Here is a 57671-nt window from a genome sequence, read left to right as displayed (position 1 = left end):
GCTACAAAAGGATCTTTTGTTGGAACATAAGACAGTATTGGGAAATATTATTCTTCCCCTTCAATTAAAAAAGATTCCTAAGGAAGAGGCGGCATCTACAGCTCTAAAATTGTTAGATGAATTTAAATTGGGAAGTATTGCCAACCTTTATCCCAATGCCCTGAGTGGGGGGATGCGGCAACGGGTGGCGCTATTGAGAACCTATCTTCTGGGTCATTCTGTCTTCCTATTAGATGAAGCTTTTAGTGCCTTAGATGAATTGACAAGGCAGGATCTTTATCACTGGTATCTAGACAGTAAGGAACGTCTTGGTCTCACCACTCTAGTGATCACTCATAGTATCGAAGAAGCTTTGACATTGAGTGACCGGATCTATATCTTAAATCATAATCCCGGTGAAATTATTGCAGATCTTCCTTTAAAATGGGATCCAGCAACGGATAGAGACTGGCAACAATTGCAATATAAAAAACGAATCATAGAATTATTGTCTGAATTTCATTGAAATTGTTTTGAAGGACTTTACAAAGTTTCTATTCCGTGATAGAATAGAATTTGTGCGAAATGACAGCAGGACAAAATGAAGCTCGTCAACAGGAAGCCAGCTAGAAAAGTAACCTTTGCTGTTTGGGCGAAGGCGTTCTGAACGAATCAGGTTTGTCTAAAACGTTATTTCCTACAAAAATTATTTTTATAGGAGGACATTTCACATGTCACGTTATACAGGACCATCTTGGAAACAATCTCGCCGTCTTGGCTTGTCACTTACAGGTACAGGTAAAGAATTGGCACGTCGTAACTACGTACCAGGTCAACACGGACCAAACAACCGTTCAAAATTGTCAGAATACGGTTTGCAATTAGCTGAAAAACAAAAACTTCGTTTCTCTTACGGACTTGGTGAAAAACAATTCCGTAACTTGTTCGTACAAGCTACTAAAGTTAAAGAAGGAACTGTCGGTTTCAACTTCATGCTTCTTTTGGAACGTCGTTTGGATAACGTTGTTTACCGTCTTGGACTTGCGACTACTCGTCGTCAAGCTCGTCAATTCGTTAACCACGGTCACATCCTTGTTGACGGAAAACGCGTTGATATCCCTTCATACCGCGTAACTCCAGGTCAAGTGATCTCAGTTCGCGAAAAATCAGCTAAGGTTCCAGCTATCCTTGAAGCTGTTGAAGCTACAGTTGGACGTCCAGCATTCGTATCATTCGATGCTGACAAACTTGAAGGTTCATTGACTCGCCTTCCAGAACGCGATGAAATCAACCCAGAAATCAACGAAGCACTTGTCGTTGAATTCTACAACAAAATGTTGTAATATCTTTTTAACTATGATAGGCTGGAAAGCCTTCAAACAAAGCACTTTAGGTATTTTCCCTAGAGTGCTTTGTTTCTTTTTACTACCCTTTTAGTTACCTATGACTAATTTTTGTATAGTAAGAGGGTGTACCTTTTCAGGTTCACCCTGTATTTTACTGTATTTATAAATTGCTGATTGCCGTTTCAAATATTGAGACGGCTTTTTTTGCGCCTTCTTTTGTAGCGTGGACGTATGTATTTAATGTCATTGTTATATTAGAGTGGCCTAGTCTATATTGCAGATCTTTAGCCTCTATTCCAGCGTAAAGCATAATAGTAGCATGGGTATGACGAAAACCATGAAAACTTATATCGGGTACCCCAGCACTCTTAAAATGCCCCTGTAGTCTTTTTCTCAATAAGCAAGCGTAAGCGTATTTAGTAGTAAAAGGTGTGAACACAATATTTTCAGACCTTCCCAGCTTCCAACATTCTACTTGTTGGCGCTTTTTATACTGCTTTAAAAGTGAGATAGTCGCTGGATCTATTTCAATATCTCTTAGGCCTGCTTTTGATTTAGGGGTATTTGTTTCTTGATATCTGTTTAAAGTCTTAGATATACTGATCGTACCTGTTTTAAGGTCTATATCAGACCATTCAAGGGCTAGAACTTCCCCAATACGGCAACCACTGGCCAGCAAAGTTTTATAAAGAACGTAATCAAAAAGATTTTCATATAAATTTAGATCCAAACTATCAAGATAGGCTAGAAATTTCTTTAATTCTTGATTGCTAAAAAATCTAATCTTTTGTTCTTTTGCTTGTTGCTTACGCGGAATAATAACATCACGGGCTGGATTGTGCTGGATCACTTGCATAGTAACTCCATATTGAAGTATACGGCGGTTAATATTGTTTAGAAAACTATAATTTGCGTATGCCCCCTTCTCCCCTCTATTCGCTCTATCTGCCCATTTATTTACTTGTTGCTGAATAATAGGGGTAGTTAAGCTATTTAGTTTATAATCGCCAAAAACGGGCAAAATATGAAGCCTTACAATACCCTCCATAGATTGTTGGGAGTTTGGTTTGATTGTGTTCTTATAACTCTCCCACCATAGAGCAACTAACTCTCTATAAGTAGTGATCGTTGGTTTATTTTTAGCACAATATCCATTGTTGGCAAAAGTATTAATAGCTTCCCTAGCCTTGATTTTGACTGCCGTTTTAGTATTAGCCGTAACAGTGGTACGGGACTTTTTCCCCGTCATCTGATCTACACCTAAATAAACACTAGCACGGTAGACAGTTTGGCCATTCTTTTTTACTACGGTTTTGATATTCATTTTTCTTTCCTTTCCATCAACAGGCAAGCGGATAGGTGAGAAAAGAAAACTAAATAAATGTGACAACGTTGTCACTTTTCAAGTTTATTAAATGCGACCATGTGGTCGTATTTGCCATTTCTTGGGCCTTCTAAATTATGTGACGTCCCATAATTTCAAATTACTCAACGTTGAGTAATTTGAAATCGTTCAACGTTGAACGATCTTAGGTTATGTTGCAACGTTGCAACATTTCGAAACGTTACGAAATTTGATAAACGACAACGTTGTCGCTTTTAGGTTAATAATGTAGTCGTGATTATTAAAGTAGCATTTAATATTACCCAACGTTGGGTAATTTTAAAATAGGGTAAGTTGCTTTTCAAAAAGTCGAAACGTTACGACTTTTTGAAATTATCTACTATATCAGATAGCAACTTTAACTTACTATTTGTAGTTTTTTTATCTTTTACAAAATTAGTTATGTTTTCTATATAAAAATATCTTTTATTATTTTCTGAAGAAGCGTCCACAAGTCCTTGGGGGGTAATGTCTTGGAGATCGTCTTCATCACTAGGGAAATCCTCTGGATTTTGCTGAGCCAAGTCGTACATAGATTTATGGGGTTCATCAGTATAACCTAGCAAATAGCCCACATCAACTTTAAAATAATCTGCTAAAAGTTGAGCTTTCTCTGACTTGATCTGTCTCTCGTTCTTTTCCCAGTATATATATGTTCGTTTTGTTACACCTATTTTGTCAGCTACCTCTTGTTGAGTAACTCCAACTTTTCCATTTTCTTCTTTATTAAGCCTAAGTTCTTTAAGTCTATTCATTTATAAGTAACACCTTTCAAGATTATTATATCACGTTTTAGTTTTACAGTGAAAAAAAATTACAACTTTTTTTAAAAAAACTATTGACATTGAACAAAAAGTACAATATAATAATCGTGTCAGCAGATGTTGAACAAAAATTACAACTTTTCAAGATGAGCACCTTTCATTTTATTGGAGTTGATATGTAAAGGAGGTATAACATGAAGAATAATATGCGCCTGTTATTAGCAAAGCAACGGAAAAAGACTTCTGACGTTGCAGAAGCTACAGGAATTTCAAAAAGTACACTAACGGCATTATACTATGAACGGGCAAAAAGTCCAACATTGGATACTTTGAAGAAAGTTTCAAGTTTTCTAGGGGTAACTATTGATGAATTTCTAGATGTGAAAGATTAGGAAGGATACATAATGTATACATGATTTTCAAAAAAAGACAACAAAAAAAGTCAAATACTCGCCTTCGCCAAAAATTGAGTATATGACTTAAAAGAAACAGGTACCTAGAAAGAATACTTTCTAAATACTTTTTATGTACCTAGTATATCAGAAATTAGAGAGGTACACAAGATGAAAGGAAAGAAGTTTTCCCATTATCCCCGCTTATTAAGTAGGGCAGTGACATTGGTTTCACAACTATACCATGGAGAAATTACAAGATCTGATTTTGATATCTTTTATAAAAGACTTGGAGATCAGATAGAACATGAACAAAAATTAAATAAATAATCACTTATTAAACAGGCAAGCGGATAGGTGAAAAAAGAAAACTGTATAAGAAAAGCCATGCTGACAGGACAATTTAAAGGCTTTGTTTAGAAAAAATGTGGGTGATTTCCCACGAAACACCACTACAAGCGTTCGCCAACTTGGGGCAATAGCCTAGCGTTTGGAGTGTTGCTAACTCAGTATAGGAAATGGCAATTGAAAGGAACAAGAAAACAATATGACAGTAAAAACAAATGATGTTTTAGTTGAGTATGAAAGGATTTGTTCACAGTTGAGTGAAATTCAACTAGTCTTAGAAATGGCTAGTATGGAAGACGGTAAAAATTCATCAGCTTTATTAAATACTGTAATTCAAGCTATAAACCAACTTATTTTAGAACATACTGAACAGGCCAATAATTATAGAAAGATGATATAAATGGATATCTATCCATGAAAAACCGCTATAAACCGCCTAAAGATCAGGAAAAAGCTGATTTAGAGGCGTGTAGAAGTTAAAAAGAGAATGAGGGAAATAAAATGAATGAATGGAATTTACCAACTGACAAAACCATTATTTTACTTGTAATTCTATTTAAAATTGTATGGAAAATATGGAATAGACCCAGTCCAATCAAACCAGTTGAAGAAAAAGAAAAGGTAGAAGTTTCAAAAGGATTAAATCCAGATTATGGGGCTTATGTTTGGCTAGCTGGCAAGCGTTTTAATTGAAAGGGGTAAGGATATGGAATTACTTTCAAAGGAAATTCAATTGGAATGGCTTCAAACTCAAAAAGAGACTTTAGAAACCCTTGTGAATTTAGAAATGGAACGAAAAGGGAAACTAGATCTTATTACTAGAGAAGAATTAAAAGAGGCCCTAGGAGTCTCAGGAGAAACACTAAGAAATTGGGAAATGATGGGTTTACAACGTTTTCAAACTCCTATGGAGAGAGCTAGAAAAGTTTATTATCGCCCAAGTGACATTTATTTGTTCTTATCAGTGAGGTAAATAGAAATGGAAGTAAGATATTATGAACCGTCTAAAGATTTTAACAAAGCAGTATATAATGCTCCTTTTAATCTTTTATTACTGCCATTAGGTACAAATGAAGAAGCTGAAAAGAAGATCATAGAACATTTTGAGGAGGTGAAAAGATGTATAGACAAGTGATTTTATTTCTACAAGAACAAAAGATACAAGAATTTGACTTTTTGAAGGATACCCCTACTAGGGTTTATAAAAAGAATGAGTGGTACGCTTTTGTTTACTATGAACCGATGGGGGAAAATCTGACTGAACAAGTAAGCCCTAAAATGCTTATCCAAGTAGTAACCAACTCTAAAAACCTAGAAAATAGGGGCTGGAAGTTAGTACGTAATTTCCCTATTAGTAAATTACAAGGGGACTTACTAGAGTTTTTACAATTATATGAAGTCTATAAATTTAGAGGTTATAAAAATGGCTATGGTTTAGAATTTAATGGGCCATTACTGGAATTTGTTGCGTATGGCTTAAATGATCGAACAGAAGTATCTACCTTTTTAAAAATGATGATCGGGGCTGGATATAATTTAGAAATAATCATACAGATCTTTTCAAATATCGTTAAAAAGAAATCTCTTGCCCGTGATTTTGTTGAATTGATAAACCGCTATGAGGTAACTACATGAGTGTTAAAAAAGCATTAGAAAAGACGATACAAGAAGAACGGGCTTCCCCGAACTTTCCAAACCTTACGGAAAGAAGAGAAACAGAAACCGAAAATAATAGTCTTGGTTTGGTTGAAAAGGCCAAAGGTAAAGGCTGGGCTTCTAGTTTAGATAATTTGAGTAAGATTATAAGTGGCGATAGTAGACTAAAAGAAAATCTAAGATACAATGAATTCACACATGAAATCGATATTGTTGGTTCATTAAAGCTTAATAGTGATAACGGGCTTACTGGGGTAGCAGATGATAGTGTTTTAAAAGAAATTCGTCTATATATTGCCAAAAAATATAAAGTGGATTTTAAAAAAAGCGATATTTCTGATACTTTGGAAGTTGTAGCCCGCACACAAGGTTACAACCCTTTGAAAAATTTCTTGCTGGAATGTGAAAGGGAATATAATTCTTGTGGTGATCCACCAGAAACATTTAACATTTTACATCAATATCTTAACGTAGAAGATTGTCAATACAATCGGATAATATTTGATCTATTTTTCCGTGGAGCAGTTGCGAAAGTGTTTGATCCTAGTGTAAAGTTTGATTTTGTATTAGATTTGACTGGTAAACAAGGGGTAGGAAAAACACAATTTTTTGAAGGCTTGTTTACAGATCAATACTTCACAACCGTTGAAACTTTCACGGATAAAGACGATAAAGCCCGAATGGTGCGAAATTGGTGCGTTTTTGATGATGAAATGGTAGCAACTAAAAAAACCAGTTTCCAAGAATTAAAAAGGTTCATAACTGATAGAAAAATCGAATATCGACCGCCTTATGGTAGTACTGATAGGCGATTACTGAAAAACTTTGTTATTGTACGGGCAACAAACCAGCCCGACTTCCTAAATGATTTAACTGGAGAACGCCGTTTTCTAGTTGCAGAAGTATATAAAGATAGTTCCTACAGAGGTAGGAACTGGACTGAAAATGATCGTAGGAGGTTCTGGGGGGGAATGGTTAAGGCTTGGAGAGATAATAAAGACTTAACCCTATCAGATGAGCAAGAATCTCTAGTAAACGCTACACGGGCCAAATATAAAGCTATAGATGAAGAATTAGAGGATCTTGAAAGATATCTTAATACCCCATATCCCGAAAAAATGTATTTTAGCCCTCCTAATGATAAAATTAGAAAGTATTTTATCCATGAAATTTTAACTAATGGAATTTGGCTTAATGGAAATGGTGAGGAAGAAAAACTAGATGAAAAATACGGGAAATTAGTTGAACGTGATCGCTTAACTGTTAATCTATTTTTTCAAGAAGTCTATCTGAACGATAGCCCTACACCAAAACAAAAGGCAAAGATTAGGCTAGCAATGCAAAATAAAAAAGATTGGGGATATAAAAATAGTGTAAAATTCGGAAGGGTTGTAACATCTGGTTTTTTCAAATAATAAATTACCATGGTAGGAATTTCGGAAAAAAAGTAGGAAAAAGGCCCCAAAAAATCCTACCACTTAACCCGTTGGGAGAGTAAGTTTCTACCTAATAAATGGGATTGCGGTAGGAAACTAAAAATAAAAATCCTACCATTGAAACCCATTGGGAGAGTAAGGGAAAGATAATAATGGTAGGAAAATACAACATTTATTAATAAACTTATTATTATTAAATAAGTTATAGCTATATATGTTATAAGTTGTTAAGTTGTCTAAAAAAAAATCCTACTTTCCTACTTTTTGCGAAAAACGTTGATTTGACGGGCTTAATTTGGTAGGAAAATTTTCCAACACTTTCCTACCAGTTTAAAAAAATCCTACTACGAATATTAAAAAAAGGAGGTGCAAAATGAAAATAAAACTAAAATACGATGTAAAGGAATTTAATTTTACATATGATTTTAAAACAGAAGAAACAGCTCATATAGCTTCGGAGGCACTTATAGGATATTTACTGGGTACTCATTTTAGGGTAAATGCAAAGGTGGACTTCCTATGTGTAGAAAAGGACAGTAGTCTAACTAGATTGTTGTTAAAATATGTATCTGTAAATGATTTAAGCAGTATTCTAAATCAAATCTGTAACTTTTATGATGAATATCGTACAGGGCTAAATTTAGATTTCGATAAAGAATGGGAGGGGTTATAATGGATAAACTAAATGACGGTTGGATATATTTTATGAACCGTGGTATAATAAAAAACGTGAAGATCCCTGAATTTGGGGAGATAAATTTAAAGATCTCTAATGGTGTAGTTACACTTGTAGAGACGAAAGAACAGACAAAAATATAATTGCTAACTTGAAGACAAGAGGCATGACATAAGACGTTTTTAAAATTCGTTTTTGTCATGTCTCTTTTTTGTAGGAATTTAAAGAAAAGAGGAAAACAATGGAAATTAAAGACGCAAAAAAGATTTATTTTGAATTAGTTCAAAACTATAATTTATTTAATAAAAAATCTACCTATTTTGGTGTAGAGAATAACGATAATTATCATTACCTATCGCTAGGACTAATTCCAGAAATTGCCAGTACATTATCAGGGGGTAAAGAAATTATTAAATTTGTTGAAGAAATTTGTAGCTCAATTAAAAAATATTGGGAACTTCGAACAAAGTCAATTGAGGAAATGGATAAACTTCTTTCTGATCGTTATCTTACTAGCAAAAAGAAGGATCAAAAAGCAACTGAATTAAAAAAAGAAATTACTTTAAATCTAAATGAGTTAGTAAAAGTAAATACAAAACTTGCTAGTAAACAAGAAAAAGTATTTTCTCCAATTTTAAAAATAGTTAAAGAAGCTAGTGAAGCACTTGGGGAATTTGGCGACAATAAAGTTCTTCCTTCAAAGATCGATCTATATACGAACCATCCAGAGTGTACAGAAATTGAATTTACAAATTATTTTGTAGATGAATTATATACACCTTACCCACCTTTAAAAGATCGTGATTTTAATTATTTCATTAGAATTGGTGAAGAAGTTTCATTTACACGTCATGCGGAAGCGGAGTTTGAAGAACTTGGTTTACCAACACTTAATAGACATTTAACAAACTTTAAAGTGGAAAACTATTGGAAAGAAAATGGTTTTAGTTCAAAAGTTGAATGGCTTGCAAGTGTCCATGAAAAAAGAAAAGAAGCGGAAGAACTTGAATATATTGAAGACATGAAAATGCAACAGGCTTTGAAAGAACTGAAAGCACAAGGGAAACAAGAAGGATTTTTTAAAAAAATGTTAGGAGCTTTTACAAATGAATAAGATTGAGATTAAAGGGGCAATTATCCCAAATAATAGTATTGAAGCATATAAAAAAGAGGGGAAGGAATACACGGCCTTACAAGATATTGAATTACCGTCTTCTTCTCAACCCGTAGAAGTGATTATAAATTCTGGCGGTGGTGATGTATTTACAGGAAGTGAAATATACAGTCGATTAAAAGAATATAAAGGACAAGTAACAGTAAAAATAGTGGGAGTTTGTGCTAGTATTGCCAGTGTGATTGCAATGGCTGGGGATACTGTAGAAATGAGCCCGACAGGTTTGTTTATGATACATAACGCAATGGCTTGGACGTATGGTAATACTAAAGAGCATAAAAAACAAATTGAAGCTCTAGAAGTAGTAAACAATAGTATCGCTTTGGCATATCAAAACAAGACAGGTTTACCAATGGAAACTATTAGAAGTTTAATGGAAGAAGAAACATGGTTTTCTTGTGATCGTGCGTTAGAGTATGGGTTTGTAGATAAACAAATGTTCATGAAAAAAATTTCCCGTGAAATGGTTGCTAGTATTCTCGAACATGTCCCAGAACAAGGGCGACACTTGTTTATGGAAAATGTAATCAAAAAGAATCTAGATAAAATCGATGCGAATATCGAAGAACTGAAAAGCATTGAGAATAACAAAGATCAGTCTTACGGACAGAAACTAATGACACTTGGAGTAAAGGAAAAGAAAAACAATCTGTCATACGGTCAGAAGCTAATGACAATCGGGTTGACACCAAATAAGAAACTCACTACTCAACAGATGTTAAACGTAGCAAAAGACGCTGAAAAAATAGTCATGTTGTTAACTCTCGAAGCAAGACATGAAGCATTAAAAACTATTCGGGAGAAAAGATTTGAACAAATTCAAAAAGAGATAAAGGGTAGTTATTCGGAGCCATACCTAAACGAAGGATACCAGGCTGGAGATGTAATACTGGAGAATGGAAAAACTGTATTAGTGGCTCAAGGTCTCAATGATTATCAAAGTAAAGTCGATGAGTTGAGAAGATAAAATAGGTAGAGGATAGGCTTCGGCCTATCTTTTTATCTTTCAATTCTTCCAATTAGACATAATGAGGGAAACGCCAATTCATTTTTTAAAATCTTGTAGTTCCTTGATACGCTTGGGGTTTGGTGAATAAACGAATTAGACAGAATGTAAGATATGTCTAAGTCAGATGTGATAAAGAAGATAGGAAGAAATACAATTAGTAACTAAATAAGTGAATAACTTATATGAGTTAGAAGAAGAAAAGTTAGGATCTTATTTAAAGTCTAGATCTTGTGTGAGATTGAAACAGAAGAATATAATTAGTTAGTTTTCTTTTATAATATGAATAACAATTGGTATTTAATGAACAGTATGTTCTTATTGCATGGTGAATGATTATTTAAATCAGATTGATTACACAAAAATAGATAAGTAAAAGGAATTCATAGCGAATGATAACGAAACATAAAACAATGAGTTTGTAATTAAAATTATATAAATAATATGTAAAAATAAAAAAGTAGAATTACCTATTTTTGGGAACGTACACAAATTTGAAGATCTCCAAATAAGACCCCCCTGTCGAAAAAAATCGAAAAAATCAAGCGCTAGGGAACCGGTGGGAGGGGTCGATTTTCTAAATATAAGGGTTAATTTTTAAGGGGGGTGGGGGTATAGGTCAAAAAAAGTCAAAGATTTTAAAAAAGCCCCAAAGTTTTGGAGCTTAATTCTTGCCTGTTGAACTCATTAGATTTAGTTCCCTTTTTACTACCCTTTAAGTTACCCCAGCATGTCTCACTTTGTTAGTGATTGTTGAAATACAATGTTTTTGGTAGTTAGGTTGCCTTATTATTACTATACATGTTTAAGTGCTGATAACAAAATGCTTTAATTTTAAGATATACTTTGCAGAAAGCCTACTACAGTGGGCTTTTTGTTTTGTCTTAAAGGGTTGATTTCTGGCTTTGCTCCCCTTTTTGTTTTCTTAAAACCTAAACCTGCTAATAAAAAAACTCCTGATCTAGATCGATCAGGAGAGACTGTTACCGTAACATTTTCATTAAAAATTCAGCCATTTGTTGAGGACTTTCTTTTTTTCCGCGCGAAACCCACATCTGACAGACTCCGAAGAAGGCATTGGTCAGATAGACAGAACTGTAGACTCTTTCAATATCTGTTAATGATTTATGACTATAGCGCTCTTGCAAACTATCAACCAGAAGAATCTGTAATTTATGTCGTAAGAAGGTTTGGATCTCTTTGGTTCCATTCTCTGTCAGAAGAACTGCAAAGAGTGGCTCCTTGGTTAGGAATTCGAACACTTCTGTAATCGCTTGGCGCTTGTCGTCTTGGTGTTTGTCAAAGATATATTCAAGCTTGTGAAAGAGTGCTTGTTGGTAGCGCTCGATCATATCGTACTTGTCTCGATAGTGGGTATAAAAGCTAGAGCGACTAATGCCGGATTCTTGTGCTAACTCAACCGTTGTGATTTGGTCGAATGATTCCTTTTCTAGTAGTCGAACCATCGCCTCCTCGATATTTCGTTTTGTTTTTAATCGTTTATTGCTCTCAGTCATCTGTTAATCCTTTTTGCACAAAATTATACACAGTGTCTAAAAATAAAGATTTCCTACTTGTGAAAATTTCTAGAAACTGTATAATCTATTATATCAGAAATTTAGACAATGTGTATAAAAAGGAGACAAAAAATATGATGAAAGAATGGAAGGCTATTCTTAAAAAGCCAACATTTATCATTGTCATGATTGGAGTTGCTTTGATTCCAGCTCTTTATAATATTATTTTTCTATCTTCCATGTGGGATCCATATGGCCAAGTTTCGGATCTTCCTGTAGCGGTTGTCAATAAGGATCAATCTGCTACATATAATGGACAAAAGATGGAAATAGGAAAAGACATGGTGTCCAATTTGAAGGACAATGACTCACTTGATTTTCATTTTGTAGATGAGAAAGCTGCGAAAGATGGTCTTAAAAATGGCGATTATTATATGATTGTAACCCTGCCTGAGGATCTTTCAAAGAAAGCTAGCTCCATCTTAACCAATCATCCGGAACAGATGACCATTGATTACCAAACATCCAGTGGTCATAGTTTTATCGCAGGGAAAATGAGCGACACTGCGATGACAAAGATGAAGCAGTCAGTGGCCGAAAAAGTGACCAATACGTATACAACAGCTTTATTTTCCAAAATGGGATCGCTTAAATCTGGTATGGGGACAGCGGCAGATGGAAGTGCTAAATTAGCAGATGGTGCAAGTAAATTGGAAGATGGTGGTCAAACACTGTCTACTAATTTGAATACATTGGCTCGTTCAAGCTTAGCATTTTCAGATGGTGCGACTACTCTTCGTACGGGTCTAGCAGCCTATACAGATGGTGTTGGTCAATTAGGAAATGGTCTCAATCAAATGGCTGGTCAACTTCCAAACTTGGTATCTGGCGTCAATCAATTAAATAATGGGTTTGGTACTTTTAATACAGGCTTGATGGCTTACGCTACCGGAGTGGATCGATTAGGAAATGGTCTCAATCAAATGGCGAGTCAAACCCCTCAGTTAGCTTCAGGAGTTGGTCAATTAACCAGTGGTATGGGGACCCTCAATGATGGTCTTGGGAATTATACCAATGGCGTGCGTCAATTGAATTCAGGCCTATCTAACTTTTCAAATGGTTTAGCAACCTATACAAATGGAGTCGCTACTTTATCAGAAGGAGCGGGTCAATTAAGTAGTCAATCTGCTACCCTTCGAAATGGGGTTTCACAATTAGAATCAGGTATTCAAACATTATCAAGCCAGCTACAAGCTTCTACAAGTCAATCTGCTCAGATTGATCAATTGGCAGCTGGTTTAAACCAATTAAATGCAGCGATTCAAAATGCTACAGTGGATACCAGTCAACTTTCGTCTGGATTGACGAGTATTGCGAATTCAGCTCAATCAATCCTTGCTTCAGCCCAAGCGGATCGTGCAAATGCCCTTGCAAGTGTGCAAGGAACAGCAGCCTATCAAGCAATGACAGCTGACCAACAAGCGGAAATCAATGCGGCGATCTCATCGAGCCCAAGCTCGAGTGAAACGGCGGCTCAAGGAATCTTGACTACGATTCAAACGATCCAAGGTAGTTTGAATACAGGAAATAGCTTGACACAACTGCAAACGGCAGCCAATCAAGTTTTACCGACAGCTTCTTCTACCTTGACAGACTTGTCAAGTGGCTTGTCTAAGATCCAATCCGCAGTTAGTGGACAATTGTTGCCAGCTAGTCAAACCATCGGTCAAGGGATCGACGCTTATACAGCTGGTGTTGATAAAATCGCTAATGGAGCAACCCAACTTAAGACGAATAGCAGTACTTTAACAAATGGGGCTAGTCAGTTAGCAGCAGGTGTTGGTCAACTAGATAGTAAATCATCAGAATTACTTGCAGGAAGCAATCAATTAGCTTCTGGTCTAGGTGAGTTAAATGGGAAGATGCCTGCCTTGACATCAGGTATGAATCAACTGGCTTCAGGAGCGACCCAATTAACAGGTAAGTCGGGTGAATTGGTTGCCGGTGCTGGAAAATTAGCTGAAGGTGTAGGGCAATTGAACAGCAAGACTCCAGAGTTGGCAGGTGGTGTCAATAAACTTGTCACTGGTGTCAATCAGTTGACAGAAAAATCAGGTCAATTGGTGACTGGTGCTGATAAACTAGCCGACGGTGCAAATCAAATCTCAGATGGCTCCAGCAAATTAGCAGCAGGTGGCCAAACATTGACAAATGGTTTAGGTGAATTAGCAGCAGGAAGCCAAAACTTGAGTCAAGGATTAAACGATGCTAAGGGACAATTGAATGTGGCTACAACTGAAAAAGAAAACGCTAAAACCTTAGCCAATCCTGTTACGACTTCTAAAACAGATCAAGATAATGTCCCTGTAAATGGGGTCGGAATGGCTCCTTATATGATCTCTGTAGCACTCTTTGTTTGTGCCTTGTCAACCAATATGATCTTTGCAAAATTGCCATCCGGTCGTCATCCTGAAAGTCGTTGGGCATGGTTTAAATCTCGCTTTGAGGTCAATGGAACCATTGCGGTGGTTGCAGGAATCTTGGTCTATGGTGCTGTTCACTTGATTGGTTTATCTGCCAATCATGAGATGGCTACCCTCTTCCTTTGTGTGATCGGTAGTGTGGCCTTCATGTCTATCGTGACCGCTTTAACAACATGGCAAAGAAAGGTCGGTGCTTTCCTCTCGTTGATCCTCTTGCTCTTGCAATTAGCTTCTAGTGCAGGAACTTATCCTCTTGCTTTGACAAATGGATTTTTCCAAGCCATTCATCCATTCTTGCCAATGAGCTATACCGTCTCTGGTCTTCGTCAAACGATTTCGATGACAGGAGAAATTGGAAATCAAGTGGTCTTTCTTTTGGTGACCATTGCTCTATTTGCGGGACTAGGGATGTGGTTTTACAATCCAAAAAAATATGAAGAGGACTAATCGTCAAGAACTCTCAACTCATTTGGAGTTGAGAGTTTTTTGTTTCATGTGAAACAAAAATTCTCGCTTGTTTAAGCGAGAATATTCATTATTTAAAGAAGACAACATCAGGATTTGGCGTAATATAGAGGAGTTGGTCGTTTTCAAAGACCAATTGGATGGTGTTGTTTTTATAGGTGTAAATGGTGTAGGCTACTCCAAATTTAGAAGCTTGTTTCAGATCAACTGCCCCCAATAAAAAGGCATGAGCTTGTTCTTCTGTAATTTTCCCCTTACGGTAGAGATTTTTAATATTTTCTAGTTCAATATTTTGAAAAGATTCGCTAATATAAGCAGGGTCTGTTATTTGTTTCTCTGGATTTCCAAGGATTTTTTGGACAAGAGCAGTGGTATACCCTTCATAATCCGGCGTTTGTACAAAAATATTGTCGTCATTTTTAGAGTAGGCTACTTTTAAGTTCCCTGTTGCATAAATTTTATCCTTGGGTGCTTCTTGGGCATTTCTAGGGAGCCCTTCGGTTGTGATGATGTCAGAAGTAGTTTCCGTAGTAGTTGAGGGAGAGCTAGAGGAATTACCTGTGCTAGTTGAGCTAGTTGAACGACTCGAGCTACTTTTTTTAGTGGTTTTCTTTTTTGAGCTGGTAGTAGTAGGCTCTTGTTTAAAATTGATCTTAAGGTCCGGCACACAGGCTGATAGAAAAAGAAGAGACAGCAAGAGTGTGAAGAAAAGAGGGAGTGTTTGTTTTTTCATCATGTTCCTTTCGATAAGCTGATTGAATTTCTATTCTATCATAAAAAAGGCAACAAAAAAAGGTCAGGAAGAAATCCTGCCTTTGTTTGTTATTATGGATGCCCGCCTCCAGGTCCACCGCCTTGAGGTCCGCCACCGCCTGGGGCCCCACCGCCTCCAGGCATGGAGTTGACAATTTCCGTTTGTTTTTCACCGTTGATATAGATGTCTCCACCAGTGTAGGTAGCAGTACCATCAAAGTCGAATCCAGATTGACCCGTTAATTTAATGGTTCCTCCGGTAACAGTGATATTTCCATTCGAATCAATTGGATCGGTATCGCCTTGGCCAACTTCAACGTTGAGGGTTCCACCATTCATAGTGAAGAAAATTTCATCTTGGTTGGCATTAGCATTGGCTGCATTAACACCATCATCGGTTGCATAGATGGTTATATCACCACCGTTGATGGTGATCGATTTTCCTTCGAGACCTTCGACAGATTCGGTTACCTCATAGGTTCCGCTATCGATGATCAGATCACCAGAAGCATGGATTCCATCGTCCCCAGCTGAAATGGTCATGGTATTGTCAGACAGATACATGGTTCCAACAGAAGTATCTTCATCATTATCCACCTTGACGGCATCTTCATCTGCATCGATGCTCATGGTCGTGCCAGTGATATTGAGTTCGTCATTGACGTTGAAGGCATCTCCTACAGCCGTGATTTTATAGGTTCCACCTGTGATGTGGAGGGTGTCATTGGCTTTGATACCGTTGTTCTTCTTGGCATCAATGTTGAGCGTACCTGAACCATTGATGGTGAGGTCGCCTTTAGAGAAGATCACTGCATCGGCATCTTCATCATTGTTTGAACTTGAATCAGATAAGGTATTGGTCGTGCCATCTGCTAAAGTGAGGTAGACATGTCCTGCTTTTGTAGCAGAGATTGGTGAGTTGGTGTTGGTCATGGTAACGCCTTTCAAGACGATGTGAACATCATCTGAGTCACCTGCTTCGACCTTGATTTGAACCCCATCGGATTCACCAGAGATGACATAGGTTCCAGCCTTTGAGATGGTCACGGTGGATCCAGATACAGCTACGCCGTCACCTGATACACTTGCAGAAGATCCAGACAGTTTTACAGTAGAGGCTTTGCTTTCATCGTAAGAGCTGTCCTTGTCCTTATCTGTAAAATAGTTGGAATTGTTTGTTTTATTTTTTGAAGTAGAAGTAGCGGTAGTTTGTGCAGTATTGCTTTTTGTAGCTGATTGTGATGACGCCTGGGTGCAAGCTGTCAGTAAGGTGAGGGTTGCGGCCCCCGTTAATAAAAATTTCCATTTGTTTGATTTCATGAGCTTTTCCTCTCGTTCAATTGATATGCTCCTAGTCTAAAGTTGCTAGCTGAAAGTTTCCTAAAGTTTTTCTGAAAGGAACCTTAACTTTAGTTTTCTTTAAGTTTGGCTTAATGACCAGTTAAGAAAGTCCCATTAAACTAGAAAGCACGTAAGTCGTATTCATACTTACTGAAGGTTAGAAACAATAGATCCCTCTTAAAGGAGAAGAAACATGAAAAAAACAATTGAGACAAGTTTCAAACGAATCGAAACAAAATATATCGTCGCAAAAGATGACGTGAAGGACTTGATCAAAGACTTAAAAGAATACGTCGTAGAAGATGATTACCCAACCTCAACCATTTCAAACATTTATTTTGATACGGAAAATTTTGATGTCATTCAAGATGCTCTTGCAAAACAACACCGCCGTGAAAAAATTCGGATGCGGACTTATATAGAAAAACCTCAAGCAGACAGCCCAGTGTTTCTAGAGGTGAAGTCAAAAGATGAAGAAGGAATTGGCCATAAATTCCGCCTAGTCGCTACTTCGCAAGCCATTATCAACTTGATGACAGATGGGACAGTAGATCATCAGATACAAGATCCAGACTTAGTGCAAGAGATTCAGAGATTGCGCAAACGTTATGGTCATCGATTGGAACCACGGATGTTCATTTATTATGATCGTTTGTCTCTCAAAGAAAAGAAATCCATTCAGGGTTATCCTTATCAGAAGATTCGCGTGACAATCGATCAAAACTTAGTCTTTCGAGACCAGGCTGTTAGCCTTTTTGGTGGGAAGAAAGGAGAACCTCTACTAGAGGATGACTTCGTGATCATGGAAATTAAGGCTCCTGGCCAAGAACCTCAATGGCTAAAGGATATTTTAGAGAAGTATGGTTTGGTGAAACAGAAATTTTCAAAATATAGCTGTGCTTATCATAAATCACAAGGCTTGGATTATGCCCCAAGACCAGTTCAAGAAACGGTAGGTGCTGCCTATGTCTAATCTATTTGATTCTATTTTTAATAATGCCACAGCAACGGTGGATCCTTTGCGCTTACTGCTGGCCCTTTTGGTCAGCTTCTTTCTAGGGCTGGCCCTATCTTGGACCTATAAATACCGAACACTTTACACTCGAGAGTTTGTCATTAGTTTGACCTTGCTTCCTTGTATGATGACCTTAGTGATCTTTTTGGTCAATGGAAGTTTGGGAACCTCGATTGCAGTGGCAGGGACCTTTAGTTTGATCCGTTTTCGTTCGGCTACGAGTGGTTCTAGAGAGTTGATTGCCATTTTCTTAGCCATGATTATAGGATTGGCTGCAGGTTCGGGCTATCTTTTATTGGCCATTTTATCAACCCTTTCTTTACTAGGGGTGTGGCTGGTATTAGAGAACAAACAGAGTAAGGCAGACCATCAACGGCGCCGTCATTTGACCATTACCGTCACAAAACAGGATTCTGTTGCAGAACAAATCAGCCAGTTGTTGGACCAAAGTTGTTCAGAAATTGACTTTATTTCTGTCACAACGGCCCAAGCTGGAGAACAACTGACCTTGAACTACGAGGTAAATATGAAATCGAACATCGATGATTTTGCTCTTGCCAATCTATTGATTAGCGAGATTGAAAATTGTGATGTCGCTCTGACAAAGAAAGCGAAGAAAAGAAAGAATCTATAACGGCTATCCTACTTTAGGATAGTTTTTTAGGGTTTTAAGAACTTTTTAAGAAAAAGTGGTATACTGTTTCTAAAAAATGGAAGGAATCCTTTATGAAAAAGACTGCTATTTTTGAAGATGTCGTCTCTATTATGACCCATGATTCATCTACCATCAAGGATCGAAAAGGATGCGATCCAGAGCCTTTTCGAGAAAACATTACAGATGATATGACAGATGATGCCTTTCTCTATCAAGTTAAGACTTACCTAGCTAGTTTTGGGGTGATCGGGCATGTTTCCTTTCGTGATAAAAAGGCCAATCAAAAAGGGTTTCTTTTGAGAATAAATGGACAGAAATTGTATGTTGAGGAAGCTAATGAAGATACGGGTCTTCAAGTAGGAGATCAGATCTTAGGTTTGGATGGAAGTGACTTGGAGCAGATAGCTTCTCTTCATAAAGACTATTTTATCAGCAAGACCCCTGAAAGACACTACCGAGAATGGGCAGATTTGGTCTCTCAGTCAACGAGTGTCACCCTGCTTCGAGAAGGGATAGAAAAGACCATTGAAGTAGTCCCTAGTCGAGAACCGATCCAAGATCAGATTTTTTGGAAAAGATTAGACGATGAGATTCTTTATCTTCGTCTGGATAACTTTATGGATGAAGGAGCCATTAGTCGGGTATATCAAGAGTGTTTACCTATGATGACGGAGGTCAAGTTTCTTATCATTGATGTCCGACAGAACGGCGGAGGGACAGATTCTTTATATTTCCCTCTATTACATCTAGCCTTAGAGAAGGATCAGGGCTATGATTCGCTTGACTGGGACGATGATGGTATGGAAATTCTCTACACGGAACGCAATGTTGACCTGCGCTTGAAAGACTTTGAGGACTGGATGCAACAGGAAGAAATTAGTCCTGAAACAGTTAAGCTGCTTGAAGATATGAAAGAGGATTTGCTCCGCCATCGGGGACAAGGCTATGTACCGTATCAGCAAGAAAGCGAGAAATTCTTCCCAGAGGTTAGAGGTGGCCACTATCCTGAACAGATCTTTATCTTATCAGATATCTATTGCGGTTCTTCTGGCGACAACTTTGTTCAGATGATGAAGCAGTTTAAGAAGGTAACGGTGGTAGGTAGACCGACTCTCGGAATTTTAGACTATTCCAATTGTTGTACCGTTGATTATGGCGATTATCAATTGATGTTTCCTACTTCTCGTTGTCTATGCGTAGATCAAGGTAAAGGAATGACGGATCAGGGTGTTCTACCCGATATAGAGATTCCTTGGACACCTAGCCATTTCGAGAGAGATGTGGATCTGGACAAGTGTCTGGAATTGATTCATCAGGGTAGTGTGAAATAGAATAGGATTTCAACCAGAAAACTGATTAAAGAAAAATGCTTTCGTTAAACGGCTTGAATGATCTGAAATGATAACGTTTTCTACCACATTCTCACTATGTTTAAAATTGCTTACTTGGTATAAAAAATGGTAAAATAGTGAGTAACAATCAAAATGAAGAGTGAAACTTATGAAACATAAAACACTTTATAAATTTATCGGGCAGACGGTCTTGTATTTTGCCATTTTCCTAGCCCTACTTTATTTCTTTAGTTACCTTGGTCAAGGTCAGGGTGGCTTTATCTACAACGAATTTTAGAAAAGGAGACTCCTAGCCGTGTCAAACCAACCAATTACTGATATGATCGAGACAATTGAACGTTATGCGCAACTACAACCAGACTATCCTGTCTACAATGTCCTTGGTGAGGAGCATACCTATGGCCAATTGAAGGCTGATTCAGATAGCTTGGCTGCCCACATTGACCAAATGGGACTTCCTGAAAAGTCACCTGTTGTGGTCTTTGGTGGACAAGAATATGAAATGTTGGCAACCTTTGTGGCCTTGACAAAATCTGGTCATGCCTATATCCCAATTGATAGCCACTCTGCCTTGGAGCGCGTGTCTGCCATTGTTGAAGTAGCAGAGCCAAGCTTGATTATTGCCATCAATGAATTTCCATTGGAAAACCCAGCTGCTCCAATCATGTCCTTGGAGCAAGTGCGTGAAGCATATGCGGCTCAGCATGCCTATGACTTGAAACATCCGGTCAAAGGGGATGATAACTACTACATCATCTTTACCTCAGGGACAACCGGGAAACCAAAAGGGGTGCAAATTTCGCACGATAACTTGCTCAGTTTTACCAACTGGATGATTACGGACAAGGAATTTGCAACGCCAGAGCGTCCTCAAATGTTGGCGCAACCGCCCTATTCCTTTGACTTGTCTGTCATGTACTGGGCACCGACCTTGGCTCTTGGAGGAACGCTTTTTGCTCTTCCATCAGCCATCACTCAAGACTTCAAACAACTCTTTGCGACCATCTTTTCTCTTCCGATTGCGATCTGGACTTCAACACCATCTTTTGCAGATATGGCCATGTTGTCTGAGGATTTCAATGCTGAAAAGATGCCAGGGATCACCCATTTCTACTTTGATGGGGAAGAGTTGACCGTTAAAACTGCTCAGAAATTGCGTGAGCGTTTCCCAAATGCACGCATCATCAATGCCTACGGCCCAACGGAAGCAACTGTAGCTCTTTCGGCTGTAGCTGTAACAGATGAGATGTTAGCGACTTTGAAACGTCTGCCAATTGGTTACACCAAAGAAGATTCTCCAACCTTCATCATTGATGAGGCAGGAAACAAATTGCCAAATGGTGAGCAAGGGGAGATCATCGTATCTGGCCCAGCTGTTTCAAAAGGTTATATGAATAATCCAGAGAAAACAGCAGAAGCCTTCTTCGAATTTGAAGGTCTTCCAGCCTACCATACGGGAGATGTCGGAACCATGACGGATGAAGGTCTCCTTCTCTATGGTGGACGGATGGACTTCCAAATCAAGTTTAACGGTTATCGTATCGAGCTAGAGGATGTCTCTCAAAACTTGAATAAATCGAAGTATATTGACTCAGCAGTCGCAGTACCGCGTTATAATAAAGATCACAAGGTCCAAAATCTCTTGGCCTATGTCATCTTAAAAGAGGGCGTCAAAGAACAATTTGAGCGCGAAATTGATATCACGAAAGCCATTAAGGAAGATTTAGAAAACATCATGATGTCTTATATGATGCCTTCAAAATTCCTTTACCGTGACAGCCTGCCATTAACACCAAACGGGAAAATCGACATCAAAGGGTTGATTAGCGAGGTTAACAACCGATGATCGAGTTTTTGAAACAGCTCCCTCATTTAGAACACTATGGAACACCGATCTATTTTATCTACCTCATTCTAGCTTTTTTGCCGATCTTTGTGGGCCTCTTTTTCAAAAAGAGATTTCCGGTATATGAAGGACTTGTGAGTCTGATCTTTATCATTTTGATGCTGACAGGTTCGAATCTCAAGCAAATTTATGCCCTGCTCTTTTACGTAGTCTGGCAAATCTTGATTGTGTATTCCTACAAAATCTATCGTCAGAAAGCGGACAACAAGTGGATTTTCTATCTTCATTCCTTCTTGTCTGTCTTGCCCCTGATCTTTGTTAAGGTAGAGCCAGCGATCAAGAATGGGCACCAATCCTTGTTTGGATTTTTAGGGATTTCGTATTTAACCTTCCGAGCTGTCGGAATGATCATCGAAATGCGAGATGGTGTCTTGAAAGAATTCACACTTTGGGAATTCTTACGCTTTATGCTCTTTATGCCGACCTTCTCAAGTGGGCCAATTGATCGTTTCAAGCGTTTTAATGAGGATTATAAAGCCATTCCTGAGCGTGAAGAATTATTGGATATGTTGGAGCAAGCTGTTAAGTATATCATGTATGGCTTCCTTTATAAATTTATCCTAGCTCATATTTTTGGCCACTTATTGTTAGGTCATGTGCAGACCTATGCCTTGTCTCAAGGTGGATTCTTCAATATCGGAACGCTGGGAGTCATGTATGTTTATGGCTTTGACCTCTTCTTTGACTTCGCGGGCTATTCGATGTTTGCTTTAGCAGCTTCCAATCTGATGGGGATTAAAAGTCCAATTAACTTTGATCGTCCCTTTAAATCACGTGACTTAAAGGAATTCTGGAATCGTTGGCATATGAGTTTATCTTTCTGGTTCCGTGATTTTGTCTTTATGCGTCTCGTGATGGTATTGATGCGCAATAAAGTGTTCAAGAGCCGGATCACGACCTCAAATGTTGCCTACATTATTAATATGTTGGTCATGGGCTTCTGGCATGGAGTGACCTGGTACTATATCGCTTATGGGCTCTTCCATGGGCTTGGAATGGTTATCAATGATGCCTGGATTCGAAAGAAAAAATCTATTAATAAAGAAAGAAAAGCAAAAGGATTGGATCCGATACCGGACAATCGTTGGACCAAGGCTTTGGGGATCTTTATCACCTTTAATACAGTGATGCTGTCCTTCCTGATCTTCTCAGGATTCTTGGATCAGCAATGGTTCCCAAAAGTGAAATAAAAGGAGAATAAAAAATGGATGTAAAATCACAAGTAATTGAAATTATTGACGAATTGTTTATGGAAGATGTCTCAGACATGATGGATGAGGATCTCTTTGATGCGGGTGTTCTTGATAGTATGGGAACAGTCGAATTGATTGTGGAATTGGAAAATCGCTTTGGCATCCGTGTTCCTGTATCAGAATTTGGACGCGATGATTGGAACACTGCCAACAAGATCGTAGAAGGTGTAACGGAGCTTCAGAATGCTTAAGCGTTTGTGGCTGATTTTAGGGCCCGTATTTTGCGCGCTCCTCATGGTAGCAGCTTTATTATTCTTTTATCCAATCAATCATAAGCACAACTATACCGAAGAGAAAAAAGCTGCGGTAAGCCTGAATGCAGAAGGATTCAAGAGTCGTACAAAGAAACAAGAAGCACTTTCTGATCCACAGCATCGCTTTGTCCCTTATTTTGGCTCAAGTGAATGGTTACGTTTTGATGTGGTGCATCCAGCGGTTTTAGCTGAAAAATATGACCGCAATTACAGACCCTACTTTTTAGGAGAACGTGGTGCGGCTTCTTTGAACCAGTATTTTGGGATGCAACAGATTTTGCCAGAACTCAAGGACAATACAGCTGTTTATGTAGTTTCTCCGCAATGGTTCACCAAGAAGGGCTATGATTCCTCTGCCTTTCAACAATTCTTTAATAGCGATCAGTTGAATAGCTTTATTGCCAATCACCAACAGGATGCTGCATCCCAGTATGCTGCAAAGCGTCTGTTACAACAGTATCCAAATGTCGCCTTTCAAAGTGTTGTAACGAAAATTTCTCAAGGAAAGAAAATTTCCAGATTTGATCAGTCTTTGAACCAGTTTGTTTCCCACCTTGTCCAACGCGAAGATGCTTTGTTTAGTAATCTTGCAACGCGTACAAACGGGAATTACGATAAGAAGGTCAAAAAACGTCTACAAGATTTACCAGATCAATTCTCATATGAGAAATTGGAAGAAATTGCAACGGCTGAAGCAAAAATCAAAACCAATAACAACGACCTTGGAATCAGCAATCATTTTTACAATACTCGTTTAAAAATGAAGTTGAAGAAACTAAAAGGTTTCCAAAAAAACGAATCCTATGTTCAATCTCCTGAGTACAATGACTTGCAGTTGGTTCTAGACCAGTTTGCTAAATCTCGGGCCAATGTTATCTTTGTCATTCCTCCAGTAAATGCCAAATGGATGAAATACACAGGCTTGAGCCAAGAAAAGTATGAACAGGCTGTTCAAAAGATTCGTTACCAATTGGAAAGTCAAGGATTCACCAATATTGCAGACTTTTCTAAAGATGGTGATCAGCCCTACTTTATGGAAGATACGATTCATATGGGATGGAATGGTTGGCTAGCCTTTGATAAAGCGGTCAATCCCTTTGTCACAAAGGCTGAAAAAGCACCAACTTACCATCTAAATGATCGCTTCTTCAGCAAAGACTGGGCCCAATATAAAGGGACACCAGACGAATTTAAATAATGCTTGATCAAAGGGGGCAGGATCAAATCCTGGCTCCTTGATTTGTGAGGAAAGTGACGAGAAAGTCACAAATAAGCAAGAGAGTTATCCACAGGCTGTGGGAAACTTGCTTGTAAATGGATGAAAGCAAGTCCTGATGCTTCTGACGCTTCCTCTTTTGAGGGGGCAAAAAGTGAAAGTTATCCACATTTTTGTGGATAAGTGATAAAAAACAGTGGATAAGTCAGCTGGTTTGTGAAAAGGAGAATAGTGTGAAAAAAATTTGGTTTTACGCAATCGTTCAGGGAATTGTGATCTTTTTTATTGTGGGTGGCATGACCTATGTGCTTAGGGGAGATTTCTTTTTCCGCTACCTATCCCCTATTTTTGGACTAGCAGCAGCTGTCTTGCGATTTGGGACGGCGACTTTAATGAAGGTGCTAGCACCCACTCTCTACGATGATCCCAAAAAGAAAGAAGAGAGCCACGATAATTAAAGAAGTTGGTGACTGAAAAAGTTGAGCTAAAGGCCACTTTCTGCTGGTCTTTATGGTAAAATAGAAGGAAGAATATTAGTTTGGAGATTAATTAGAAATGAAACGTTCAATGTATGCTGGACGTGTTCGTGAAGAACACATTGGAACTCGTATTACCTTGAAAGGATGGGTTAGCCGTCGTCGTGACTTGGGTGGTTTGATCTTTATCGATCTACGCGACCGCGAAGGGATCATGCAATTGGTGATCAATCCAGAAACAGTTAGTACAGAAGTGATGGCTACAGCCGAAAGCATCCGTAGTGAATATGTTGTAGAAGTGACAGGTCTTGTGGAAGCTCGTGAACAAGCTAATCCAAACTTGCCTACAGGAGCAGTAGAACTCAAGGTAGAAACTATTACGGTTCTCAATACCGCAAAAACAACACCATTTGAAATCAAGGACGGTATTGAAGCCAATGATGATACTCGTCTTCGTTACCGCTACTTAGACCTTCGTCGTCCTGAGATGTTGGAAAACCTCAAACTTCGTGCAAAAGTAACCCATTCAATCCGCAATTACTTGGATGAATTAGAATTTATTGATGTGGAAACACCGTTTCTTTCTAAGTCAACTCCAGAAGGAGCGCGTGACTATTTGGTTCCTTCCCGTGTCAATAAGGGGCATTTCTATGCCCTTCCACAAAGTCCTCAGATTACAAAACAATTGTTGATGAATGCTGGATTTGACCGCTATTATCAAATCGTGAAGTGTTTCCGTGATGAGGATTTACGGGGAGACCGTCAACCTGAGTTTACACAAGTCGACTTGGAAACTTCTTTCTTGAGTGATCAAGAAATCCAGGATATCACAGAAGGCTTGATTGCACGTGTCATGAAAGAAACCAAGGGAATTGAAGTAACACTCCCATTCCCACGGATGAATTATGATGACGCTATGGCCTTGTATGGTTCAGATAAACCAGATACACGTTTTGAAATGTTGCTCCAAGACTTGACAGAGCTTGTCAAGGGTGTAGACTTCAAAGTCTTCTCAGAAGCTCCAGCAGTTAAGGCGATTGTTGTCAAAGGTGCAGCGGATCATTACTCTCGTAAAGACATCGATAAATTGACAGAAGTTGCGAAGCAATACGGTGCAAAAGGTCTTGCTTGGGTGAAATATGCTGAGGGTACTTTGAACGGTCCTGTTGCGAAGTTCTTGACAGACTTGACAAGTGACTTGACAGCTGCTTTACAGTTAGAAGACAAAGATCTAGTTCTCTTTGTAGCAGATACTCTTGAAGTAGCCAATGCAACGCTTGGTGCTTTGCGTGTTCGTCTTGCGAAAGAGCTTGACTTGATTGACAACAATCAATACAACTTCCTTTGGGTAGTGGATTGGCCAATGTTTGAATGGTCTGAAGAAGAAGGCCGTTATATGTCTGCTCACCATCCATTTACACTTCCACAAGCTGAAACAGAGCATGAATTGGAAGGAGATCTTTCAAAAGTTCGAGCAATTGCCTATGATATCGTCTTAAATGGCTATGAATTAGGTGGAGGAAGCCTACGGATTAATCATAAAGATTTACAAGAACGGATGTTTAAGGCACTTGGATTTACAAAAGAAGCTGCCAATGAACAATTTGGTTTCTTGTTGGAAGCAATGGATTATGGTTTCCCACCACATGGAGGATTGGCGATTGGTTTGGACCGCTTCGTGATGCTTCTTGCAGGTGAAGATAATATTCGGGAAGTCATTGCCTTTCCGAAGAATAACAAGGCGACAGATCCAATGACACAAGCTCCTTCTGTCGTTTCTGAAAAGCAATTGGATGAGTTAAATCTTCAAGTAGAAGTAGCAGAGCAAGAATAGGACAAGAGAGAAAAGGGAAAGTCTAGGAATCAGTTGCTCTAAGATCTTCCTTTTCTTCTAATCGATGGATTGAAAATGAAAAAAATTCGCTTTCATAAGCTATTTCGCTATCATGTGCGGCGACTAGCTTATAACATTAAATTATTGCGCGTGCTGAAGAGCATCTCCCGTGAGAAATACGATGAAAAAGTGTCAGCTTCCTTGCTGTATGGTTTTCTATCAGCGATTGCCGTCAACTTCTTCTTTCAACCAGGACATGTATACTCCAGCGGTGCAACAGGGCTAGCTCAGATTTTATCTGTTCTGAGCCAACGCTTTATTGGCTTTACGATTCCCGTTTCCTTGACCTTTTATGCCATCAATATCCCTTTGATGATTGTGGCTTGGTATCAAATTGGCCATAAATTTACCATCTTTACCTTTATTACGGTTTCGATGAGTTCCCTCTTTATTCAGTTCGTGCCAGTGATTACGTTGACCAACGATCCGATCATGAATGCCCTATTTGGTGGGGTTGTCATGGGAACAGGGATTGGTTTTGCTCTTCGGAACAACATTTCCAGTGGAGGAACGGATATTGTCAGTTTGACGATTCGAAAACGGACAGGAAAGAATGTCGGCAGTATCTCCTTTTTGGTCAATGGGACCATTATGTTGATCGCTGGTCTGACCTTTGGTTGGAAGTATGCTCTTTACTCTATGATTACCATCTTCGTATCGAGTCGAGTAACGGATGCTGTCTTTACCAAGCAAAAACGGATGCAGGCAATGATCGTAACGAGCCAGCCAGATGCCATTATTGAAAAGATCCATAAAAAATTGCATCGTGGAGCAACCATTATCCACAATGCAGAAGGAACCTATAACCATCAGGAAAAAGCGGTTCTGCTGACAGTTATTACGCGTGCAGAGTTTAATGAATTCAAATATATTATGAAAAAAGCTGATCCTCAGGCTTTTATCACCATTTCAGAAAACGTTCATATCATCGGACGCTTTGTGGAAACAGAAGAATAAAAATAAAGGTCACCACATTGTGGTGACCTTTATTTTGTTGATTCAGTTTCATGGAGAAGGAGCCAACTATGGGCAGGAATAGAAAGTTCCTTTCCTTTAGGAATAGGGGTTTTTAGGTTGGCATGAGGATAGGCAAATAACAGCTGACTATCGCTCGGATGTTGATAGGTCTGTTCTTGATCACCGATATTGACAAGAATCGTTATTTTTTCACGATCTTTCTCAATCGTGTAGATCAAATGATGATCAGACAACCATTTGACGTCACAGTAGTCGCGAATCTCTTGCCCTTTTTTCAAACGAAGGAGTGGCTGTGATTTCCGATAAGCAATCAATTCTTCAAGAAAAGCAATTTCTTCTTGGCATTTTGAAAGGGATGTCCAGTCCAATTGGTTGAGACTATCTGGCAAGTTATAGGTGTTGTCTTCGAGCCCTTTTGTGCGATAAAATTCTTGACCAGCATGGATAAACGGCACTCCTTGGGATAATAATACCAGATGAAGCGCAAGACGCGAGAGAGCTTTTCGATCTTCTAGACGAATTTCTTCTTTTTCAAGTTGGAAATAATCAAAAACAGTTGCATTGTCGTGGCATTCGACGTACTGAATGGCTTGTTGCGGTTGGGTGAAATGAGCAGGCCCTAGCTTCCCGACATTCGCCGTTAGAATGTTCGCAAAATCATTCGCAGAATGTTGACTCTCACGACGGTGACCGGCTACAAGTGTTCTCTTGATCGTATCCCGGAAGTTATCACTGAAAAAGCCAAAGGCTGGTAATCGTTTCGAATTATATTGGTGAGCGAGCTGATCTTCAGAGAGGCCGGTATCCATCTTCCACCCTTCCCCATAGAGATAGATGTTAGGATAGATTTCACGGAGTTCTTCTGCAATCTCTGTCATGGTTTGAATGTCTAGGATTCCCATCAAATCAAAGCGGAAACCATCAAAGCCGTAGAGGGAAACCCATTGTTTGAGAGATTGCTTGATATACTGTCTCACCATGGAGCGCTCACTTGCCACGTCATTTCCGCAGAAGGTTCCATTGGTCCGCTCTCCCTCTGCATTATAGCGGTAGAAATAACCAGGAACGATCTGTTCAAAAGCATACTCATCTGCCTGGTAGACGTGATTGTAGACTACATCCATGATGACACTCAGATTGGCCCGGTGATAGGTGTCAATGGTGTCTTGGAGCTCTAGGATTCGCGCATAAGGATCGTTAGGATCACTCGCATAGCTGCCTTCTGGAACATTGTATTGAACAGGATCATAGCCCCAGTTGTAGGCTTTCCATTGATCCTCTTCATCGACACTACCGAAATCGTAAACTGGAAGTAACTGTACATGGGTAATGCCCAGTTTTTGAAGGTAATCAAATCCAAGGATCTGGCCATTTAGTTGGGGCGATTCTGTTAAACCTTTAAACTTACCCGGGTGTTTAAAGCCAGCCTCTTTTTGGACAGAGAAATCCCGAACGCTCATCTCGTAGATGATTGCTTCTGTCGGGTCTAATTGACGAGCAGCACGCCTGATAGGACGTGTGATCTTCTTCCGGTCGATGACCAAGCTATCTCCAGAGTTCGCTAAAGAGGATAGAGCATAGGGATCATGAATCCGACGTTCTAGGCCATTGACACGAAACTCATAGTGGTAGGCAGCTCCTTCCCAATCCCCTTTGAGCACGAGTTCCCAGACACCGTTTTCTGTACGATTCATTGGATAGACCTGATCTTCGATATGGAGGGTCACATCTTGCGAAATGGGTGCCCAGAATTTAAATTGCGTCTGACGTAGTGTGTAGAAACTTCCTAGATCCTCTCCAGTATAGGTGAAGGTTTGATCAAAAATGGGTTTGCGAACAATTTGACGATAGTGGAGAATAGAAGAATTTCCAGCAGCATCGTAGATGGTGTACTCTTCTCCGAGTTCAAGCGGAATAGGGCTTAAGAAATAGTCTCCTGTGTCAGTCGCTGCACTTGACGTTTTGACAGGGATTAAGGCAAGATGACCTTGGTTCGTTTCCAAATAAAAAGGAAGGATATGCTCCTCTCCTTTTTGGATAAGAATCAGGTCTTGGTCATCTAAATAAGCAGTAAATGTAGACATAAAGACTCCTAAAGTTTCGTAATGGTATGGTCAATCAATTGACGGTAGCAAACGGTTTTTCCTTCTTTGTGATCCTTGATAATTTGTAGAATCGTTCGAACAGATTCGCGTCCGAGTTCCACTGCATTGATGTCAATATAGGCTTCAATATCGAGTCGTGGCTTAATCGAATCAAAGGAAATAATCGGGATTGTCAGCTGGTGTTCTAATAGGTATTGGCGCACCCCTTCAGCAACGAGAATATCGGTTGTCATGATGGCATCTAACTCTGCTAGGGGAAGGCTCTCCATCATTTGATAAGAATTGTCTTCCAACATAAAACCAAATGAGAAATGAACCAGTTTTTCATCGAGAGGAATCCCTGCTTTTTGGAGGGCTTCTTTATAACCTTCGTAGCGGTCTTGAGATACGAACAGTTCTTTGTTTCCCCCGATAAAAGCAATTTTTCGGTAGTTTTGTTGAATGAAATAATCCGTCGCATCAAATGCAGCCTTGATATTATCATTATCCACTAGCGATACAAAAGGTGAAGCTGCCTTTCCGAGAATGAGGAAGGGGAACTTGTCTTTGATCGCAAATTCAACGAGGGGATCATTCGGGTTGGAATAAAGGAAAATCAAACCATCTACACGATTTCCGTAGATGAGTTGTTTGAGGTTGTCGAGCCGCCGTTCTTCATTTTGCCCCGTACAGATTTGGATGGCATAATCATTGTCTGACGCGATCTGGGTAATTCCTCTTAAAACAGTTGGGAAGAAAGGATTCTGGTAGAAGACGTCACTGTCGATTGGTAGGACCAAAGCAATGACTTGACTAGATTGGCTGACAAGGCTGCGAGCATTAAGATTGGGATGGTAGTCCAATTCGACCATGGCCTCACGGACACGTTTTTTTGTTTCATCACTAATCGTGGATTTGTTTTGGATGACGCGCGTGACAGTTGAAGGCGCGACGCCAGCGAGTTTCGCCACATCTTTGATGGTAACACGCATGAGAAAACCTCCTAGCGGTGATAGTCTGGATCACGGAAGTGGGTCTTATAAAATACCATAGCAAGATAGAGTACAAATAAGACATTTTGGATCATGATCGTCGTAGTAAATACTTGATGGAATAGTAAACTGATGAAGACACTCAGTAAAATAGGGAGTCCCAAGCAATTCAGAATACAATTGAAACATTCCTTGAAAGTTTGTAGTGAAAAGAGTCGAGATTTTCGTGTCAAGTAGAGGAAGAAAGATGCCCCTACGATGAGAATCAAATAATTGACTGTCGATAAGAAGCCAGAGAAAATCACGAGAAAGAGACTGACAGGGAGTCGATTGTCGCGAAACCAATCGCTAGAGATAGCTTGAGTGAAGCTTTTCTTATCCCGAAGGCTCTCTTGATTAATAGCCTGGTATGAGACTGTAGCGAGTTCTTTATTCTCTTTTGAGATAATCAATTGTTTGCGATCAAAATGGAGTGTTAACTCCTTGCCTTCACTAGCCTTTGCCTCTTGGCCTAAGATAACCTGTCCTTTTGAAGTCTTGTGTACAGGGTTAGTCCCTGTATAGGTGAGCTCTTGGTCTTTGATCACGACGTGTTCTTGGATATCTTTCATAACGTCTGTTGATAAAGGATCAAACACATCGCTGACAAAGGTTGTCAAAGGATAGGTTTTGAGTTGAGCATTTTGCAGAGCCACAGGTAATAGTGTGATAGAGATTAGAAAGAAAGAAGTAAAAATCATTTGGAACCAGCTCAGTTTTTTGCGGTTTGCAAAAGAAGAGCGGAAATTGAAGATACTTGCGAAATAATTAAAAGGATAGGGCATAAGATGACCTTTCTAAATATAAGAGTATCAGAAATGCAAAGAGAAATCTCTTTGCATTGATTTTATTCTTAACGAAGGGTAGTAAAGCATCCACCATACTACCCTCAACTTAAAAATAAAATGTGCTTGAAATAAGATTCTATTTTATCCTTTATCTCCACCAGCTGTCAAGCCTGAAACAAAGTTCTTTTGTAGGAAGAAGAATAAGATACAGATTGGAACCGCGATCAAAATAGCACCGGCTGCAAAGAAGGCGATTTTTTGATTTTTTTGGTCACTGATAAAGGTTTGAAGACCAACGGCTACCGTATAGTTCACTTCGTCACGAAGCAAGAATTTAGACAAGATATAGTCTCCGAAAGGCCCCATGAAAGCCCAAAGTGCTTGAACGGCAATCATTGGACGAACAAGAGGAAGGACGATTTGCCAGAAGCGACGGAAGTGTCCAGCTCCATCCAATTTCGCAGATTCATCGAGGGAAATTGGAACAGTATCAAAGTATCCCTTCATCAACCAGGCATTCATTGGAATACCACCACCAACATAAAGGAAGATCAAGAACCAAGGTTGGTTCAAGGCATTCAGCATCAAAGCCATAACGAAGAAGGCTGTGAGGGCTGCCATGGTTGGGACCATTTGAATAATCAAGAAGAAGACCAAACTTTGTTTACGCGCCAAGAAATTGTAACGGCTGTATGCGTAACCTGCGAAGGTAACGATACTTGTTTGTACAATCATGGTGATAATGGCGATAACCAAGGTGTTCATATACCAAGTGCCATAATGGGTTTCAGAGAAAAGTTTTGAGAAGTTATCAAAACTAAGATTGCCACTAAAATCAAGTGTAAAGGCACTGACATTCCCTGATTTGAAGGCTGATAGAACCGTAATCAACAATGGATAAATGATAACGATTGAAAGAACCACCATGTACAGGTAAGTCAAGAAATGATTGAGGCGGCGTTTAAATTGAACTGAATTTTTCATTTTATACATCCTCCATATCAAATGCATGTAGTTTCTTGAAGGCAACCATAGAGATTGAGATCACAATCACAGAGATAATCAAGGTTACCGCTGCAGCCATTGAATATTGAGGAGAAGAATTGGTTGTCAACTTGTAGATCCATGAGATCAAGATATCTGTAGATCCGGCGTTTCCTCCGACAGAACCAGGTCCCCCATCGTTAAACAAGTAAATGATGGAGAAGTTATTAAAGTTGAAGGTATATTGACTGATCAAAGTTGGAGCTGCAACAGCCATAATCATTGGGAAAGTGATGCTGCGGAATTTTTGCCAACCGTTGGCACCATCAATATAAGCAGCTTCGTAAAGATCGTTTGGAATCGATTGAAGAATCCCTAAAGTCAAGACGTAGATGTAAGGGAAGCCGAGCCAACCTTGCATCATAATCAAAGCAATTTTTGTCCAGGTAGGATCTGTTTTCCAAGGAATCAAAACGCCATCTAAGAATGGGAAGATCTTCGCAAACAATGGGATAACTTGTGCATTGATAGCACCGACACTATCGTTAAACATATTTGAGAATGTAAGGATCGTGATGAAGGCTGGAACAGCCCAAGGAAGCAAGAAGATAACCCCAAAGATTCGTTTTCCTTTTACGAATGGTTGGTTTGCAACAATAGCGGTCAAGATACCGAGTACGATTTGAAGAGTAGAAGCTGCGAGGGCCCAAATCAAGGTCCAGCCAAGAACCGATGTAAAGGCTGAGCGGAAGGTACTCAAGGTCCACATATTAGTGAAGTTTTGGAACCCGATCCAATCAAGCAAGGTTGTTGGAGCGGTATGTTTGAAGTCGTAGTTGGTAAAGGCGATCATCAAAGTTACTAAAACTGGGAAGATAATCGCAAATGTCATAGCAATGTATGAAGGAATAATCAATAAATATGGGAAGCCATTTTCATAGATGGCTTGAACCATTTCTTTCAAGGTTTTTGGAACGGCAATCCCGTTGTTGATGCGTTTAGCAACTGTTCCAGCATCCTTAATATTTAAGGCATAAAATAGGAAGTAAACAACAGTGATGATCAAGTGGAAGGCGCCACGAATCAAGATAAAGAGAGAATTATCTTGTCCACGGACGGTTCCAAGTGTAACCAATTTCGCTAATTCTCCAGCTCCAATTCCTAGGAAATAGGCGAGAAAGAGAATGGTTACGGCAAGAAAAATATAGCCTTTGGTTTTTTGTTTGTTATAAATTTGCCCAAGACCCGGGATCAAAGAGAGCCACATAGCCTTTTTAGGGTTTTGTTCTGTAGTCATTCAAATCTCCTTATAATGTCCTTGCTAGAGAGCAAGAAGACAAGTCAGACAGTAAGTTGTGCTTGAAAATTGAACATAAGAGGTTGGGACTTTGTCTCCAACCTCTTACTCACACCTAAAAACTGTCTTATTTGCTACCGAATTTTTGTTCGATGGTTTCTTTAATCAATTTCACTGCATCGTCAGCAGATGCTTTTGCAGATTTTTTACCACTTACAGCATCGAAAAGCATAGTAGCAGCTGGATCCCAAACAGCACTCATTTCTGAGATATTTGGCATTGGTTGAGCATTCTTGAATTGATCAACAACGGCAGTTGTCAATTCATCGTTTTTGCTAACCGCATATTTACGAGCTTCTGTGTTGGCAGGAACTTCATTGGTCTTGTCAAACAAAGCTTTTTGTTGGTCAGTACTTGTCAAGAAGTCAATGAATTTTTGAGCGCCATCAAGGTTTTTCGCACCTGCAGGGATAACCCAAGCTTTACCACCACCAAAGGCAGAGTATTGTTTTCCGTTTGGAAGAGTTGGAATCGTTGCGACACCGTAGTTTACTTTAGCTTCTTTCAATGAAGCAGCTTTCCAAGGACCATCGATGATAGCAGCTGTTTTACCTTCTTGGAATTGTGTTTGGATGAAGTTAGCAGCAGCTTTTGTATCTTGCAAACCTTTTGGCCATTTAGCATACCAAGTTTTTGCATATTCGATACCATCGATAGAACCTTGGTTGTTCAATCCAATATCTTTAGGATCTGTACCGTCTTTACCAAACACATAACCGCCGTTACCTGAAAGTAAACCGTAAGTGTAGTAGAAGTTTGTCCAGTCAGCTAAGAAGGCAGTTGTTTTACCAGGTTCGCTAGCGAAGTCGTACTTGCTATCTTTTGCAAGATTTTCAAGATCACCAAATGTTTTTGGAGCTTCGCTTACAAGATCTTTGTTATAGTAGAGAACCAATGTTTCGATGACAGCAGGTGCACCGTAAACTTTACCACCGTTTGTTACAAGAGCTTCAGTTGTTTTATCTGTATGGCTATCTTTGTTTAATGTCACTTCAGCCAATTGACCATCGCTACCAAGACCACCTACACGGTCGTATGGAGCCATCATTACGTCTGGAGCTTTTTTAGATTGGTTATCAAGAGAAAGGTTATCCAATCCACCAAGAGCATCACCAGTCTTGATGTTAATTTTTACGCCATTTTCTTTTTCAAAAGCTTTTGCAGCTTCTTCAACATAAGATTTGTAGCCTTTGTCTACATAGACGTTGATTTCTTTACTTGCCTCAGAAGAACCTGATGAGTTATTGCTACAAGCAGCAAGTAAGAAGCCGGCAAAACCAACTGTACCAAGTACAGCAGCACTACGTAAAATTGTACGTTTCATGATTTATTCCTCCTAAAGAATAAAAAAAGATAATAATTAGAAACCGTTTTAGACAAACGTTTTCCTAAAACGTCTTAAGTATATCACAAGGCGAAAACGTTTGCAAGTAGTTTTAAACAATTTTTTTAAAAATATTTTAATTCCGAACTTTCTTCTATAAAATGCATCAAATTTGTTGACATTAGCCAAAGGAAAGAATACACTAAGGGGGTGAGGACATTCTGAAAAAAGTTAAAAAAGTTTTTAAGAAATCCCTTGCAGAAAATAGGGAAAAAGTTTATAATAACATGGTACGCAAACGTTTTCGCAAAAATTGCGTAAACTGAGTTGCGCCTGTTCGATTTTTAACAAAGAGTAGAGCCGCTTGAGAGCTGGATACGACTCTGCAACGATACCCATACCGTGCACCGAATCGCAGGCTTCAAAGAAATAAAAAAAGGTGGTAACCCATGAAAAAACGTCAAAGTGGTGTTTTGATGCACATTTCTTCCCTTCCTGGACAATACGGGATCGGATCATTCGGTCAATCAGCATATGATTTTGTTGATTTCCTCGTTCGGACCAAGCAACGTTACTGGCAAATCTTGCCGCTTGGTACAACTAGTTATGGAGATTCTCCATACCAATCTTTCTCAGCTTTTGCTGGGAACACTCATTTTATTGATTTCGATCTTTTGATCGAGCAAGGTTTGTTGACAGAAGCAGACCTTAAAGGAGTGGACTTTGGTCAAGATCCTACTCAAGTGGATTATGCAAAGGTTTTCGAACAACGTCGTCCGCTACTTGAAAAAGCCGTTGCGAACTTCTTGAAATCAGGTGATCAAAAAGAATTCCAAGCCTTTTGCGAAGCCAATGCTTCTTGGTTGGAACTATTTGCAGAATACATGGCTATCAAAGAACACTTTGATTTAAAAGCCTGGACAGAATGGCCAGATGCAGCTATTCGTGCACGTGAACCAAAAGCTTTGGCTCAATACCGTGAAGAATTGGCGGATCAATTGACTTACCATCGTGTGACTCAATTCTTCTTCTTCCAACAATGGTTGGCCTTGAAAGCTTATGCCAATGACCATCACATTGAAATCGTCGGAGATATGCCAATCTATGTAGCGGAAGATTCAAGTGACATGTGGGCGAACCCTCATCTCTTCAAAACAGATAAAAACGGGAAAGCGACTTGCATCGCAGGATGCCCGCCAGATGAATTCTCAGCAACTGGTCAACTTTGGGGGAACCCAATCTATGACTGGGAAGCAATGGACAAAGATGGCTACCAATGGTGGATTGAACGCTTGCGTGAAAGCTTCAAGATCTACGACATCGTGCGGATCGACCACTTCCGTGGTTTTGAGTCTTACTGGGAAATCCCTGCTGGATCAGGTACAGCAGCACCAGGTAAATGGGTTAAAGGTCCTGGCTACAAACTCTTTGCAGCCGTGAAGGAAGAGCTCGGTGATTTGAACATCATCGCTGAGGACCTTGGCTTTATGACGGATGAAGTTATTGAGCTTCGCGAACGTACTGGCTTCCCAGGAATGAAGATTCTTCAATTCGCCTTCAATCCTGACGATGAAAGTATCGATAGCCCTCACTTGGCACCAAACAACTCTGTGATGTACACTGGAACACATGATAACAACACAGTTCTTGGATGGTACCGCAATGAAATCGACGATCCAACTCGTGAGTATCTTGCTCGTTATACCAACCGGAAAGAGTACGAATCTGTACCGCATGCTATGCTTCGCACCGTCTTTGCTTCCGTCAGCTTCATGGCGATTGCTACGATGCAAGACTTGCTTGAGTTAGATGGCTCAGCTCGGATGAACTTCCCATCTACTCTCGGTGGTAACTGGTCATGGCGAATGACAGCGGATCAATTGACTCCAGCTGTCGAGCAAGAATTGCTTGATTTCACTACGATCTATCGTCGTGAAAACAAAGACTTGAAAAAAGAAGTTAAGAAAGCAAAAAAATAATCTTTCCCCCTATTAAAATTGTTGAAACAAAGGAGACTCCCAACATGGAATCATTACAAAAATATGTGATTGATCATCATCAAAAAACAATTGCTGAATGTTCAAATGAAGAATTGTACATTGCCTTGCTAAATTACACCAAGCAAGCAAGCGCTCAAAAGAAAATCAATACTGGTAAGAAAAAAGTTTACTACATCTCAGCTGAGTTCTTGATCGGTAAACTCTTGTCTAACAACTTGATCAACTTGGGTCTTTACGACGATGTTAAAAAAGAATTGTCAGATGCTGGTAAAGACTTGATCGAAGTCGAAGAAGTGGAATTGGAACCATCACTTGGTAACGGTGGTTTGGGACGTTTGGCAGCCTGCTTTATCGACTCTATCTCAAGCCTTGGTTTGACAGGGGATGGGGTTGGTTTGAACTACCACTTTGGTTTGTTCCAACAAGTCCTTAAAAACAACCAACAAGAAACGATTCCAAACGCATGGTTGACTGACCAAAGCTGGCTCGTTCGTTCAAGCCGTAGCTACCAAGTGCCATTTGCACACTTCACATTGACTTCTACCCTTTATGATATCGATGTCCCTGGTTACAAGATTGATACCAAGAACCGTTTGCGTTTGTTCGACTTGGATTCAGTTGATTCATCTATTATTGAAGATGGTATTAACTTTGACAAGACAGATATCGCTCGCAACTTGACCCTCTTCTTGTACCCAGATGATAGTAACCGTCAAGGGGAATTGCTCCGTATCTTCCAACAATACTTCATGGTATCAAACGGTGCACAATTGATCATCGACGAAGCCATCGAAAAAGGAAGCAACTTGCATGACCTTGCTGACTATGCTGTTGTCCAAATCAACGATACTCACCCATCAATGGTCATCCCTGAATTGATCCGTCTTTTGACAGAACGTGGTATTGGAATGGATGAAGCCATCTCTATCGTTCGTAGCATGACGGCTTACACTAACCACACAATCCTTGCAGAAGCCCTTGAAAAATGGCCACTTGAATTCTTGCAAGAAGTGGTTCCTCACTTGGTTCCAATCATTGAAGAATTGGACCGCCGTGTTCGCGCTGAATACAAAGATCCAGCTGTTCAAATCATCGATGAGAATGATCGCGTACACATGGCGCACATGGATATCCACTATGGATTTAGCGTAAACGGGGTAGCAGCACTTCACACAGAAATCTTGAAGAATTCTGAGTTGAAAGCCTTCTACGACATTTACCCTGAAAAATTCAACAACAAAACAAACGGTATCACATTCCGTCGTTGGCTCATGCATGCCAACCCAACCTTGTCACACTACTTGGATGATATCCTCGGACGTGACTGGCACCATGACGCATCTAAATTGGAAGACCTTCTTTCTTATGAAGATAAAGATGCAGTCAAAGCAAAATTGGAAAACATCAAGTCTCACAACAAACGGAAATTGGCTCGTTTCTTGAAAGACCATCAAGGTGTGGAAATCAATCCTAACTCTATCTTTGATACCCAAATCAAACGTCTCCACGAATACAAACGTCAACAAATGAACGCTTTGTATGTGATCCACAAATACTTGGACATCAAAGCTGGAAATATCCCTGCTCGCCCAATCACTGTTCTCTTTGGTGGTAAAGCAGCTCCTGCCTACACCATTGCACAAGATATCATCCACTTGATCCTTTGCTTGTCTGAAGTGATTGCAAACGATCCAGCAGTAGCTCCACACTTGCAAGTGGTGATGGTTGAAAACTACAACGTAACTGCTGCAAGCTACTTGATCCCAGCTAGCGATATTTCTGAGCAAATCTCTCTTGCTTCGAAAGAAGCTTCAGGTACTGGTAACATGAAATTCATGTTGAATGGTGCATTGACACTTGGTACTATGGATGGAGCAAACGTGGAAATCGCTGAATTGGTTGGACGTGACAACATCTACATCTTCGGTGAAGATTCAGAAACTGTAATCGATCTATATGAGAAATCAGCATACAAATCAGCGGACTTCTATGAACGTGAAGCTATCAAACCATTGGTAGACTTCATTATCAGCGATGCCGTTCTTGCAGTTGGTAACAAGGAACGCTTGACTCGTCTTCACAAGGAATTGATCAACAAAGACTGGTTCATGACTCTTCTTGACTTGGAAGACTACATTGTAACCAAAGAACGCATGTTGGCTGATTACGAAGACCGTGATGCATGGTTGGATCAAGTTATCGTAAACATTGCTAAAGCAGGATTCTTCTCATCTGACCGTACGATCGCTCAGTACAATGAAGATATCTGGCACTTAAACTAATCATTAGTTGTTAGACCAAGGTCCATAAGACCTTGGTCTTTTTCATTACTTCTCATTTGGGAGAAGAAATGGAGCTAGTTTAGGGAATGGACACTCTGCAAAAAGTGTTGTTTTTTTGAATTTTGCAACCCCTAAAGGGAAAAAATTACATAATTTTTATTTCAGTCTTCAAATCTAATTTATTGGTATAAAAAAATACTTCCCTTTAAAAAGCCTTTCGGTGAAATTTATAAAAAGAGAAAGTGTCTTAAAAACCCTTGAAAATAAAGGATTTTTTCACAGGCGTTTGCATATATTTTCAACTAAAGATGGGGAAGGCAAGGAAAGTTTGGCGTTTCAAGTTGTTATATATTTAAAGTAAAATAAAAAATTAAATCGACAAATATTTAAAAATGGTTGATTGTGATACAATAGAGATAACTGAAAGTAGCATATTTTTGCCTCTACAGTGAGATTTTTTTAAACAAAAAGGAGAGTTTTGAAAATGAGAAGCTATCGTGAACATGTTTCGAAGCAGGAAAAATTTTCAATTCGTAAGTTATCAGTTGGTGTTGTTTCATTGGCCATCGCTGGATTGGCTACCGTCAATACCTACGGTGCAGAAGTGAAAGCGGATGAAGCTACAGCCCCTTCTACTGAAGCAACCAGTACAGAAACAGCAACAAGCGATGCAGCTGTTGCAACAAGTTCTAAGTTGACATCTACAACTGTGACAGAAGGAAATAAAATAGTTACGACTACTTATGTAGAATCACCGGAACTTGAAAAAGCAAAAGCTGATGCAGCTACAGAAGGTGTGACCGTTACAGAAGAAGCTGAAAAAGTCCAACCATCTATCGCAGCAGCAGAAGCGGATAACAAAGCTCAAACAGCTGAAATCAACACAGTCGTTGAAAACTACAAAAAGGCCAAAGCTGAGTATGAAGCAAAATCTCAAGAAATCACATTGATTGAAAAGAGAAATGCAGAAGCAGAAGCAGCTTACAAGAAACAAGTAGAAGACTACAATTCCCAACAAGCAGCTTATAAAGCAGCCTTAGCAGCATACAATCAGAAAAAAGTAGCTTACGATGCTAAACTAGCAGAAAAAGCAGCAGCGGATAAGGCCAATGCTGAAGCTAAAGCTAAGTATGAAGCAGAAATGGCTGTTTACAATACAGCTAAAGCGCGATATGACAAAGATTTACAAGAATACCAAGCTAAGAAAGCTCAATACGATAAAGATAAAGAAGCTTATGGTAAGTTAGTTGCTAAGAAAGCAGAAGAAGATGCTGCTAAAGCTAAGTATGAAGTTGAGCTTGCAAAATACAATGTAGACCTAGAGCAATACGGCAAAGATTTTGCTACTTATCAAACAAAACTTGCTGAATATCAAACAGCTTTGGCACAGTACAAAGATGCTAAAGCAGCCTATGATAAATACATGAATGATAATGGTTTCCAAGATCTAAAAGATGTTGAAACTGTTCAAGATTTGACCTTCCAACGTGAAGGTGGAGCTACTCATACCATTGATGGTATCAGTACTTATCTCACTCGTGATGCCCAAGCTCGTTTGAATACCAGCAATGTGCATCAGTATGATTCCAATAAATTGGAAGCTTCAGATATTGTAGCAACTAGTCCTTGGGCCAATAATGAAACTGAATTTATTCAAATTAAAGAAGGTGACAAATTTGTTGTAACCTATGACAATTTGAATCAGTCCAGCATGCGTGAAAATAAAAAGGATATGCATCCAATCAAGCGCGTGATTTACCGTTATGAGATTCTAAGTCTCCCATCAAATGATGGCAAAGGAATTGCAGCTATTAGTGCGGACCCAACTGTTACTATGACAGTCGGTGCTTCAACAGACCAAAATAAACCAGTTAAAGTTGCTGTAGATGTTGAATTCTATGATGGTGATGGCAATAAGTTTGATTTGACACAGCACAATGCGATTGTCGCTTTGAACTCCCTTAACCACTGGACGGGTGCTTCCTATGTAGATAGTGGGGATAAACCTCGTGCCCTTACAGTAGAAGCTAAAGATAAAAATGGCAACACCGTTCGTGGAACTTGGAACCCATATGCAGATGGTTCATCAATGAGCATTGAAAACAATGCTGTTGTAGTTAAAAATGGAACAGCTGACTTTGGTACTGCGGACGTCACTATCTCTGCTGAAAATCCGATTAAGATTGTGGCTCAAAACGCAACATGGAATGGCAGCGAATTTGCAGTTAGTGAAGAAACTGTGATTGATGCAACATCTGTTAATGCTTCAGGAGCTGGGAATGGTCATGATATCGGAACAGATGAATTCACATTAGATGGTAAAGATGATGTGATCGGTTCTTATACGATTGATCCAACTTCAGGACGGATCATCTTCACTCCTAAGAAGAAATTTGAAAATGTAGAGCACCAAGAATCTGTAAATGTTGGGAATAATAAATACATTCCAATTCCAAATTCAAGTGTTACTTATGATTCTGCTACAAAAGAGGTAACATCATTTAAAGATAACCAATACATTGAACACGGATCAATCTTTAATGGTGAATCTTCAACGACTCTTGAAGGTTGGGACAATCCATCTTCTCCATACCTCTATTATGGTGGGGCAGGCTTGAAGATGTCTGATGGTCACTTGGTATTTACGGCCAATGGAGCTAATGCTGCTGGTCAGCCAACGGTTTACTGGTTTGCGATTAACTCAAATGTTGGTATTCCAAAAAATCCAGGTGAAGCGCCAAAAGAGCCAACAAAACCAACAGAACCTAAGGCACCAACACCACCAACGATTACAGTGGAAAATCTACCTGCAGAGCCAACGAAACCAGAAGAACCTAAATCACCAACTCCGCCAACAGCACCTAACTACACTGTGATTACGGTCGATGTGGAGGAACCAAAAGCTCCAACTCCACCAAAGGCTCCAACTCCACCAACTCCGGAAGTCGTTCCAAATCCGGTGAAACCGGAAAAAGCTGAAGTGAAATGGCATAAGAATAAAGTGGTAACGGAAACAGATATTCCAACCCCACCAACACCAGTTCCTCCAACTCCACCAACTCCATACAACCCACCAACACCAATTGTTCCACCTACACCAATCGTTCCACCAACTCCAGAGGTTCCAACCGAACCAACTCCTGAAGTTCCGGAACAACCTGTACAACCTGCGCAACCACAAACACCTGCGCTTCCAAATACAGGTACAGAAAGCTCAGCTGCAGCTGTTCTTGCAGGTGCGATGGCTGGATTGCTTGGATTGGGTCTTGCTCGCAAGAAAAAAGAAGATTAATTCTTATTTCTTTCGTTCATTCATCTAAATAAAAAAAGTCAGAAGGCAAGTCCTTCTGGCTTTTTTGATGGAGTGATGACCAAATAGTTGCGAAAAAGGACAGAATAGTTTATGGATAAGGAACAGAAATGGGTTTCAAAGACTAAATGGTGTTGAAATCAAGCAGAATACAAATAAAGGACTAAAATAGAGGGAAATCCGCTATACTAGTTCTGTTCGAATGAAAGTTTATCGGACTTCGTTAGATCTCTAATCATACAGTTGTGATATCTTTTTCATCTTTTGCACCCATTATTTTCCAAATGAATTTCATTTGAACGTATCAGTGATCAGGCAAGTGCTTCCACGGTTTTGAGGTGCTTGCCTTTCTATCTGTATCGCGATATAATAGGGTGTAAGAAATGAAAAGGAGTTTGTATGAAAAAGAAACCTATCTATCTTTATATCCTGTTATTTTTCTCTACGGTTGGAACCCTGACTTCAGCTGTTTCAACCTTTGGAGCTTCAAAGAGTTTTGAGTTGACAGATGATTTTGCTAAACAACTTGGTTTAACAACGGCTCAAGACAAGGCTGACTATGTGACATATTATGAGAAATCAGCCCAACTCAATCAGTCTCCACTAACCTTTTTATTTGTTTCCCTGATTCTGATTGCTTTGCTGGCAACTTTCTATTTTCTCTTTATGAAGCAGGATCTGTTAACAGCACATTATACTTATATGGGGCAGATTTTGTTAAGTCAAGCCTTCTCTTGCTATAATTATTTTGTAGGGCGTCCACTATTAGCTAGTTTTTCAAACCCGACCCTTCGCCAACGATATTTGGCATCTTCATCCATTGCTTTGTTACTCTTGACTGCTTTATCCCTTCTCTTCCTTGGAATTGTTTTGTATAAAACCTTGCGTTTGAGAAAAGCTCAAGCTACGGCATAATAGATAAGTTTGAATGGAGCTCTCTTAGAGGATAAGAGAGCTTCTTGATTGGAGAAAAAAGATGAAAGTATCCTTTGTTTATATTAGTCTGAGTGGGAATACAGAGAGTTTTGTCCGCCGCTTAAGTGACTATTTGCTGGAAGCCCATTCCGGACTTGAAATCGAGAAAGTGCATGTGAAAGACCTGGTCAAAGAGGGCCAGCCCTTCTTTGAAATGACCAATCCTTTTATCACTTTTTTGCCTACCTATTTGGAGGGTGGAAATGGTGTTGACAATGGCGATGTGGAAATTTTGACGACAGATGTTGCGGATTTTATTGCTTATGGAGACAACGCTAGCAAGTGTTTAGGAGTGGTTGGGTCAGGCAATCGGAATTTTAACAATCAATATTGTTTAACCGCTAAGCAATACAGCCAACGCTTTGGTTTCCCTATGTTAGCCGATTTTGAAATGCGGGGGATGTTGGGAGATATTAAAAAAGTAGCCGCTATTGTAGAAGAGTTGTATCATCTTTAAAATAAAGAGAGTGGGACAGAAATCGGTAATTCGTTAGAATTCGATTTCGTCGTCCCACCTCCGCACAGTTGAGTAGGGCTGTAAAAGCTGATGAAATCAGCGTAGTAGAGCCCACTCAACCACTGCGTCTTGCTCGACAATCCAAAAATAATTGAGAGGCTAGGACTTTTGTCCCAGCCTCTTATTTGTTGCGACTGAATAGAAGAGGAGTCACATTTTATATGACTCCTCTTCTATGGCTTATTTTAATTTTTCAGTGATTTCTTTAGCAAGTAGGAGCCCCAATCGATAGTCCTTGTTGATTGCATGGATGACATCGTTGATATTGTCGGTCTCTTGGATTTTTTCCTTGATGCTATCTTTGAAAGCTTGATCTTTCAAGAGTTGCTCTTGTAAGAGCCGTTGTAGTTTTTCTCTTTCGTACTTGTTAAATAAAAAGAGGACCACTAAACTGATGAGGATTAAGATGTAAACGGTTTGATTCATAGATTTCTCCTGTATATAAAGGATCTGAAAATGTAGAGAATGAAGGGCATTGGACATGAGAAAAGGAGTGAGAAAGAACTAAATTAAATCGCATTTAGTTTCTCCTCTCACTCCCATAAGAGATGTTCTACTTATCCATCATAGATAAGAAATTACATTTTCTCAGGTGCATCGACACCAAGTAAGCGAAGGGCTTCTTTTAAGACTACTGCTGTTGAGTAGCTAAGAGCAAGACGGCTTTCGCGTTCGGGGCTTTCATCCAAGATGCGAGTGTGTGCATAGTATTTGTTGAAGGCTTGAGCCAAGTTGATAGCATATTTTGCGATCAAGGATGGATCATAGTTTTCAGCGGCACGTTTGACAACACGAGAGAAGTCTTGGAGAAGCTTGATGATTTCCCAGCTTTCAGGATCGCTCAAGCTGTATGTCGCATCTGTAGATGGTGTGAAGTTGGCTTTGCGAAGGATCGATTGGATACGAGCGTAAGCGTATTGAACGTAAGGTCCAGTTTCTCCTTCGAAGGATACCATGGCTTCGAGGTCGAAGTCATAACCGTTGCGACGGTCTGTCTTCAAGTCGTAGAATTTAACCGCACCAACACCGACTGCATGTGCCACTTCTTCCTTGTTTTCCAATTCAGGGTTCTTTTCTTCGATCTGCGCTTTGGCACGAGAGATGGCTTCTTGAAGAGTTGGTTCGAGAAGGATGATATTTCCTTTACGAGTTGACAATTTTTGGCGGTTTTTTGTCACCAAACCAAAGTCAACGTGAACCATATCGTCGCTCCAGTCAAATCCCATTTTCTTCAGAACAGCTTTCAACTGACGGAAGTGGTTGGATTGTTCTTGACCTACAGCATAGATGTTTTTCACAAAGTTGTAAGTCCGTGCACGGTAGATAGCGGTTGCGATATCACGCGTGATGTAAAGAGTGGCACCGTCTGATTTCTTAATCATAGCTGGTGGAAGGTTGACATCATCCAACTCAACGATGCTAGCACCCTTAGACTCTTTCAACAAGCCTTTGTCCTCAAGGATTTGGACCCCTTCGTCCATCTTGTCGTTGTAGAAAGCTTCTCCGTTCAAGCTATCAAACTCAACACCGAGGAGTTTGTAGATACGGTTGAATTCCACCAAGCTTTCGTCACGGAACCATTGCCACAATTCAGTTGCTTCTGGATCCCCATCTTCCAATTTTTTGAACCATTTACGTCCTTCTTCATCAAGCTCAGGATCGTTTTCGATTTCAGCGTTGATTCGAACGTAAAGTTTTAGCAATTCATCGATTGGGTTAGCTTCGACAGCTTCCTTGCTACCCCATTTTTTGTAGGCTACCATCAAGAGACCGAACTGTTTACCCCAGTCCCCCAAGTGGTTGATTTTAATCGTGTTGTAGCCCATTTTGCGGAAGATGTTTGAAAGAGCATCCCCGATAACGGTTGAGCGCAAGTGACCAACTGAGAATGGTTTTGCAATATTTGGACTTGAAAGGTCGATGGTAATGTTTTGGCCATGACCTTCGTCTTGTTGACCGTAGTCTGCACCTGCTTCGATGACGGATTTGATTACCTGATCAGAGATCTTAGATTTGTCTAAGAAGAAGTTCACGTAAGGTCCAGTTGCAACGACTTTTTCGAAGGCACTTTGGTCGATTTTTTCAGCAATGTCTGCAGCGATTGCTTGAGGAGCCTTGCGTTCCACTTTTGCAAGTGAGAAGGCTGGAAAAGCAATGTCACCAAGATCAGATGTTTTTGGTTGTTCAAGCAAATTTAAAATAGCATCTTGGTCAAGAGAGTCAATCACTTTGGCCAATTCACTAGCAATGAGTTCTTTATTGTTCATATTAGCTCCTTAGTCCTTTTAACTATTATTTTAACACAATTCTGAGCGAATTTTCAATTTTTTTGGTATAATTTAAAGTATATTTATTCAAAAGTGGAGGTCCAATGAAAAAGACAGAACGTCACCTTTTGATTCAACAAATGATTCGAAATGAAAAATTGTCGACTCAAAAAGAGATTCAGGATCGATTAGAAGCAAAAGGCATTGCTGTAACGCAAACAACTCTGTCACGAGATTTGCGCGATCTGGGTCTAGTCAAGGTGAAACGAAAAGACCAGTTGTATTATATTTTGCCCAATGAGCCTGAGGTGGCAGAGATTTATATTATGTTGTCCAGCCATGCCAAGTCTGTCTCACGAGCAGAATTCACTTTGGTTTTGCGGACAGAGCTAGGAGAAGCAGCTCTCTTGGCCAATGGTGTAGATGAGATGTCAGATGAGCGTATTTTGGGAACAGTAGCAGGGGCCAATACCCTCTTGATTGTTTGTCGAGACCAAGAGGCAGCCATTGAAATTCAAAATGAAATTTTAGGGATGATGCAGTAATCAAGCCCCTTGAAAAGAAAGAAAATACCCCATTAAGATGTTAAAAGGAGGAAGATAGTGAGCTATCTACTCCTGTTTTCATCTATGGAGCTTGTGTCAGGAAACGACGCAACAGTAAGGAATAAAGAAGTATGACAGTAGAAAAAATATCCCCTGGAATGCAGCAGTATCTAGATATCAAAAAAGACTATCCGGATGCCTTTTTGCTGTTTCGAATGGGAGATTTTTACGAATTATTTTATGAAGATGCAGTGAATGCGGCTCAAATTTTAGAGATTTCCTTAACCTCACGGAATAAAAATGCAGAGAATCCGATCCCTATGGCGGGTGTTCCCTACCACTCGGCCCAGCAGTATATTGATGTTCTCATTGAACAGGGCTATAAGGTCGCGATTGCAGAACAAATGGAAGACCCCAAAGAAGCCAAGGGGGTCGTTAAGCGTGAAGTCGTACAGGTGATTACACCGGGTACAGTGGTGGATTCGACCAAGCCAGATAGTGAGAACAACTTCCTGGTTGCTTTGGATCGTTCAGGAAATGAGTATGGGCTAGCCTATATGGATCTGGTGACAGGGGAGTTTCAGGTGACGACTCTCAATGACTTTAGCATGGTTTGTGGAGAAATCCGCAATTTACGTGCGCGTGAGGTGGTCCTGGGTTACGAGCTGCCAGAACAGGAAGAGCGTGTGTTTGTTAGCCAGATGAATCTCTTGTTGTCACATGTAGAGACGGCGCTCGACGATGTTCAACTCTTAGGGGATCAGTTGAGTGAGCTAGAAAAGAAAACGGCTGGAAAACTTCTCCAGTATGTCCACCAGACACAAATGCGGGAATTGAGCCACCTCAAAAAAGCCCATCATTATGAGATTTGCGATTTCTTGCAGATGGACTTTGCGACCAAGGCTAGTCTGGATTTGACAGAGAATGCACGGACTGGGAAGAAACATGGTAGCTTGTATTGGTATTTGGATGAAACCAAGACGGCCATGGGCGGTCGTTTGTTGCGGTCCTGGATTCAGAAACCCTTAGTCGATTTGAAACGGATTCGAGAGCGCCAGGACATCATTCAGGTCTTTATGGATCATTTCTTTGAACGGAGCGATTTGACCGACAGCCTCAAAGGGGTCTATGACATTGAACGCTTAGCGAGTCGGGTTTCCTTTGGTAAGATCAATCCTAAGGATCTCTTGCAGCTAGGAGATACTCTGGGGCATGTGCCGACGATCAAGTCGATTCTACTGGGAATTGGTGATCCGGTCTTAGATGTCTTGATTGCACGCTTGGATGAACTTCCTGAGTTGCACCGCTTGATTACCTCAGCTATTGCTCCGGAAGCGTCTGCTGTTATTACGGAGGGAAATATCATCCGAACTGGGTTTGACGAGCAATTGGACCAGTACCGTGTCGTTCTTCGAGATGGTACTGGTTGGATTGCTGAGATTGAAGCCAAGGAGCGCGAAGCCAGTGGCATTACAGGTCTAAAGATTGATTACAACAAGAAGGATGGCTACTATTTCCATGTCACCAATTCTCAATTGAGTCACGTTCCTGCTCACTTTTTCCGCAAGGCGACCTTGAAAAATTCAGAACGCTTTGGTACGGAGGAATTGGCACGTATCGAAGGAGATATGCTAGAGGCGCGTGAGAAGTCTGCTAATCTGGAATATACGATTTTTATGCGGATTCGTGAAGAAGTTGGCAAGTATATCCAACGTCTGCAACAGTTAGCTCAGGCGATTGCGACGGTTGATGTTTTACAAAGTTTAGCCAGTGTCGCTGAGTCGCAACAATTGAATCGTCCCTTCTTTCATGAAGAACGACGAATCTCGATCGACAAAGGTCGCCATCCAGTTGTCGAGAAAGTCATGGGAGCCCAGTCCTATATTCCTAATAGCATCTTTATGGATGAGGAACGGGATATTCAGCTGATTACGGGGCCAAATATGAGCGGGAAGTCTACCTATATGCGCCAATTGGCGATCATTGTGATTCTTGCCCAAATTGGCTCCTATGTTCCAGCGCAAAAGGCCGAGTTGCCAATCTTTGATGCGATTTATACTCGAATCGGAGCTGCTGATGACCTGGTATCGGGTCAGTCTACCTTCATGGTGGAAATGATGGAGGCCAATCACGCTATTCGCAAGGCAACGACCCAGTCCTTGATTTTGTTTGATGAGTTGGGACGGGGAACGGCGACCTATGATGGGATGGCCCTCGCCCAATCCATCATCGAATACATTCACGATCGTACTGGCGCCAAAACCTTGTTTGCGACCCATTACCATGAATTGACGGCTCTTTCAGAAACCTTGTCTCGCTTGGAAAATGTCCATGTTGCGACCTTGGAGCGAGATGGTCAGGTTACCTTCTTGCACAAGATTGAACCCGGCCCAGCAGATAAGTCCTATGGGATTCACGTGGCCAAGATCGCTGGTTTGCCAGAAGAATTATTGAAGCGGGCGGATGCGATTTTGACCAAGCTCGAAGGACAAGTCCAGCAAGTACCGCTTGCGGATGCAACCCCTAAAAAGGAAGTACCTTCACAGGTTGCTGAACAAATGTCCCTCTTTGAGGAAGAAACAGAAAGTACAGTGATCACAGAATTGAAGAATCTGGATCTCTACAATATGACTCCGATGGAAGTCATGATGGCAGTCGCCGAATTGAAAAAGAAATTGTAAAAAGAAGATCCTCGTAATAGCGAGGATCTTTTATTGAAGACAAAGTCATCTTAGAAACTTTCCTTAGGTGAGTACGGACGTCAGCGAACTTCTTCGAAGTTCCAAGACTAATTATTGAGCCTAAGGTCTCAATAATTCCGAGTGCCTGAAACAATTGTGTTTCAGGTACTTTTCTCACAGCGGAAAGTTTCAGTAGATGATTGGACAACTATAACGAGTATATTTTTTATAGAATTTATTAGATTTGTATAAAGGAACAGTTTATCTCCACTTTCAGATCCTCGTAGCACTGAGGATCTTTTTGCTTAGTGGTTAGTAATGCTTTGATTGATTTCTTGGACTTGTTTTTTATAAAAATGATGGGAGACCAACCAGATGATCACGTAAACGAGGGTGAATTCGACAACGAGTGAGAGATAAAATCCGAGTCGTGCTGGAAACCAGCCGGCCAAGGTAGCTAGGGGAATAAACCCAAGTAACATGAGTAGGTAATGGCTCAGAGTAGCCCGTAAGAGGCTCCAGTCTTTTTGAAAGAGGAGACTTCCGAAGCTAAAGAGGACCCCAATCGCACCCCAAACGAGAGCACAATAGAGCATGACCAGTGAGCCGTGAACATGATGCAAGAACATCCAGCGGCCGACTGCAGAGTTGGGACTTAAGGGGAGGTACAACTCAGGTGAGAAGAGATAGGAAAAGAAGATGGATAGGATGAGCCCAATGAAAATCCCTTTTAGGGCGTCAGAAAAAGATTGTTTTAGCATGATAATTTCTCCTTAATGGCTTTCAAGTAACGACGGGAGGAGTAGGTCAGACTCCCGTTTTTAAGATAGATTTGAACGGATCCTCCACTAGTGAAGTGCAGGTGATCGATTTCTTTTGTGTTGATAATTTCAGATTGGGAAATTTTGAGAAAGCAGGTCGGCAAGTCTTCAGATAGCTGATAGAGTGGTCCAGTCAGAATAAATTGATCTGTCATGGTCTCACCAATTACTTGCCTATTTTCAATGTAAAAACGTTGGAATAGCTGGCTTTCGATCAGATAAGCTTCCCCATCCTTTTTGGCACGTAAGCGCCCTCTTTGATCCAATTCTTCCACAAAGTCACGAATTTTCTCTACACGCGCAGACAGTGCAGGTGCTGTGATCATCACCGCTTCTTCTTGGAAGTGGGAATCAATGTGTACTTCAACTTTCATAAGATCGTTTCTCCCTCCTTTGGGTAAAGTCGGTTGGCCTGCTAGCCCGGCTCCTTCTTTACACTACTATTAAACACTTTTTCCAAAGGGAAGACAAGGAAATTTGTCTATGTGGTCGTTTTCTTTGCCTATGCGGTTTTTAAGGAAAAAGATGGGGCCAGCCTCTATTTTTTAAGAAAGGGAGTCTTGTGGATCTGTGGTATAATAGAGCTACATGTATCGGTGAAAAAATAGGTAAAGGAGCAGACATGTCACAGATTATTGAATTGCCAGAAGTCCTAGCCAATCAGATTGCGGCAGGTGAAGTGATTGAACGACCTGCTAGCGTGGTCAAGGAATTGGTTGAAAACTCGATCGATGCTGGAGCTAGCCAGATCGTTGTTGAAATCGAAGAAGCGGGATTGAAGTCGATTCGGATTACAGACAATGGGGAAGGAATTGCGCATGATGAGGTCGCTTTGGCCCTCCGTCGACATGCGACCAGTAAGATCAAGAGTCAAGCGGATCTTTTTCGTATTCGAACACTTGGTTTTCGTGGTGAGGCCATGCCTTCCATTGCTTCTGTCAGTATTCTAACCCTTCTAACGGCGCAAGAAGGAGCTGCCCACGGGACCAAATTGGTCGCAAAGGGTGGCGAAATTGAGGAAGTGGAGCCAGCGACAAGCCCTGTCGGGACCAAGATCACAGTGGAAGATCTCTTTTTTAATACACCTGCTCGTCTCAAGTATTTAAAGAGCCAGCAGGCAGAGCTATCCCATATCGTGGATATTCTCAACCGCTTGAGCTTGGCCCATCCTGAGATTGCCTTTACCTTGATCAATGATGGAAAAGAAATGAGCAAAACAGCGGGGACGGGCAATCTCCGGCAAGCCATTGCAGGTGTCTATGGCCTCGCGTCTGCTAAGAAGATGGTGGCCATTGAAAATCGCGACCTAGATTTTGAAGTGACGGGCTTTGTGTCTTTGCCTGAATTGACTCGTGCCAATCGCAATTACATCAGTCTCTTTATCAACGGCCGTTACATCAAGAATTTCTTGCTCAATCGAGCTATTTTAGACGGCTACGGCAGTAAACTCATGGTGGGTCGCTTTCCACTTGCGATCATTAATATCCAGATCGATCCTTACTTAGCAGATGTCAATGTTCACCCTACCAAGCAAGAGGTTCGTATCTCCAAAGAACGAGAACTAATGGCCTTGATCTCCCAGGCTATTGCGAATGCTTTGAAAGAGCAGGACTTGATTCCAGATGCTCTAGAAAATCTAGCCAAGTCGACCATTCGTCGAACAGAAAAGCCAGTACAGACGACCCTGCCTTTAAAGGAAAACCGCCTCTATTATGACCGAGAAAGTCAAGATTTCAAGCTTCGACCAGAGGTGGCAGATCCTCAACTGCCTCTGACAGATGAGGTAACTGCTGATTCTACAAGCCAAGAAAACCCAGTAGAAAAACCGACAAGCGCGATCAAGTTTGCGGAAAGAAAGACTGTGGTTTATGATGAACTGGATCACCCAGAGTTGGATCTGGCTAGTCTAGACAAGGCCTATGATAAGTTGGATGGGGAAGAACATTCGACCTTCCCAGAATTGGAATATTTTGGTCAGATGCATGGAACCTATCTCTTTGCCCAAGGAAATGGGGGCCTATATATCATTGACCAGCACGCGGCCCAAGAGCGGGTCAAATACGAAGAATACCGGGAGAGCATCGGGAACGTAGACGGCAGTCAGCAACAACTGCTGGTGCCTTATATCTTTGAATTCCCTACAGACGATCTGATCCGCCTGCAACAGCGCAAACACCTTCTAGAAGAAGTGGGCGTCTACTTAGAAGAGTACGGAGCCAACCAGTTGATCTTGCGGGAGCATCCGATCTGGATGAAGGAAGAAGAGATCGAGTCGGGTATCTACGAAATGTGTGACATGCTCCTTTTGACCAAGGAAGTGTCCATCAAGAAATACCGGGCTGAGTTGGCCATCATGATGTCCTGCAAACGCTCCATCAAGGCCAACCACACCCTGGATGATTACTCCGCGCGCGATCTGATCTATCAACTGTCCCAATGTGACAACCCTTATAACTGTCCCCACGGTCGTCCGGTTTTGGTTAACTTCACCAAGTCCGACATGGAAAAGATGTTCCGACGCATTCAGGAAAATCACACCAGCTTGCGGGAGTTGGGCAAGTATTAAATAAAGAATAAAGGAATTTTATGTACGAATACATTAAAGGAATCTTAACGAAAATCACCGCCAAATACATTGTGGTAGAAACAGCTGGGATCGGTTATCTCTTGCATGTGGCCAATCCCTATGCTTACTCTGGTAAAATGAATCAAGAGGTGCACGTCTATCTGCACCAAGTGGTCCGTGAAGACGCTCACCTTCTCTATGGTTTTGCAACCGAAGAAGAGAAAAAGCTCTTTCTGAACTTGATTTCGGTCTCTGGAATTGGCCCAGTCTCAGCTCTGGCCATCATTGCTGCGGATGACAATGCAGGCCTTGTCCAAGCTATCGAAAGCAAGAACATCACCTACTTGACCAAGTTTCCGAAGATCGGCAAGAAAACAGCCCAACAGATGGTCTTGGATCTCGAAGGTAAGATCAATCTTGATCTAGAAGATACACCGGCTCAGTCCAATGCCAAAGTTTCAGAAGAAAACCAAGCTCTTGAAGAAGCTATGGAAGCCATGTTGGCTTTGGGCTACAAGGCAACTGAGCTCAAGAAAATTAAGAAATTCTTTGAAGGAACTTCGGATACAGCAGAGAATTACATTAAATCTGCTCTCAAGATGTTGGTGAAATAGGAGATTTCTATGCCAAAACGCTGTGGCTGGGTTAAAATGAACAACCCTCTGTATGTAGCCTACCACGATGAAGAGTGGGGGCAGCCCCTCCATGATGACCAAGCTCTTTTTGAGTTGCTCTGCATGGAGACTTATCAGGCGGGCCTATCCTGGGAAACGGTGCTCAACAAACGACAAGCTTTCCGAGAAGCCTTTTATGGCTATCAAATTAAAGCAGTCGCAGAGATGACTGACACCGAATTGGAAGCTTTGCTGGATAATCCAGCCATCATTCGAAATAGAGCCAAGATTTTTGCGACACGTGCCAACGCCCAGGCCTTTCTACAAGTGCAGGCAGACTATGGTTCTTTTGATGCCTATCTTTGGTCTTTTGTTGAGGGGAAAACGATTGTGAATGATGTTGCTAGCTATGCTCAAGCACCAGCCAGAACAGCCTTGTCTGAGACATTATCTAAGGATCTCAAAAAACGAGGCTTTAAGTTTACTGGGCCAGTTGCTGTCTTGTCTTTTCTACAGGCTGCAGGTTTGGTTGATGACCATGAGAATGATTGTGAATGGAAAAGTAGAAATGAGTGCCGTTAGATGGCTAGAACATCGGAGAATACAGAAAAAGCTGAGAAATTCATCTCAGCTTTCTTTGTTATAGTCAAAGCGAATGACTTGCTCCGTTGCATCTACATGGGCGTGGACTCCGAAGGGGACAATTGCTCTTGGTGTGGCATGGCCAACGTTTAGATTATAGACAATTGGGATATTGCTATCAATGATATCCAATAGTGCCTCTTTATAGTCGTTATAGAAGGTTTCATCCATAGGTTTCCCGACCAAGAGTCCACTAATGACTTCAAATATCCCAGTTTCTTTTAAAGCCTGCAACATTTTTTTGAAATCATCAGGTTCAGGCTTTTCTTCACTTGTTTCTAGCAATAGAATCTTTCCTTTCCAGTCGGATAAGTCAGGGAAGAGTCTGTACTTTTGGCAGAGCTCTGTACTGTCTACATATCGAGAGTTGTCAAAGATATCGTAGAGGGATTCGAGGCAACCACCGAGGATTTTCCCCTCGAACTGGGCAGTTCCTTGTAACAAGTCAAAACCTGTATTTGCATGGCTGACACGAGGTATTCCCAAAGCTTTGGGACTGAAGTCAGTTCTTTCCTCATACCAAACGTCACTAGGTCGAATTTCCGAGATTCTTCCCGTCTCAATCAATTCTTTGAAGTAGTGGAGACTGTATGGCAACATTTCTTTGTCTAACTCACAAATGTCTGCTAGAAAGGATTGACCATAAAAAGTCTTGATTCCTAGTTTATGCAACATGAGGTGGTTCATAGTTGTATCCGAGAAGCCAAGAAAAATTTTTTGTTTGATAACCTTTTGTAGTTGGTCATTTTCAAAAAGATAAGGCAATAAACGATAGGTATCGTCTCCACCGATGGCGCATAAGATCATGTCGATGCTTTCATCAGAAAAGGCCTGCATCAAATCCTCCGCACGAGCTTCAGGATGTTCTTTGATAAAGTCTAAGCCTTTTAGCGAATGGGGCAAAAAGATAGGACTGAGTCCTAGGTCCTTGAGACGTTGGATACCCAAGTCCACTTCGTGTTTGACAAAGTCTTCACCCATAGTCCCACTAGATAAACTTATAATACCAATAGTAGAAGCCATATATTATCCTCCTAGAAAAAGTTGATGCTATTGTATCACAAAAGATGAGGGGAAACAACAAGAATTTGAGTCAGAAGAAGACATTTAGATCAAGAAAGTAGTAAAAAAAGCAACCACTCGATATGGTTGCTTCAGAATATAGATAAGCTCTATCAACAATAGAAAATAGCCCTTTAGAAGTTGATTACCACATAGTTAAAACTCTTAGGAATGCAGATGTAATGATATTTCTAAGAGTTTTTACTTTATACTCTAAAAGAAAAAGATTGAAGAAAGTTATCCAAAATGGACTTTATCTTCAATCTGTTTTTTAAATAATTTAGGAAATTGTGTTAAAATGAAATGAAAATTACGAATAGTATAAGTGGGAGGCACCATGAAGGCGGAAATTATTGCAGTGGGAACCGAAATTCTCACAGGACAGATTGTGAACACCAATGCTCAATTCTTGTCTGAAAAATTAGCTAGTTTAGGGATTGATGTCTATTATCATGTGGCGGTAGGAGACAATGAAGGTCGTCTCTTCTCGACCATTGAGACAGCTTCAAAACGCAGCGATTTGGTGATTTTATGTGGTGGACTTGGGCCAACAGAGGATGATTTGACCAAGCAAACCCTTGCTAAGTTTTTAGGGAAAGAACTGGTTTTTGATCCAACAGCGCTTGCCAAACTCGACACCTTCTTTGCCAGTCGCCCTGATTATGTCCGGACGCCCAATAATGAGCGACAAGCACAAATGATCGCCGGATCAATCCCTCTTCAAAACCGTACAGGTCTCGCGGTTGGAGGTTTGATTGAAGTCGACGGTGTGACCTATGTCGTTCTACCTGGTCCTCCAAGTGAGTTAAAGCCCATGGTTAATGAACAATTGGTGCCTCATTTGACAACAGGGGAGCAGCTCTTTTCAAGAGTTTTGCGCTTCTTTGGGATTGGGGAAAGCCAGCTGGTTACGATCCTAGCAGATATCATTGAAGAGCAGAGTGATCCGACAGTGGCTCCTTATGCCAAGACAGGAGAAGTGACCTTGCGTCTGTCTACAAAGGCGAAAGATCAGGCAGAAGCGGATGCTAAGCTCGATGTCTTAGAAAAGGAAATCTTATCACGCCACACCCTGGATCATCAACCCTTGCAAGATTTGTTTTACGGTTATGGAGATGACAATTCGATGGCCAAGGTTGCCTTTGATCTTTTGAAACAGACTGGTAAGACCATTACAGCTGCAGAAAGCCTGACAGCTGGACTCTTCCAAGCGACTCTGGCAGATTTTTCGGGTGCTTCCAGCATCTTCGCAGGCGGTTTTGTCACCTATAGCCTAGAAGAAAAAAGCAAGATGTTGTCTATTCCAGCTCAAGAGTTGGAGCAACATGGAGTAGTGTCTCATTTTACAGCTCAAGCCATGGCTTCACAGGCCCGTAAGTTAACAGGATCCGATTATGGTGTTAGCTTGACCGGAGTTGCGGGACCAGATAGTCTGGAAGGGCATCCAGCAGGGACCGTCTTTATCGGACTTGCAACTCCAAATGGAGTGGATAGTGTCCAAGTTAATATCGCCGGACGTAGCCGAGCTGATGTCCGCGAAATTGCCGTCCTTCATGCCTTTAATTTGGTGCGCCTGGCTGTATTAAATGGTGAAAATTTGGTATAATGAAGTTCGTGCCAAATGAAGAATAATTCTAAAAATGGATAGGAAATGTGCCTTTCAAATGACGGAAAACGTCGATAAGTTGCATGCATTTCCTGTATAGCAAAAACATAGGAGAAAAGAATGGCGAAAAAACAGAAAAAATTAGATGATATCTCTAAGAAATTTGGAGATGAGCGTGAAAAAGCGCTCAATGATGCCCTAAAGTTGATCGAAAAAGACTTTGGTAAAGGATCGATCATGCGTCTGGGCGAACGCGCAGAGCAAAAAGTTCAGGTCATGAGCTCAGGTTCCTTGGCGCTTGATATTGCCTTGGGTGCTGGTGGTTATCCAAAAGGTCGGATCATCGAAATCTATGGTCCAGAATCATCTGGTAAAACAACCGTTGCCCTCCATGCAGTAGCGCAAGCTCAGAAAGAAGGGGGCATTGCGGCCTTTATCGATGCCGAGCATGCCTTGGATCCATCATATGCAGCAGCTCTTGGAGTCAATATCGACG

At 40.5% G+C, this 57671-nt stretch carries 53 protein-coding genes (2 of these 53 cut by a window edge); 37 read left to right on the top strand and 16 right to left on the bottom strand.

From position 1 onward, the window contains the following. Positions 1–505, top strand: partial view of an ABC transporter ATP-binding protein gene (locus HMPREF1195_RS08970; RefSeq protein WP_003002172.1) — the 3' portion only. Its footprint begins 227 nt before the window's first position; 505 of the gene's 732 nt are visible here — the last part of the coding sequence; its start codon lies off the left edge, out of view; the stop codon is at positions 503–505. 205 nt (positions 506–710) lie between these two features. Then, the gene (gene rpsD / locus HMPREF1195_RS08965) at positions 711–1322 is read left to right on the top strand and encodes a 30S ribosomal protein S4 (protein ID WP_003002210.1); all 612 of its coding nucleotides are present in this window, start codon (positions 711–713) and stop codon (positions 1320–1322) included. 163 nt (positions 1323–1485) lie between these two features. Here rpsD and HMPREF1195_RS08960 read toward each other — a convergent pair whose 3' ends face one another. Both HMPREF1195_RS08960 and HMPREF1195_RS11435 read right to left on the bottom strand, forming a co-directional pair. Then, positions 1486–2649 carry a tyrosine-type recombinase/integrase gene (locus tag HMPREF1195_RS08960; protein ID WP_023919969.1) on the bottom strand — a complete coding sequence of 388 codons (1164 nt, stop codon included), beginning with the start codon at positions 2647–2649 and terminating at the stop codon, positions 1486–1488. Between the two features lie 377 nt (positions 2650–3026). Then, on the bottom strand, positions 3027–3464 hold the full coding sequence (locus HMPREF1195_RS11435; protein WP_023919967.1) for a helix-turn-helix domain-containing protein: 438 nt from the start codon (positions 3462–3464) through the stop codon (positions 3027–3029). 203 nt (positions 3465–3667) lie between these two features. Here HMPREF1195_RS11435 and HMPREF1195_RS08950 point away from each other — a divergent pair, with 203 nt between their 5' ends. From HMPREF1195_RS08950 to HMPREF1195_RS10830, 11 genes are all read left to right on the top strand, one after another. Continuing rightward, entirely contained in the window at positions 3668–3865 is a 198-nt protein-coding gene (locus HMPREF1195_RS08950; protein ID WP_023919965.1) for a helix-turn-helix domain-containing protein, read from the top strand. Between the two features lie 547 nt (positions 3866–4412). Beyond that, the gene (locus HMPREF1195_RS08945) at positions 4413–4613 is read left to right on the top strand and encodes a hypothetical protein (RefSeq protein ID WP_023919961.1); all 201 of its coding nucleotides are present in this window, start codon (positions 4413–4415) and stop codon (positions 4611–4613) included. Between the two features lie 101 nt (positions 4614–4714). Next, positions 4715–4906, top strand: coding sequence for a hypothetical protein (locus HMPREF1195_RS08940; RefSeq protein WP_023919958.1), 192 nt, complete (start codon positions 4715–4717; stop codon positions 4904–4906). A 13-nt stretch (positions 4907–4919) separates the two neighbouring features. After that, positions 4920–5186, top strand: a complete 267-nt coding sequence (locus HMPREF1195_RS08935; protein WP_023919956.1) for a MerR family transcriptional regulator — start codon at positions 4920–4922, stop codon at positions 5184–5186. A gap of 6 nt (positions 5187–5192) precedes the next feature. After that, positions 5193–5348: a hypothetical protein gene (locus HMPREF1195_RS11185; protein ID WP_023919955.1), complete on the top strand. Its 156-nt coding sequence runs from the start codon at positions 5193–5195 to the stop codon at positions 5346–5348. Next, entirely contained in the window at positions 5333–5848 is a 516-nt protein-coding gene (locus HMPREF1195_RS08930; RefSeq protein WP_023919954.1) for a hypothetical protein, read from the top strand. The genes HMPREF1195_RS11185 and HMPREF1195_RS08930 overlap by 16 nt, the downstream gene beginning before the upstream one ends. Continuing rightward, positions 5845–7284: a VapE domain-containing protein gene (locus tag HMPREF1195_RS08925; protein ID WP_023919953.1), complete on the top strand. Its 1440-nt coding sequence runs from the start codon at positions 5845–5847 to the stop codon at positions 7282–7284. The genes HMPREF1195_RS08930 and HMPREF1195_RS08925 overlap by 4 nt, the downstream gene beginning before the upstream one ends. Positions 7285–7678: 394 nt before the next feature. Continuing rightward, a complete protein-coding gene (locus tag HMPREF1195_RS08920; RefSeq protein WP_023919952.1) occupies positions 7679–7978 on the top strand; it encodes a hypothetical protein in 300 nt (99 codons plus the stop codon). Further along, on the top strand, positions 7978–8124 hold the full coding sequence (locus tag HMPREF1195_RS11245; protein WP_023919951.1) for a hypothetical protein: 147 nt from the start codon (positions 7978–7980) through the stop codon (positions 8122–8124). Before HMPREF1195_RS08920 ends, HMPREF1195_RS11245 begins: the two co-directional genes overlap by 1 nt. Before the next feature lie 98 nt (positions 8125–8222). Continuing rightward, a complete protein-coding gene (locus tag HMPREF1195_RS08915; protein WP_023919950.1) occupies positions 8223–9095 on the top strand; it encodes a hypothetical protein in 873 nt (290 codons plus the stop codon). After that, entirely contained in the window at positions 9088–10122 is a 1035-nt protein-coding gene (locus HMPREF1195_RS10830; RefSeq protein ID WP_023919949.1) for a head maturation protease, ClpP-related, read from the top strand. Before HMPREF1195_RS08915 ends, HMPREF1195_RS10830 begins: the two co-directional genes overlap by 8 nt. A 1022-nt stretch (positions 10123–11144) precedes the next feature. Here the strand turns inward: HMPREF1195_RS10830 and HMPREF1195_RS08905 are convergent. Then, a complete protein-coding gene (locus HMPREF1195_RS08905) occupies positions 11145–11678 on the bottom strand; it encodes a TetR/AcrR family transcriptional regulator (RefSeq protein ID WP_003001962.1) in 534 nt (177 codons plus the stop codon). Positions 11679–11812: 134 nt separating this feature from the next. Between HMPREF1195_RS08905 and HMPREF1195_RS08900 the strand changes: the two genes are divergently transcribed. Then, on the top strand, positions 11813–14608 hold the full coding sequence (locus HMPREF1195_RS08900) for a YhgE/Pip domain-containing protein (protein ID WP_023919948.1): 2796 nt from the start codon (positions 11813–11815) through the stop codon (positions 14606–14608). Between the two features lie 88 nt (positions 14609–14696). On the opposite strand, the gene HMPREF1195_RS08895 is transcribed toward HMPREF1195_RS08900, so the two are convergent. Together HMPREF1195_RS08895 and HMPREF1195_RS08890 are read right to left on the bottom strand one after the other, a co-directional pair. Then, positions 14697–15359 carry a DUF4947 domain-containing protein gene (locus tag HMPREF1195_RS08895; RefSeq protein ID WP_023919947.1) on the bottom strand — a complete coding sequence of 221 codons (663 nt, stop codon included), beginning with the start codon at positions 15357–15359 and terminating at the stop codon, positions 14697–14699. A 92-nt stretch (positions 15360–15451) separates the two neighbouring features. Beyond that, the gene (locus tag HMPREF1195_RS08890) at positions 15452–16699 is read right to left on the bottom strand and encodes a carbohydrate-binding domain-containing protein (RefSeq protein ID WP_023919946.1); all 1248 of its coding nucleotides are present in this window, start codon (positions 16697–16699) and stop codon (positions 15452–15454) included. Positions 16700–16913: 214 nt separating this feature from the next. Here HMPREF1195_RS08890 and HMPREF1195_RS08885 point away from each other — a divergent pair, with 214 nt between their 5' ends. From HMPREF1195_RS08885 to HMPREF1195_RS08835, 11 genes are all read left to right on the top strand, one after another. Beyond that, complete coding sequence (locus tag HMPREF1195_RS08885) at positions 16914–17693, top strand: polyphosphate polymerase domain-containing protein (protein ID WP_023919945.1); 780 nt, start codon at positions 16914–16916, stop codon at positions 17691–17693. Further along, positions 17686–18369, top strand: a complete 684-nt coding sequence (locus HMPREF1195_RS08880; protein WP_023919943.1) for a DUF4956 domain-containing protein — start codon at positions 17686–17688, stop codon at positions 18367–18369. Before HMPREF1195_RS08885 ends, HMPREF1195_RS08880 begins: the two co-directional genes overlap by 8 nt. Before the next feature lie 92 nt (positions 18370–18461). Beyond that, positions 18462–19721 (top strand): S41 family peptidase, encoded by a 1260-nt coding sequence (locus HMPREF1195_RS08875; protein ID WP_023919941.1) that lies wholly within the window; start codon positions 18462–18464, stop codon positions 19719–19721. 169 nt (positions 19722–19890) lie between these two features. After that, positions 19891–20019 (top strand): teichoic acid D-Ala incorporation-associated protein DltX, encoded by a 129-nt coding sequence (locus tag HMPREF1195_RS08870; RefSeq protein WP_003002102.1) that lies wholly within the window; start codon positions 19891–19893, stop codon positions 20017–20019. An 18-nt stretch (positions 20020–20037) separates the two neighbouring features. Further along, on the top strand, positions 20038–21588 hold the full coding sequence (gene dltA, locus HMPREF1195_RS08865; protein WP_021154127.1) for a D-alanine--poly(phosphoribitol) ligase subunit DltA: 1551 nt from the start codon (positions 20038–20040) through the stop codon (positions 21586–21588). Next, on the top strand, positions 21585–22838 hold the full coding sequence (gene dltB, locus HMPREF1195_RS08860) for a D-alanyl-lipoteichoic acid biosynthesis protein DltB (RefSeq protein WP_023919938.1): 1254 nt from the start codon (positions 21585–21587) through the stop codon (positions 22836–22838). Before dltA ends, dltB begins: the two co-directional genes overlap by 4 nt. Before the next feature lie 14 nt (positions 22839–22852). Next, positions 22853–23092, top strand: a complete 240-nt coding sequence (gene dltC, locus HMPREF1195_RS08855; protein WP_003002265.1) for a D-alanine--poly(phosphoribitol) ligase subunit DltC — start codon at positions 22853–22855, stop codon at positions 23090–23092. Continuing rightward, positions 23085–24353: a D-alanyl-lipoteichoic acid biosynthesis protein DltD gene (gene dltD, locus HMPREF1195_RS08850; protein WP_023919936.1), complete on the top strand. Its 1269-nt coding sequence runs from the start codon at positions 23085–23087 to the stop codon at positions 24351–24353. The genes dltC and dltD overlap by 8 nt, the downstream gene beginning before the upstream one ends. A gap of 251 nt (positions 24354–24604) precedes the next feature. Further along, positions 24605–24829 carry a hypothetical protein gene (locus HMPREF1195_RS08845; protein WP_021154124.1) on the top strand — a complete coding sequence of 75 codons (225 nt, stop codon included), beginning with the start codon at positions 24605–24607 and terminating at the stop codon, positions 24827–24829. A 97-nt stretch (positions 24830–24926) separates the two neighbouring features. Beyond that, a complete protein-coding gene (gene aspS / locus HMPREF1195_RS08840) occupies positions 24927–26681 on the top strand; it encodes an aspartate--tRNA ligase (RefSeq protein ID WP_023919934.1) in 1755 nt (584 codons plus the stop codon). A 75-nt stretch (positions 26682–26756) separates the two neighbouring features. Further along, positions 26757–27698, top strand: a complete 942-nt coding sequence (locus HMPREF1195_RS08835) for a YitT family protein (RefSeq protein WP_003009152.1) — start codon at positions 26757–26759, stop codon at positions 27696–27698. A gap of 29 nt (positions 27699–27727) precedes the next feature. Here the strand turns inward: HMPREF1195_RS08835 and pulA are convergent, their stop codons facing one another. The 6 genes from pulA to HMPREF1195_RS08805 all read right to left on the bottom strand — a co-directional run bounded on the left by pulA (position 27728) and on the right by HMPREF1195_RS08805 (position 35287). After that, complete coding sequence (pulA, locus tag HMPREF1195_RS08830) at positions 27728–29803, bottom strand: type I pullulanase (protein ID WP_023919932.1); 2076 nt, start codon at positions 29801–29803, stop codon at positions 27728–27730. 8 nt (positions 29804–29811) lie between these two features. Beyond that, positions 29812–30795 (bottom strand): LacI family DNA-binding transcriptional regulator, encoded by a 984-nt coding sequence (locus HMPREF1195_RS08825; RefSeq protein WP_013904333.1) that lies wholly within the window; start codon positions 30793–30795, stop codon positions 29812–29814. An 11-nt stretch (positions 30796–30806) separates the two neighbouring features. Then, entirely contained in the window at positions 30807–31619 is an 813-nt protein-coding gene (locus HMPREF1195_RS08820) for a DUF1189 family protein (RefSeq protein ID WP_021154118.1), read from the bottom strand. A 144-nt stretch (positions 31620–31763) separates the two neighbouring features. After that, entirely contained in the window at positions 31764–32606 is an 843-nt protein-coding gene (locus HMPREF1195_RS08815; RefSeq protein WP_021154117.1) for a sugar ABC transporter permease, read from the bottom strand. Position 32607: 1 nt separating this feature from the next. Then, positions 32608–33903: a sugar ABC transporter permease gene (locus HMPREF1195_RS08810; RefSeq protein ID WP_023919930.1), complete on the bottom strand. Its 1296-nt coding sequence runs from the start codon at positions 33901–33903 to the stop codon at positions 32608–32610. A gap of 127 nt (positions 33904–34030) precedes the next feature. Beyond that, positions 34031–35287, bottom strand: a complete 1257-nt coding sequence (locus HMPREF1195_RS08805) for an extracellular solute-binding protein (protein WP_023919928.1) — start codon at positions 35285–35287, stop codon at positions 34031–34033. Positions 35288–35736: 449 nt separating this feature from the next. Here HMPREF1195_RS08805 and malQ point away from each other — a divergent pair, with 449 nt between their 5' ends. From malQ to nrdI, 5 genes are all read left to right on the top strand, one after another. Continuing rightward, positions 35737–37266, top strand: a complete 1530-nt coding sequence (gene malQ, locus HMPREF1195_RS08800; RefSeq protein ID WP_023919926.1) for a 4-alpha-glucanotransferase — start codon at positions 35737–35739, stop codon at positions 37264–37266. Positions 37267–37310: 44 nt separating this feature from the next. After that, on the top strand, positions 37311–39569 hold the full coding sequence (glgP, locus tag HMPREF1195_RS08795) for a glycogen/starch/alpha-glucan family phosphorylase (RefSeq protein ID WP_023919924.1): 2259 nt from the start codon (positions 37311–37313) through the stop codon (positions 39567–39569). Positions 39570–40053: 484 nt separating this feature from the next. Continuing rightward, positions 40054–42861: a GbpC/Spa domain-containing protein gene (locus HMPREF1195_RS08790; protein ID WP_023919922.1), complete on the top strand. Its 2808-nt coding sequence runs from the start codon at positions 40054–40056 to the stop codon at positions 42859–42861. A 417-nt stretch (positions 42862–43278) separates the two neighbouring features. Next, positions 43279–43794: an ABC transporter permease gene (locus HMPREF1195_RS08785; RefSeq protein WP_023919920.1), complete on the top strand. Its 516-nt coding sequence runs from the start codon at positions 43279–43281 to the stop codon at positions 43792–43794. Positions 43795–43855: 61 nt separating this feature from the next. Beyond that, on the top strand, positions 43856–44311 hold the full coding sequence (gene nrdI / locus HMPREF1195_RS08780) for a class Ib ribonucleoside-diphosphate reductase assembly flavoprotein NrdI (RefSeq protein ID WP_023919918.1): 456 nt from the start codon (positions 43856–43858) through the stop codon (positions 44309–44311). 240 nt (positions 44312–44551) lie between these two features. On the opposite strand, the gene HMPREF1195_RS08775 is transcribed toward nrdI, so the two are convergent. Together HMPREF1195_RS08775 and argS are read right to left on the bottom strand one after the other, a co-directional pair. Then, positions 44552–44797, bottom strand: a complete 246-nt coding sequence (locus HMPREF1195_RS08775) for a hypothetical protein (protein WP_023919916.1) — start codon at positions 44795–44797, stop codon at positions 44552–44554. Positions 44798–44949: 152 nt separating this feature from the next. Next, positions 44950–46638, bottom strand: coding sequence for an arginine--tRNA ligase (gene argS / locus HMPREF1195_RS08770; RefSeq protein WP_023919912.1), 1689 nt, complete (start codon positions 46636–46638; stop codon positions 44950–44952). A 104-nt stretch (positions 46639–46742) separates the two neighbouring features. On the opposite strand from argS, the gene argR reads away from it, so the two are divergent. Beyond that, on the top strand, positions 46743–47183 hold the full coding sequence (gene argR / locus HMPREF1195_RS08765) for an arginine repressor (RefSeq protein ID WP_023919910.1): 441 nt from the start codon (positions 46743–46745) through the stop codon (positions 47181–47183). A gap of 131 nt (positions 47184–47314) precedes the next feature. Then, positions 47315–49864, top strand: coding sequence for a DNA mismatch repair protein MutS (gene mutS, locus HMPREF1195_RS08760; RefSeq protein ID WP_023919908.1), 2550 nt, complete (start codon positions 47315–47317; stop codon positions 49862–49864). Positions 49865–50169: 305 nt separating this feature from the next. Here the strand turns inward: mutS and HMPREF1195_RS08755 are convergent, their stop codons facing one another. Both HMPREF1195_RS08755 and HMPREF1195_RS08750 read right to left on the bottom strand, forming a co-directional pair. Next, positions 50170–50625, bottom strand: coding sequence for a DUF3021 domain-containing protein (locus HMPREF1195_RS08755; protein WP_023919906.1), 456 nt, complete (start codon positions 50623–50625; stop codon positions 50170–50172). Beyond that, positions 50619–51059 carry a LytTR family DNA-binding domain-containing protein gene (locus HMPREF1195_RS08750; RefSeq protein ID WP_023919904.1) on the bottom strand — a complete coding sequence of 147 codons (441 nt, stop codon included), beginning with the start codon at positions 51057–51059 and terminating at the stop codon, positions 50619–50621. The genes HMPREF1195_RS08755 and HMPREF1195_RS08750 overlap by 7 nt, the downstream gene beginning before the upstream one ends. 248 nt (positions 51060–51307) lie before the next feature. Here HMPREF1195_RS08750 and mutL point away from each other — a divergent pair, with 248 nt between their 5' ends. From mutL to HMPREF1195_RS08735, 3 genes are read left to right on the top strand one after another with little or no spacing between them, the layout of a single operon-like run. Beyond that, positions 51308–53251: a DNA mismatch repair endonuclease MutL gene (mutL, locus tag HMPREF1195_RS08745; RefSeq protein WP_023919902.1), complete on the top strand. Its 1944-nt coding sequence runs from the start codon at positions 51308–51310 to the stop codon at positions 53249–53251. A gap of 20 nt (positions 53252–53271) precedes the next feature. Continuing rightward, on the top strand, positions 53272–53865 hold the full coding sequence (gene ruvA, locus HMPREF1195_RS08740) for a Holliday junction branch migration protein RuvA (protein WP_023919900.1): 594 nt from the start codon (positions 53272–53274) through the stop codon (positions 53863–53865). Positions 53866–53874: 9 nt separating this feature from the next. Next, a complete protein-coding gene (locus HMPREF1195_RS08735; RefSeq protein WP_023919898.1) occupies positions 53875–54447 on the top strand; it encodes a DNA-3-methyladenine glycosylase I in 573 nt (190 codons plus the stop codon). Between the two features lie 45 nt (positions 54448–54492). Here HMPREF1195_RS08735 and HMPREF1195_RS08730 read toward each other — a convergent pair whose 3' ends face one another. Next, positions 54493–55530, bottom strand: coding sequence for a S66 family peptidase (locus tag HMPREF1195_RS08730; RefSeq protein WP_023919896.1), 1038 nt, complete (start codon positions 55528–55530; stop codon positions 54493–54495). A gap of 376 nt (positions 55531–55906) precedes the next feature. Here HMPREF1195_RS08730 and HMPREF1195_RS08725 point away from each other — a divergent pair, with 376 nt between their 5' ends. Further along, entirely contained in the window at positions 55907–57175 is a 1269-nt protein-coding gene (locus tag HMPREF1195_RS08725; protein WP_023919895.1) for a competence/damage-inducible protein A, read from the top strand. 120 nt (positions 57176–57295) lie between these two features. Further along, on the top strand, positions 57296–57671 hold the 5' portion of the coding sequence (gene recA / locus HMPREF1195_RS08720; protein ID WP_023919893.1) for a recombinase RecA. The gene runs 770 nt beyond the window's last position; 376 of the gene's 1146 nt are visible here — the first part of the coding sequence; it begins with the start codon at positions 57296–57298; the stop codon falls past the right edge of the window.

This window comes from Streptococcus parasanguinis CC87K (assembly GCF_000507765.1).
GTDB lineage: Bacteria > Bacillota > Bacilli > Lactobacillales > Streptococcaceae > Streptococcus > Streptococcus parasanguinis_J.
Note: the sequence above shows the minus strand (reverse complement) of the source record. Positions and strands in the feature narration are given on the sequence as shown.

Bases quoted from the DNA above. Each gene is read 5' to 3' on its own strand.
- rpsD (WP_003002210.1), top strand. From the start codon at position 711: ATGTCACGTTATACAGGACCATCTTGGAAACAATCTCGCCGTCTTGGC.
- HMPREF1195_RS08960 (WP_023919969.1), bottom strand. From the start codon at position 2,649: ATGAATATCAAAACCGTAGTAAAAAAGAATGGCCAAACTGTCTACCGT.
- HMPREF1195_RS11435 (WP_023919967.1), bottom strand. From the start codon at position 3,464: ATGAATAGACTTAAAGAACTTAGGCTTAATAAAGAAGAAAATGGAAAA.
- HMPREF1195_RS08950 (WP_023919965.1), top strand. From the start codon at position 3,668: ATGAAGAATAATATGCGCCTGTTATTAGCAAAGCAACGGAAAAAGACT.
- HMPREF1195_RS08945 (WP_023919961.1), top strand. From the start codon at position 4,413: ATGACAGTAAAAACAAATGATGTTTTAGTTGAGTATGAAAGGATTTGT.
- HMPREF1195_RS08940 (WP_023919958.1), top strand. From the start codon at position 4,715: ATGAATGAATGGAATTTACCAACTGACAAAACCATTATTTTACTTGTA.
- HMPREF1195_RS08935 (WP_023919956.1), top strand. From the start codon at position 4,920: ATGGAATTACTTTCAAAGGAAATTCAATTGGAATGGCTTCAAACTCAA.
- HMPREF1195_RS11185 (WP_023919955.1), top strand. From the start codon at position 5,193: ATGGAAGTAAGATATTATGAACCGTCTAAAGATTTTAACAAAGCAGTA.
- HMPREF1195_RS08930 (WP_023919954.1), top strand. From the start codon at position 5,333: ATGTATAGACAAGTGATTTTATTTCTACAAGAACAAAAGATACAAGAA.
- HMPREF1195_RS08925 (WP_023919953.1), top strand. From the start codon at position 5,845: ATGAGTGTTAAAAAAGCATTAGAAAAGACGATACAAGAAGAACGGGCT.
- HMPREF1195_RS08920 (WP_023919952.1), top strand. From the start codon at position 7,679: ATGAAAATAAAACTAAAATACGATGTAAAGGAATTTAATTTTACATAT.
- HMPREF1195_RS11245 (WP_023919951.1), top strand. From the start codon at position 7,978: ATGGATAAACTAAATGACGGTTGGATATATTTTATGAACCGTGGTATA.
- HMPREF1195_RS08915 (WP_023919950.1), top strand. From the start codon at position 8,223: ATGGAAATTAAAGACGCAAAAAAGATTTATTTTGAATTAGTTCAAAAC.
- HMPREF1195_RS10830 (WP_023919949.1), top strand. From the start codon at position 9,088: ATGAATAAGATTGAGATTAAAGGGGCAATTATCCCAAATAATAGTATT.
- HMPREF1195_RS08905 (WP_003001962.1), bottom strand. From the start codon at position 11,678: ATGACTGAGAGCAATAAACGATTAAAAACAAAACGAAATATCGAGGAG.
- HMPREF1195_RS08900 (WP_023919948.1), top strand. From the start codon at position 11,813: ATGATGAAAGAATGGAAGGCTATTCTTAAAAAGCCAACATTTATCATT.
- HMPREF1195_RS08895 (WP_023919947.1), bottom strand. From the start codon at position 15,359: ATGAAAAAACAAACACTCCCTCTTTTCTTCACACTCTTGCTGTCTCTT.
- HMPREF1195_RS08890 (WP_023919946.1), bottom strand. From the start codon at position 16,699: ATGAAATCAAACAAATGGAAATTTTTATTAACGGGGGCCGCAACCCTC.
- HMPREF1195_RS08885 (WP_023919945.1), top strand. From the start codon at position 16,914: ATGAAAAAAACAATTGAGACAAGTTTCAAACGAATCGAAACAAAATAT.
- HMPREF1195_RS08880 (WP_023919943.1), top strand. From the start codon at position 17,686: ATGTCTAATCTATTTGATTCTATTTTTAATAATGCCACAGCAACGGTG.
- HMPREF1195_RS08875 (WP_023919941.1), top strand. From the start codon at position 18,462: ATGAAAAAGACTGCTATTTTTGAAGATGTCGTCTCTATTATGACCCAT.
- HMPREF1195_RS08870 (WP_003002102.1), top strand. From the start codon at position 19,891: ATGAAACATAAAACACTTTATAAATTTATCGGGCAGACGGTCTTGTAT.
- dltB (WP_023919938.1), top strand. From the start codon at position 21,585: ATGATCGAGTTTTTGAAACAGCTCCCTCATTTAGAACACTATGGAACA.
- dltC (WP_003002265.1), top strand. From the start codon at position 22,853: ATGGATGTAAAATCACAAGTAATTGAAATTATTGACGAATTGTTTATG.
- dltD (WP_023919936.1), top strand. From the start codon at position 23,085: ATGCTTAAGCGTTTGTGGCTGATTTTAGGGCCCGTATTTTGCGCGCTC.
- aspS (WP_023919934.1), top strand. From the start codon at position 24,927: ATGAAACGTTCAATGTATGCTGGACGTGTTCGTGAAGAACACATTGGA.
- HMPREF1195_RS08835 (WP_003009152.1), top strand. From the start codon at position 26,757: ATGAAAAAAATTCGCTTTCATAAGCTATTTCGCTATCATGTGCGGCGA.
- pulA (WP_023919932.1), bottom strand. From the start codon at position 29,803: ATGTCTACATTTACTGCTTATTTAGATGACCAAGACCTGATTCTTATC.
- HMPREF1195_RS08825 (WP_013904333.1), bottom strand. From the start codon at position 30,795: ATGCGTGTTACCATCAAAGATGTGGCGAAACTCGCTGGCGTCGCGCCT.
- HMPREF1195_RS08820 (WP_021154118.1), bottom strand. From the start codon at position 31,619: ATGCCCTATCCTTTTAATTATTTCGCAAGTATCTTCAATTTCCGCTCT.
- HMPREF1195_RS08815 (WP_021154117.1), bottom strand. From the start codon at position 32,606: ATGAAAAATTCAGTTCAATTTAAACGCCGCCTCAATCATTTCTTGACT.
- HMPREF1195_RS08810 (WP_023919930.1), bottom strand. From the start codon at position 33,903: ATGACTACAGAACAAAACCCTAAAAAGGCTATGTGGCTCTCTTTGATC.
- HMPREF1195_RS08805 (WP_023919928.1), bottom strand. From the start codon at position 35,287: ATGAAACGTACAATTTTACGTAGTGCTGCTGTACTTGGTACAGTTGGT.
- malQ (WP_023919926.1), top strand. From the start codon at position 35,737: ATGAAAAAACGTCAAAGTGGTGTTTTGATGCACATTTCTTCCCTTCCT.
- glgP (WP_023919924.1), top strand. From the start codon at position 37,311: ATGGAATCATTACAAAAATATGTGATTGATCATCATCAAAAAACAATT.
- HMPREF1195_RS08790 (WP_023919922.1), top strand. From the start codon at position 40,054: ATGAGAAGCTATCGTGAACATGTTTCGAAGCAGGAAAAATTTTCAATT.
- HMPREF1195_RS08785 (WP_023919920.1), top strand. From the start codon at position 43,279: ATGAAAAAGAAACCTATCTATCTTTATATCCTGTTATTTTTCTCTACG.
- nrdI (WP_023919918.1), top strand. From the start codon at position 43,856: ATGAAAGTATCCTTTGTTTATATTAGTCTGAGTGGGAATACAGAGAGT.
- HMPREF1195_RS08775 (WP_023919916.1), bottom strand. From the start codon at position 44,797: ATGAATCAAACCGTTTACATCTTAATCCTCATCAGTTTAGTGGTCCTC.
- argS (WP_023919912.1), bottom strand. From the start codon at position 46,638: ATGAACAATAAAGAACTCATTGCTAGTGAATTGGCCAAAGTGATTGAC.
- argR (WP_023919910.1), top strand. From the start codon at position 46,743: ATGAAAAAGACAGAACGTCACCTTTTGATTCAACAAATGATTCGAAAT.
- mutS (WP_023919908.1), top strand. From the start codon at position 47,315: ATGACAGTAGAAAAAATATCCCCTGGAATGCAGCAGTATCTAGATATC.
- HMPREF1195_RS08755 (WP_023919906.1), bottom strand. From the start codon at position 50,625: ATGCTAAAACAATCTTTTTCTGACGCCCTAAAAGGGATTTTCATTGGG.
- HMPREF1195_RS08750 (WP_023919904.1), bottom strand. From the start codon at position 51,059: ATGAAAGTTGAAGTACACATTGATTCCCACTTCCAAGAAGAAGCGGTG.
- mutL (WP_023919902.1), top strand. From the start codon at position 51,308: ATGTCACAGATTATTGAATTGCCAGAAGTCCTAGCCAATCAGATTGCG.
- ruvA (WP_023919900.1), top strand. From the start codon at position 53,272: ATGTACGAATACATTAAAGGAATCTTAACGAAAATCACCGCCAAATAC.
- HMPREF1195_RS08735 (WP_023919898.1), top strand. From the start codon at position 53,875: ATGCCAAAACGCTGTGGCTGGGTTAAAATGAACAACCCTCTGTATGTA.
- HMPREF1195_RS08730 (WP_023919896.1), bottom strand. From the start codon at position 55,530: ATGGCTTCTACTATTGGTATTATAAGTTTATCTAGTGGGACTATGGGT.
- HMPREF1195_RS08725 (WP_023919895.1), top strand. From the start codon at position 55,907: ATGAAGGCGGAAATTATTGCAGTGGGAACCGAAATTCTCACAGGACAG.